Annotated in this window: 52 protein-coding genes, 3 pseudogenes and 1 other annotated feature (2 of these 56 cut by a window edge); of the genes and pseudogenes, 30 read left to right on the top strand and 25 right to left on the bottom strand. The window is 53.6% G+C overall.

What is annotated here, in order from left to right:
* Positions 1-370 carry the start of a peptidoglycan DD-metalloendopeptidase family protein gene (locus G4D77_RS20040; RefSeq protein WP_154833399.1) on the bottom strand. Its footprint begins 1,025 nt before the window's first position, so 370 of the gene's 1,395 nt are visible here — the first part of the coding sequence; it begins with the start codon at positions 368-370; the stop codon falls past the left edge of the window.
* A 164-nt stretch (positions 371-534) separates the two neighbouring features.
* Here G4D77_RS20040 and tyrS point away from each other — a divergent pair, with 164 nt between their 5' ends.
* Positions 535-1,767, top strand: a complete 1,233-nt coding sequence (gene tyrS, locus G4D77_RS20045; RefSeq protein ID WP_016448449.1) for a tyrosine--tRNA ligase — start codon at positions 535-537, stop codon at positions 1,765-1,767.
* Positions 1,768-1,918: 151 nt separating this feature from the next.
* Here tyrS and G4D77_RS20050 read toward each other — a convergent pair whose 3' ends face one another.
* Positions 1,919-2,893, bottom strand: coding sequence for a LysR substrate-binding domain-containing protein (locus G4D77_RS20050; protein WP_061288603.1), 975 nt, complete (start codon positions 2,891-2,893; stop codon positions 1,919-1,921).
* 104 nt (positions 2,894-2,997) lie between these two features.
* Here G4D77_RS20050 and glmU point away from each other — a divergent pair, with 104 nt between their 5' ends.
* Positions 2,998-4,428, top strand: a complete 1,431-nt coding sequence (glmU, locus tag G4D77_RS20055; RefSeq protein WP_034348976.1) for a bifunctional UDP-N-acetylglucosamine diphosphorylase/glucosamine-1-phosphate N-acetyltransferase GlmU — start codon at positions 2,998-3,000, stop codon at positions 4,426-4,428.
* Positions 4,429-4,522: 94 nt separating this feature from the next.
* On the top strand, positions 4,523-5,380 hold the full coding sequence (locus G4D77_RS20060) for a sensor histidine kinase (protein ID WP_016448447.1): 858 nt from the start codon (positions 4,523-4,525) through the stop codon (positions 5,378-5,380).
* A gap of 25 nt (positions 5,381-5,405) precedes the next feature.
* On the opposite strand, the gene G4D77_RS20065 is transcribed toward G4D77_RS20060, so the two are convergent.
* Positions 5,406-6,530, bottom strand: coding sequence for a GGDEF domain-containing protein (locus tag G4D77_RS20065; RefSeq protein ID WP_016448446.1), 1,125 nt, complete (start codon positions 6,528-6,530; stop codon positions 5,406-5,408).
* A gap of 217 nt (positions 6,531-6,747) precedes the next feature.
* The gene (locus G4D77_RS20070) at positions 6,748-7,263 is read right to left on the bottom strand and encodes an Lrp/AsnC family transcriptional regulator (protein WP_154833401.1); all 516 of its coding nucleotides are present in this window, start codon (positions 7,261-7,263) and stop codon (positions 6,748-6,750) included.
* 137 nt (positions 7,264-7,400) lie between these two features.
* Between G4D77_RS20070 and glmS the strand changes: the two genes are divergently transcribed.
* From glmS to G4D77_RS20085, 3 genes and pseudogenes are all read left to right on the top strand, one after another.
* On the top strand, positions 7,401-9,320 hold the full coding sequence (gene glmS / locus G4D77_RS20075) for a glutamine--fructose-6-phosphate transaminase (isomerizing) (RefSeq protein ID WP_016448444.1): 1,920 nt from the start codon (positions 7,401-7,403) through the stop codon (positions 9,318-9,320).
* A gap of 383 nt (positions 9,321-9,703) precedes the next feature.
* Positions 9,704-10,397 (top strand): annotated as a pseudogene (locus G4D77_RS20080) (integrase core domain-containing protein).
* A gap of 439 nt (positions 10,398-10,836) precedes the next feature.
* Positions 10,837-12,345, top strand: a complete 1,509-nt coding sequence (locus G4D77_RS20085; protein ID WP_227740890.1) for an anti-phage dCTP deaminase — start codon at positions 10,837-10,839, stop codon at positions 12,343-12,345.
* A gap of 124 nt (positions 12,346-12,469) precedes the next feature.
* Here the strand turns inward: G4D77_RS20085 and G4D77_RS31090 are convergent, their stop codons facing one another.
* The 5 genes and pseudogenes from G4D77_RS31090 to G4D77_RS20110 all read right to left on the bottom strand — a co-directional run bounded on the left by G4D77_RS31090 (position 12,470) and on the right by G4D77_RS20110 (position 16,971).
* Positions 12,470-12,802, bottom strand: coding sequence for an integrase core domain-containing protein (locus G4D77_RS31090; RefSeq protein ID WP_052734029.1), 333 nt, complete (start codon positions 12,800-12,802; stop codon positions 12,470-12,472).
* 617 nt (positions 12,803-13,419) lie between these two features.
* Positions 13,420-13,629 (bottom strand): annotated as a pseudogene (locus tag G4D77_RS30910) (IS3 family transposase); the annotation flags it as partial.
* Between the two features lie 464 nt (positions 13,630-14,093).
* Positions 14,094-14,510, bottom strand: coding sequence for a ubiquitination-like system serine protease family protein (locus tag G4D77_RS31095; protein ID WP_227740891.1), 417 nt, complete (start codon positions 14,508-14,510; stop codon positions 14,094-14,096).
* A complete protein-coding gene (locus G4D77_RS20105) occupies positions 14,507-15,886 on the bottom strand; it encodes a ThiF family adenylyltransferase (RefSeq protein ID WP_080945272.1) in 1,380 nt (459 codons plus the stop codon). The genes G4D77_RS31095 and G4D77_RS20105 overlap by 4 nt, the downstream gene beginning before the upstream one ends.
* Positions 15,883-16,971 (bottom strand): multiubiquitin domain-containing protein, encoded by a 1,089-nt coding sequence (locus tag G4D77_RS20110; protein ID WP_046238515.1) that lies wholly within the window; start codon positions 16,969-16,971, stop codon positions 15,883-15,885. The genes G4D77_RS20105 and G4D77_RS20110 overlap by 4 nt, the downstream gene beginning before the upstream one ends.
* A 388-nt stretch (positions 16,972-17,359) precedes the next feature.
* Here G4D77_RS20110 and G4D77_RS20115 point away from each other — a divergent pair, with 388 nt between their 5' ends.
* The gene (locus G4D77_RS20115; protein WP_052734027.1) at positions 17,360-17,704 is read left to right on the top strand and encodes a helix-turn-helix domain-containing protein; all 345 of its coding nucleotides are present in this window, start codon (positions 17,360-17,362) and stop codon (positions 17,702-17,704) included.
* Positions 17,705-17,711: 7 nt separating this feature from the next.
* Positions 17,712-18,299 (top strand): ImmA/IrrE family metallo-endopeptidase, encoded by a 588-nt coding sequence (locus tag G4D77_RS20120; RefSeq protein ID WP_052734026.1) that lies wholly within the window; start codon positions 17,712-17,714, stop codon positions 18,297-18,299.
* Positions 18,300-18,347: 48 nt separating this feature from the next.
* Here the strand turns inward: G4D77_RS20120 and G4D77_RS20125 are convergent.
* A protein-coding gene (locus G4D77_RS20125) for an IS3 family transposase (RefSeq protein WP_122974833.1) occupies positions 18,348-19,582 on the bottom strand; the annotation gives its coding sequence in 2 pieces (ribosomal slippage) (positions 18,348-19,300 and positions 19,300-19,582; 1,236 coding nt in all).
* Positions 19,188-19,304, bottom strand: a sequence feature (AL1L pseudoknot). Its footprint overlaps the gene before it by 117 nt.
* A gap of 375 nt (positions 19,583-19,957) precedes the next feature.
* Between G4D77_RS20125 and G4D77_RS20130 the strand changes: the two genes are divergently transcribed.
* The 4 genes from G4D77_RS20130 (at position 19,958) to G4D77_RS20145 (ending at position 24,102) form a co-directional block, all read left to right on the top strand.
* A protein-coding gene (locus G4D77_RS20130; RefSeq protein WP_085930546.1) for an IS5 family transposase occupies positions 19,958-20,766 on the top strand; the annotation gives its coding sequence in 2 pieces (ribosomal slippage) (positions 19,958-20,288 and positions 20,288-20,766; 810 coding nt in all).
* A 48-nt stretch (positions 20,767-20,814) separates the two neighbouring features.
* Entirely contained in the window at positions 20,815-22,341 is a 1,527-nt protein-coding gene (locus G4D77_RS20135; protein WP_154833405.1) for a TnsD family Tn7-like transposition protein, read from the top strand.
* Between the two features lie 65 nt (positions 22,342-22,406).
* Positions 22,407-22,736: a helix-turn-helix transcriptional regulator gene (locus tag G4D77_RS20140; protein WP_080945268.1), complete on the top strand. Its 330-nt coding sequence runs from the start codon at positions 22,407-22,409 to the stop codon at positions 22,734-22,736.
* Positions 22,737-22,755: 19 nt separating this feature from the next.
* Positions 22,756-24,102 carry a TniQ family protein gene (locus G4D77_RS20145; RefSeq protein WP_080945267.1) on the top strand — a complete coding sequence of 449 codons (1,347 nt, stop codon included), beginning with the start codon at positions 22,756-22,758 and terminating at the stop codon, positions 24,100-24,102.
* An 8-nt stretch (positions 24,103-24,110) separates the two neighbouring features.
* On the opposite strand, the gene G4D77_RS20150 is transcribed toward G4D77_RS20145, so the two are convergent.
* The 7 genes from G4D77_RS20150 to G4D77_RS20180 form a co-directional block, all read right to left on the bottom strand.
* Positions 24,111-25,379 carry an AAA family ATPase gene (locus G4D77_RS20150; RefSeq protein WP_227740892.1) on the bottom strand — a complete coding sequence of 423 codons (1,269 nt, stop codon included), beginning with the start codon at positions 25,377-25,379 and terminating at the stop codon, positions 24,111-24,113.
* A gap of 10 nt (positions 25,380-25,389) precedes the next feature.
* Positions 25,390-27,648, bottom strand: a complete 2,259-nt coding sequence (locus G4D77_RS20155; RefSeq protein ID WP_046238520.1) for a TnsB C-terminal domain-containing protein — start codon at positions 27,646-27,648, stop codon at positions 25,390-25,392.
* Positions 27,639-28,202 (bottom strand): TnsA endonuclease N-terminal domain-containing protein, encoded by a 564-nt coding sequence (locus G4D77_RS20160; protein ID WP_321575573.1) that lies wholly within the window; start codon positions 28,200-28,202, stop codon positions 27,639-27,641. Before G4D77_RS20160 ends, G4D77_RS20155 begins: the two co-directional genes overlap by 10 nt.
* 717 nt (positions 28,203-28,919) lie before the next feature.
* Positions 28,920-29,135, bottom strand: coding sequence for a helix-turn-helix domain-containing protein (locus G4D77_RS20165; RefSeq protein ID WP_315533295.1), 216 nt, complete (start codon positions 29,133-29,135; stop codon positions 28,920-28,922).
* Between the two features lie 579 nt (positions 29,136-29,714).
* Positions 29,715-30,035 (bottom strand): hypothetical protein, encoded by a 321-nt coding sequence (locus tag G4D77_RS20170; protein ID WP_046238509.1) that lies wholly within the window; start codon positions 30,033-30,035, stop codon positions 29,715-29,717.
* Positions 30,036-30,063: 28 nt separating this feature from the next.
* The gene (locus G4D77_RS20175) at positions 30,064-30,600 is read right to left on the bottom strand and encodes a DUF2384 domain-containing protein (protein WP_128422635.1); all 537 of its coding nucleotides are present in this window, start codon (positions 30,598-30,600) and stop codon (positions 30,064-30,066) included.
* Between the two features lie 129 nt (positions 30,601-30,729).
* Positions 30,730-31,143, bottom strand: a complete 414-nt coding sequence (locus G4D77_RS20180; RefSeq protein WP_128422634.1) for a hypothetical protein — start codon at positions 31,141-31,143, stop codon at positions 30,730-30,732.
* 339 nt (positions 31,144-31,482) lie between these two features.
* Here G4D77_RS20180 and G4D77_RS20185 point away from each other — a divergent pair, with 339 nt between their 5' ends.
* Complete coding sequence (locus G4D77_RS20185) at positions 31,483-31,734, top strand: helix-turn-helix domain-containing protein (RefSeq protein ID WP_227740893.1); 252 nt, start codon at positions 31,483-31,485, stop codon at positions 31,732-31,734.
* Between the two features lie 389 nt (positions 31,735-32,123).
* Here G4D77_RS20185 and G4D77_RS20190 read toward each other — a convergent pair whose 3' ends face one another.
* The 4 genes from G4D77_RS20190 to G4D77_RS20205 all read right to left on the bottom strand — a co-directional run bounded on the left by G4D77_RS20190 (position 32,124) and on the right by G4D77_RS20205 (position 36,381).
* On the bottom strand, positions 32,124-32,405 hold the full coding sequence (locus tag G4D77_RS20190; protein ID WP_080945266.1) for an H-NS histone family protein: 282 nt from the start codon (positions 32,403-32,405) through the stop codon (positions 32,124-32,126).
* 234 nt (positions 32,406-32,639) lie between these two features.
* On the bottom strand, positions 32,640-34,292 hold the full coding sequence (locus G4D77_RS20195) for a sulfatase-like hydrolase/transferase (RefSeq protein WP_227740894.1): 1,653 nt from the start codon (positions 34,290-34,292) through the stop codon (positions 32,640-32,642).
* Between the two features lie 29 nt (positions 34,293-34,321).
* Positions 34,322-35,701: a heavy metal sensor histidine kinase gene (locus G4D77_RS20200; protein ID WP_080945264.1), complete on the bottom strand. Its 1,380-nt coding sequence runs from the start codon at positions 35,699-35,701 to the stop codon at positions 34,322-34,324.
* Positions 35,698-36,381: a heavy metal response regulator transcription factor gene (locus G4D77_RS20205; RefSeq protein WP_213757993.1), complete on the bottom strand. Its 684-nt coding sequence runs from the start codon at positions 36,379-36,381 to the stop codon at positions 35,698-35,700. The genes G4D77_RS20200 and G4D77_RS20205 overlap by 4 nt, the downstream gene beginning before the upstream one ends.
* Before the next feature lie 184 nt (positions 36,382-36,565).
* Between G4D77_RS20205 and G4D77_RS20210 the strand changes: the two genes are divergently transcribed.
* The 10 genes from G4D77_RS20210 to G4D77_RS20255 all read left to right on the top strand — a co-directional run bounded on the left by G4D77_RS20210 (position 36,566) and on the right by G4D77_RS20255 (position 49,366).
* On the top strand, positions 36,566-37,864 hold the full coding sequence (locus tag G4D77_RS20210; protein ID WP_046238507.1) for a TolC family protein: 1,299 nt from the start codon (positions 36,566-36,568) through the stop codon (positions 37,862-37,864).
* 17 nt (positions 37,865-37,881) lie between these two features.
* Positions 37,882-39,243, top strand: coding sequence for an efflux RND transporter periplasmic adaptor subunit (locus G4D77_RS20215; RefSeq protein WP_046238506.1), 1,362 nt, complete (start codon positions 37,882-37,884; stop codon positions 39,241-39,243).
* Between the two features lie 20 nt (positions 39,244-39,263).
* Entirely contained in the window at positions 39,264-42,452 is a 3,189-nt protein-coding gene (locus tag G4D77_RS20220; RefSeq protein ID WP_046238505.1) for an efflux RND transporter permease subunit, read from the top strand.
* A gap of 185 nt (positions 42,453-42,637) precedes the next feature.
* A complete protein-coding gene (locus tag G4D77_RS20225; protein ID WP_080945263.1) occupies positions 42,638-42,988 on the top strand; it encodes a DUF4148 domain-containing protein in 351 nt (116 codons plus the stop codon).
* A gap of 160 nt (positions 42,989-43,148) precedes the next feature.
* Entirely contained in the window at positions 43,149-44,819 is a 1,671-nt protein-coding gene (locus G4D77_RS20230) for a phosphoethanolamine transferase (protein WP_154833409.1), read from the top strand.
* Positions 44,820-44,947: 128 nt separating this feature from the next.
* Entirely contained in the window at positions 44,948-45,334 is a 387-nt protein-coding gene (flgB, locus tag G4D77_RS20235; RefSeq protein WP_046238784.1) for a flagellar basal body rod protein FlgB, read from the top strand.
* Positions 45,335-45,365: 31 nt separating this feature from the next.
* Entirely contained in the window at positions 45,366-45,620 is a 255-nt protein-coding gene (locus G4D77_RS20240; RefSeq protein ID WP_080945288.1) for a double zinc ribbon domain-containing protein, read from the top strand.
* A 71-nt stretch (positions 45,621-45,691) separates the two neighbouring features.
* Positions 45,692-48,166, top strand: coding sequence for a heavy metal translocating P-type ATPase (locus G4D77_RS20245; RefSeq protein WP_080945289.1), 2,475 nt, complete (start codon positions 45,692-45,694; stop codon positions 48,164-48,166).
* Positions 48,167-48,246: 80 nt separating this feature from the next.
* Positions 48,247-48,963 (top strand): phosphatase PAP2 family protein, encoded by a 717-nt coding sequence (locus G4D77_RS20250; RefSeq protein WP_080945290.1) that lies wholly within the window; start codon positions 48,247-48,249, stop codon positions 48,961-48,963.
* Entirely contained in the window at positions 48,953-49,366 is a 414-nt protein-coding gene (locus G4D77_RS20255; protein ID WP_227740895.1) for a diacylglycerol kinase, read from the top strand. The genes G4D77_RS20250 and G4D77_RS20255 overlap by 11 nt, the downstream gene beginning before the upstream one ends.
* Positions 49,367-49,408: 42 nt before the next feature.
* Here G4D77_RS20255 and G4D77_RS20260 read toward each other — a convergent pair whose 3' ends face one another.
* Both G4D77_RS20260 and G4D77_RS20265 read right to left on the bottom strand, forming a co-directional pair.
* Entirely contained in the window at positions 49,409-49,762 is a 354-nt protein-coding gene (locus G4D77_RS20260; protein ID WP_315532835.1) for a CzcE family metal-binding protein, read from the bottom strand.
* 106 nt (positions 49,763-49,868) lie between these two features.
* Positions 49,869-50,915, bottom strand: a complete 1,047-nt coding sequence (locus G4D77_RS20265; RefSeq protein WP_046238786.1) for a porin — start codon at positions 50,913-50,915, stop codon at positions 49,869-49,871.
* Positions 50,916-51,245: 330 nt separating this feature from the next.
* On the opposite strand from G4D77_RS20265, the gene G4D77_RS20270 reads away from it, so the two are divergent.
* The 3 genes from G4D77_RS20270 (at position 51,246) to G4D77_RS20280 (ending at position 54,097) form a co-directional block, all read left to right on the top strand.
* Entirely contained in the window at positions 51,246-52,778 is a 1,533-nt protein-coding gene (locus G4D77_RS20270; RefSeq protein WP_154833413.1) for an SEL1-like repeat protein, read from the top strand.
* Positions 52,779-52,796: 18 nt separating this feature from the next.
* Complete coding sequence (locus G4D77_RS20275) at positions 52,797-53,510, top strand: winged helix-turn-helix domain-containing protein (protein WP_046238788.1); 714 nt, start codon at positions 52,797-52,799, stop codon at positions 53,508-53,510.
* 413 nt (positions 53,511-53,923) lie between these two features.
* Positions 53,924-54,097, top strand: a complete 174-nt coding sequence (locus tag G4D77_RS20280; RefSeq protein WP_128422649.1) for a DDE-type integrase/transposase/recombinase — start codon at positions 53,924-53,926, stop codon at positions 54,095-54,097.
* Between the two features lie 476 nt (positions 54,098-54,573).
* Here G4D77_RS20280 and G4D77_RS20285 read toward each other — a convergent pair whose 3' ends face one another.
* Both G4D77_RS20285 and G4D77_RS20290 read right to left on the bottom strand, forming a co-directional pair.
* A complete protein-coding gene (locus G4D77_RS20285) occupies positions 54,574-55,059 on the bottom strand; it encodes a DUF6328 family protein (protein ID WP_046238789.1) in 486 nt (161 codons plus the stop codon).
* A 439-nt stretch (positions 55,060-55,498) separates the two neighbouring features.
* Positions 55,499-55,657, bottom strand: a pseudogene (locus tag G4D77_RS20290) (IS5/IS1182 family transposase); the annotation flags it as partial.
* A gap of 445 nt (positions 55,658-56,102) precedes the next feature.
* Between G4D77_RS20290 and G4D77_RS20295 the strand changes: the two are divergent.
* The 4 genes from G4D77_RS20295 to G4D77_RS20310 form a co-directional block, all read left to right on the top strand.
* Entirely contained in the window at positions 56,103-56,399 is a 297-nt protein-coding gene (locus tag G4D77_RS20295; RefSeq protein ID WP_046238791.1) for a CnrY/NccY family anti-sigma factor, read from the top strand.
* Positions 56,396-56,842: a periplasmic heavy metal sensor gene (locus tag G4D77_RS20300; RefSeq protein WP_046238792.1), complete on the top strand. Its 447-nt coding sequence runs from the start codon at positions 56,396-56,398 to the stop codon at positions 56,840-56,842. Before G4D77_RS20295 ends, G4D77_RS20300 begins: the two co-directional genes overlap by 4 nt.
* Before the next feature lie 20 nt (positions 56,843-56,862).
* Complete coding sequence (locus G4D77_RS20305) at positions 56,863-57,411, top strand: RNA polymerase sigma factor (RefSeq protein WP_046238812.1); 549 nt, start codon at positions 56,863-56,865, stop codon at positions 57,409-57,411.
* Positions 57,412-57,623: 212 nt separating this feature from the next.
* Positions 57,624-57,671 carry the 5' portion of a TolC family protein gene (locus tag G4D77_RS20310; protein ID WP_080945294.1) on the top strand. 1,146 nt of this gene lie beyond the right edge of the window, so only the first 48 of its 1,194 coding nucleotides appear in the window; it begins with the start codon at positions 57,624-57,626; the stop codon falls past the right edge of the window.

A 57,671-nucleotide genomic window follows, 5' to 3' on the forward strand; every position in this document is an offset into this window, starting at 1 on the left:
TGAAGGCGGCGGCGGCCGGATCGGCCACGCCCAGGCGCTGCAGCAGGGTTTCGGCCGTGTCGCTGCCACGCGTGTATTCGGAACGGTACAGGGACATGCCCTGCACGCTGTCGGTCAGCTCGGCCAGGGTCTGGCCCTCGGCCAGCGATTCCACGGGCGTGGACAGCATGCGCACCGGCAGGTCGGCCGGATCGGGTCCCAGGTTGGCCACGGCGAAGGCACCGCCGCCGCCCGTGAGCAAGATGGCTGCCAGTGCTGCGGTGACACGCTGGGGGTGTTGCTGGATCACGGAGGTCAGCCGCGCAACAAGAGCACCGCTGGCATGGTTCAAGCCATATTTCACAACATCAGATCCTTGGGTTGCGCGCATCCGGCCTGGGGGCCGGACAGCATCGCAGCGGCGGGATACGCTCTCCAGACGGGCAACAAGTCCGCGCTCTGTGGTGCGGAAAGGCGGGCGTCTAGAATTCGCCGCAGCGGGAAAATCCCCGGAGTATACCGACGCGGTCCTACGCGGCCTGGCGAAAAACCCTTATGAATCAATCTGCTGTTACAACATACCCGGTCACTGAAGGTGTAGGCCAAGCGCTTGAAATCACCCTGCGCGGCGTGGATGAACTGCTGCCCCAGGCCGACTGGGTGCAGAAACTGGCCCGTTCCGAGGCCACCGGCGTGCCGCTGCGCATCAAGCTGGGCCTGGACCCGACGGCGCCCGACATCCATCTGGGCCACACCGTGGTGCTCAACAAGATGCGCCAGCTGCAGGACCTGGGCCACCAGGTGATCTTCCTGATCGGCGACTTCACCACCCTGATCGGCGATCCTTCGGGCCGCAACAGCACGCGCCCGCCGCTGACGGCCGAGCAGATCAAGGTCAACGCCGAGACCTACTACACCCAGGCCGCCAAGGTGCTGGACCCGGCGCGCACCGAGGTGCGCTACAACAGCGAGTGGTGCGACAAGCTGGGCGCGCGCGGCATGATCGAGCTGTCGGCCAAGTACACGGTGGCCCGCATGATGGAGCGCAACGACTTCCACCAGCGCTTCACCGAGGGCAGCTCCATCAGCCTGCATGAATTCCTCTACCCGCTGCTGCAGGGCTATGACTCGGTGGCGCTGCGCGCCGACCTGGAAATGGGCGGCACGGACCAGAAGTTCAACCTGCTCATGGGCCGCCACCTGCAGCAGGAATACGGGCAGGACACGCAGTGCGTGCTCACCATGCCGCTGCTGGTGGGCCTGGACGGCGAGCACAAGATGTCCAAGTCCAAGAACAACTACATCGGCATCACCGAGGACGCCAACACCATGTTCGCCAAGGTGCTGAGCATCTCGGACACGCTGATGTGGAACTGGTACACCCTGCTGTCGTTCAAGAGCCTGGCCGAGATCGCCGCGCTCAAGGCCGAGGTGGAAGGCGGGCGCAATCCCAAGGACGCCAAGGTGCTGCTGGCCAAGGAGATCACGGCGCGCTTTCACAGCGCGGCGCTGGCCGATGCGGCCGAGCAGGATTTCAACAACCGCAGCAAGGGCGGCATTCCCGACCAGATCGACGAGGTCAGCCTGTCGGGCGCGCCGCTGGGCATCGGTGCCCTGCTCAAGCAGGCCAACCTGGCGCCCTCGACCAGCGAGGCCAACCGCCTGATCGACGGCGGCGGCGTGCGCGTGGATGGCACGGCCATCAGCGACCGGGGCCTCAAGCTCGAAGCCGGCACCTATGTGGTGCAAGTGGGCAAGCGCAAGTTTGCGCGCGTGACGCTGGGCTGATGCCCGCGCCGGGCCATGCGCCCGGCTGCACAGCAATGAAGGACGCCGGCATGCCCGCGTCCTTTTTTCATCGCCGGGCCGCCCCAAGATGAAAACGGCCCCCTCGGGGGGCGCGGACCTTGCGCAGCAAGGGGAGCATGGGGGTTATTTTTCAAGCCGGGGGCGATTCGACGGTTTCGCGCGTGACCTCGGCCTGCTCCTGCAGCCACCGGCAGAAGGCGGCCACCTCGGGACGCGCGGCGCTGCGCGGGCCCACGATCAGCCAGTAGGCCAGCGGCGATTCCAGCCGGTGCGCGGGCAGCACCTCGACCAGGTCGCCAGCCGCCAGCGCATCGGCCACCAGCGGCAGGCGTGCAATGGCCAGGCCCTGTCCGGCCAGTGCGGCCTGCACGATCTGGTGGGCGTAGTTGAAGTACAGCCAGCGCGGCGGCTGCAGCTGGTCGCAGCCCTGCACGCCGAACCAGCGCTGCCAGCCCAGCCACTCCAGCTGGGGCATGCGGTGGGCGTCGCCGGTCTCGATCAGCGTGTAGCGGGCCGCGTCGGCCGGCGTCTTGAGCGGCGGGCCGCCGGCCAGCAGGCGCGGGCTGGCCACCACGGCCAATTGCTCGCCGAACAGGCGCTGCGCCTGGTGCCAGCCGTCGCCCGCGCGGCCGTAGCGCAGGGCCAGGTCCACATCGGTGGTGTCCAGGTCCATCACGGTGTCGCTGGTGTCGATGCGGATGTCGATATCGGGCCAGGCGCGCTGGAAGGACTCCAGGCGCGGGATCAGCCACATGGCGGCAAAGCTGGCCCAGGTGGTGATGGCCACGCTCTTGCGGCCCACGGTCTGGCGGATCTGGCGCACCGAGGCGTCGATCTGCTCCAGCGCGGGCGCCACCGAGCGCAGCAGCTGGGCGCCGGCCCCGGTCAGCTCCACGGCGCGCGTGTGACGCAGGAACAGCGGCACGCCGACTTCATCCTCCAGCGACTGGATCTGGCGGCTCACGGCCGACTGCGTCAGCGACAGCTCGTCGGCGGCCGCGCGGAAATTCAGGTGCCGGGCCACGGCCAGGAAGGCACGCAGATGGCCGGCTCCGATGGCGCGTGTGCGCAGCAGGGGAACGGGTGCAGTGGTGGCATGGGGCATGGCGCCGCCAGCATACGTCAATCGTGTGACCGGCCGCAGCCCTTGGCGGGCAGATAATCGGCGGCGTTGCCGGCACAGGTTCTGGCGTTTTGGATGAATCACCTATGACAGCACCTCTGGATCTCGTCATCATGGCCGCGGGCAAGGGCACGCGCATGAAAAGCCGCCTGCCCAAAGTCCTTCAGCGCCTGGCGGGGCGCCCGCTGCTGGGCCATGTGCTGGCGACCGCAGCGCAGCTGGATGCGCGTTCGGCCGTGGTGGTCACGGGCCACGGCGCGGACCAGGTGGAGCCCGCCATGGCGGCGGCCTGCCAGGGCGGCTCCATGGCGCTGAAGTTCGTGCGCCAGGAGCCGCAGCTGGGCACGGGCCATGCGGTGCAGCAGGCCGTGCCTGCGCTGGCGGGCGACGGCATGGTCATCGTGCTCTCGGGCGATGTGCCGCTGACGCAGGCCGACACGCTGCGCGCCCTGGTCGATGCGGCCGATGGCCAGCGGCTGGCGCTGCTGACCGTGCGCCTGCCCGATCCCACGGGCTATGGCCGCATCGTGCGCGGCGAAGACGGCACGGTGCAGCGCATTGTCGAGCAAAAGGATGCCAATGACGCCCAGCGCGCCATCCAGGAAATCTACAGCGGCATCATGGCCGTGCCGGCCCGCCACCTGGCCGGCTGGCTGGCCCGCCTGACCAATGACAACGCCCAGGGCGAGTACTACCTGACCGACGTGGTCGCCATGGCCGTGGCCGACGGCGTGCCCGTGGTCGCGCACTGCATTGCCGACCCCGTGCAGGTGGCCGGCGTCAACAGCCCGCTGCAGCTGGCCGAGCTGGAGCGCGCCCACCAGGGCGCCCAGGCCCGCACGCTGATGGAGCAGGGCGTGCGCCTGGCCGACCCCGCGCGCTTTGACCTGCGCGATGACCCGCGCACCGGCCGCGCGGCACGCCTGGTCTGCGGGCAGGATGTGGAGATCGACGTGGGCTGCATCTTCAGCGGCCATGTGGAGATTGGCGAAGGCGCGCGCATCGGCGCCTATTGCAGCATTGCCAACGCCACGATTGCGGCGGGCGCCGTCATCCATCCGTACACGCATGTCGATGGCGAGAAGGCCGGCGTCAGCGTGGGCGAGGGCGCCCTGGTGGGCCCGTTTGCGCGCCTGCGCCCCGGGGCGCAGCTGGGCCGCGAAGTGCACATCGGCAACTTCGTCGAGGTCAAGAACTCCGTGCTGGCCGATGGCGCCAAGGCCAACCACCTGGCCTACCTGGGCGATGCCACGGTGGGCGAGCGCGTCAACTACGGCGCCGGCTCCATCACGGCCAACTACGACGGCGTGAACAAGCACCGCACGGTGATCGAGGCCGACGTGCACATCGGCAGCAACTGCGTGCTGGTGGCTCCCGTCACCATTGGCGCGGGCGGCACGGTGGGCGGCGGCTCCACGGTCACCAAGAGCACCGAGCCTGGCGTGCTCACGGTATCGCGGGGCAGGCAGGTGAGCATCACCAGCTGGAAGCGCCCGGTCAAACTGCCCAAGTCCTGAGACTTCCGAGACACGTGGGCTCGAGGGCCCGCATCGCCGGCGGGTCCCGTACGGGGCAAGCCGATTTTCCGAATCTCCTGACCCTGTTCATGCCATGACGGAACCTTTCGCCCACCCTCCGCCTGACCCTGCCGCCGACCTGCAAGGCCCGCCTCGCACGCTGCAGGATGCGCTGGAGCGCCTGGCCCAGCGCGAGCAGGAGCTGCAGGCCCTGCGCGCCGCGCAGCAGGAATGGCTGCACGCGGTGTCGCACGACCTGCGCGCGCCGCTGCGCCATGTGCTGTCCTTCGGCCCCCTGGTGGACGAGCTGCTGTCGCAGGCCGCGCCTTCGCCGCAGGAGCTGCAGGAGGCACGCGGCTTCCTGCAGACCATGGACCAGTCCGCCCGACGCATGGGCGGCATGCTCGACGGCCTGCTGGCCCTGGCGCGCGCCGCCCGCACGCCCATGCAGTGGCAGCCCATTGCCTTGCAGGAACTGCTGGAGCAGGCGCGCACGGCGGTGCTGGCGCAGCCGCGCTGGGCGGCCTGCGGCGCGGCGGCGCGGCTGCAATGGAGCCTGCCGCAGCAAAGTCCCGCCGTGCGTGCCGACGCGGCCCTGCTGCGCCAGGTGCTGGAGGCGCTGCTGGACAACGCCGTCAAGTTCACCCAGCCCGTGGCCCAGCCGCGCATTGCCATCGATGTGGAGCGCCATGCCGACGGCGGCATCACGCTCAGCGTGACGGACAACGGCGTGGGGTTCGACCCCTCGCGTGCGGGCGCGCTGTTCGGCATCTTCCAGCGCATGCACCGTGAGTCGGAGTTTCCGGGCCTGGGCACGGGCCTGGCCCTGGTGCGCGGCGTCATGCGCCGCCACGGCGGCGAGGCCACCATCCGCGCCACGCCCGCGGGCGGCTGCAGCGTATGCCTGAACTGGCCCGGCGGCGAAGTGCGGCGCACGGATCGCGGGCTCTGAGTCTGCCTGCCGCTTGCGCCAGCCCTCAGATCAGCGTGTCGTCCGGCTCGGGCTGGTGTGCCTGGCGCGAGGCCTCGCTGCCCGCGTCCGTGCCCGACCTGGTGGGCGCGCTGCCGGCCATCAGCGGCGCAGCAGGTATCACCTGGTCGCGCCCGGCGTCCTTGGCGCTGTAGAGCGCGCTGTCGGCCGCATTGATCCAGTCCTTGACCGACAGAAAGCTGGGGTCCGCCGCCGCCACGCCAATGCTGGCGCTGACGCGCAGATGCGGGTGCTCGCGCACGCGCAGCTGGCTCAGCTGGTTGCGTATGCGCAGGGCCACCGCATAGGCATCGTCCAGATGGGTGTGCATGCACAGCACGGCGAATTCATCGCCTCCGTAGCGGCCGGCCGCGTCATGCGATCGCAGGCAGTGCCGGATGGTCAGGCCGATGGCCTGCAGCACCTCGTCACCCACGGTGTGCCCAAAGCTGTCGTTGATGCGCTTGAAGTGGTCTATGTCCACGATCAGCAGGCAGGCCGAGGTCTGCGTCTGCCGGTAGTCGCGCAGCGCGGCGCGCGCCTTCTGCCACCAGTAGTCGCGGCTGTACAGCGTGGTCAGGGGGTCGATGCGGCTGAGCACCTGCAGCTTCACGTTCTGTCGTGCCAGCTTGCGCACCAGCTGGCGCGTGGACCAGCTGGAGAACACGCTGTGCAGCAGGAGCAGGGGCAGCATGCTCAGCTGCACTGCCAGGCTGGCCTCCCACTCGGGCGCGGGCCGCAGCAGCAGGGCCCCCGCGGCGGCGGCCAGGAAGGTGGCGAACAGCGATTGCAGCCAGCCGTCGCGCGTGGCCGTGTGGTTGCGGTCTGCAATGCTGATGGCCAGCAGCGCAATGCTGGGCAATGCACAGAAATGCATGACGGGAATCCAGCTGCCGATGATCAGCGCATCTATCTTCAGATTGGCGTGTTCGGCGCGGTGGCTGTCACGGCTGTGGCGGGCGTGGAGAAAGGCGATGTGCGGCCAGACCAGGGCGCTCACCAGCACAAAGCCCCAGACAGCCGTGCTGGCGCCCAGCTCGGTCATGGTCGTGCCCACGACGAGGCCACCCAAAGCCATGCTGGAGACGCGCAAGGGATAGGTGCGGCGATGGATGCGCTGGCGCAAGGACATGGCGGTGCGAGCCGAGTGCGCGCCGATTGCCTAGCGCGTCAGAAAGTGTTGTTGCATCAATTTGTATCATTGTCCCCGTGCGTGCGCAACGCCTTAAAGTCCAACGTTGCCCAAAGTTGGCGTTCGGGACACATTGCAGGCTTGCTGTCCTACGCAGTCCCGCCGCCGCGCAGTTTCCTGATGCGCACAATTACTCGCAAAATCAAGCGTCCTGGCCTCATTGGGCGCCTGTTCCGGGATTTGCCGGCGGCAGCGGCATGGCGGTGGAGAACTTGGCGCGCCTGACGCTGAAAAAACTCTTGACATTGCGCACGTTGGCGTCGCCCGTGAATAGCGCCCGGCTCAACTCCAGGTAGGCCGGCATGTCGGGCGCGGCCACCACGAGGATGAAATCAGGCCCCGCCGATACGCGCCAGCACTGCTGCACGGCGTCCAGCGCCACGGCGCGGCGCTCGAATCCGTCCAGCGCGTCACTGTCCTGGCGGTCCAGCGAGACCTCCACAATGGCCTGCAGCCCATGGCCCAGGGCGGCGGCCAGGCGTTCGGGCTGCAGGATGGCCACCTGCCGCTCGATCAGCCCGGACTCCTGCAGCCGCCGCACGCGGCGCAGGCAGGTGGGCGGCGACAGCTGCAGCAGCGCGGCCAGGGCCTGGTTGCTGCGGCTGCAGTCTTCTTGCACCAGCTGCAGCAGCTGCAGGTCGGTAGCGTCCAGTTGAATGGAATTTTGGTTCATTTTGTTATTTATATTGAAATAATATTTCTTGAATGCCTGATGATGAAATATTAGTTCAATAGATAAGGAAATCTGGAGAGAAATTTCTTTTCAACCTGCGTAGCATCCGTCGTCATCTCGAAACAAGGAGCTTGTCCATGTGTGGCATCGTCGCAGCGGTTTCCTTCCGCGATATCGTCCCCGTTCTCGTCCAGGGCCTGCAGCGCCTGGAATATCGCGGCTATGACTCCTGCGGCGTGGCCGTGCAGGCGCTGGACGCACAGGGCGTGCACAGCCTGGGCCTGCGGCGCGCCCGCTCCACGGCGCGCGTGGCCGAACTCATGGACCAGGTGCAACAGGACAAGGTCATCGGCCACACCGGCATTGCCCACACGCGCTGGGCCACGCATGGCGAGCCGGCGGTGCGCAACGCCCATCCGCATTTCAGCCACGGCCCTGGCGTCTCGCCCGTGGCCGACACCGACCAGCCGGCCCGCGTGGCCCTGGTGCACAACGGCATCATCGAAAACTACGAAGCCCTGCGCGCCGAGCTGCAGTCCAAGGGCTATGTCTTCGCCAGCCAGACGGACACCGAGGTCATCGCCCACCTGGTGGACAGCCTCTACGGCGGCGACCTGTTCGAGGCCGTGCAGGCCGCCACGCAGCGCCTGCATGGCGCCTTTGCCATCGCCGTCATGCACAAGGACGAACCGCAGCGCGTGGTGGGCTCGCGCGCCGGCTCGCCGCTGATCCTGGGCGTCGGCCAGGACGGTGCCGAACACTTCCTGGCCAGCGACGCCATGGCCCTGGCCGGCGTGACCGACCAGATCGTCTACCTGGAAGAGGGCGACATCGTGGACCTGCAGCCTGGCCGCTACTGGCTGGTGGGCAAGGGCGGCGAGCGGCTGGCGCCCGAGCAGCGCCCCGTGCGCACCGTGCACGCCCACAGCGGCGCGGCCGAGCTGGGTCCCTACCGCCACTACATGCAAAAGGAAATCTTCGAGCAGCCGCGCGCCATTGCCGACACGCTGGAAGGCGTGCAGGCCATCGTGCCCGAGCTGTTCGACGGCGTGGCCTCGGACGGCAAGGCCGGCACTTCGGCCTGGCGCGTGTTCAAGGAGATCGACCGCGTGCTCATCCTGGCCTGCGGCACCAGCTACTACAGCGGCTGCACGGCCAAGTACTGGATCGAGTCGCTGGCCGGCCTGCCCTGCAGCGTGGAAGTGGCCAGCGAATACCGCTACCGCACCAGCGTTCCCCATCCCAAGACCCTGGTCGTCACCATCAGCCAGTCGGGCGAGACCGCCGACACCCTGGCCGCGCTGCGCCATGCCCAGAACCTGGGCATGAAGCACACGCTGACCGTCTGCAACGTGGCCACCAGCGCCATGGTGCGCGAATGCGAGCTGGCCTACATCACGCGCGCCGGCGTGGAGATCGGCGTGGCCTCCACCAAGGCCTTCACCACCCAGCTGGCAGGCCTGTTCCTGCTGACCCTGGCCCTGGCCCAGTCGCAAGGGCGGCTGAGCGAGGAAAAGGAGCAGCAATACCTGGCCGCCATGCGCCACCTGCCCGTGGCCCTGCAATCCGTGCTGGCGCTGGAGCCCCAGGTCATCAGCTGGTCCGAGGACTTCGCCAAGCGCGAGAACGCGCTCTTCCTGGGCCGTGGCATCCACTACCCGATTGCGCTGGAAGGCGCGCTCAAGCTCAAGGAAATCAGCTACATCCACGCCGAGGCCTATCCGGCCGGCGAGCTCAAGCACGGCCCGCTGGCCCTGGTGGACAGCGCCATGCCCGTGGTCACGGTGGCGCCCAACGACGAGCTGCTGGAAAAGCTCAAGAGCAACATGCAGGAAGTGCGTGCGCGCGGCGGCGTGCTCTATGTGCTGGCCGATGCCAAGACCAACATCGAAAGCAGCGAAGGCATGCACGTCATCCGCATGCCCGAGAACTACGGCGCGCTCAGCCCCATCCTGCACGTGGTCCCGCTGCAGCTGCTGGCCTACCACACGGCCTGCGCACGCGGCACCGATGTGGACAAGCCGCGCAACCTGGCCAAGAGCGTGACGGTGGAGTGAGGCGGGGGCCGGGGTAGGGCGCAGGTATTCTGGGTAATTAAAGTCGTAAACACGCAATTAAAGTTGTAAACAAGCCTGCAGCATCCATGCATCTTCGCGCCGTAATCGTTTGTAACGGTAAAGTCGTAAACTCGAATTCGACGGATGAAGATGACTTGGATATGCGGAGGTAAATTCAGCAGTTTTGAGCTTGTTGCTATAGAAAAGAGCGCACATTTTTGGCGCTCTTTTTTTAATGTGATGAGAGGTTCTTTCGGTCTGAGCAGGCTTACATGCAGCAATGCTGCAAGAGGCTGAGAGGAGCTGGTCACCCGTCCTCCGAAAAGATGTACGGTCCCAGGAAGTCATGGTGCACTCTTCAGCCTGGAACAGGAGAAAGCACTATGGCAGTCCGCCTGCATGGCGGCGATCGCGCGGCGCCTCGTATCCGCGCAGAACTCCAGCTAGCGACCGGCTCCCATCGGTCCTCGGCGAAGCTCTAGGGCATCAACCCCCAAGACCGCGGTCAAGTGGCATGCGCTCACTTCGGTGCTCGATGAGCTCGTGGGTCCTCGGGACAGAGCAAGCCAGCATCTTTCCCAAGAGCAAGAATACTTGGTGAGTGCGTTGCGCAAGCAAGGGCATCTGTCGGTGGACGATCTCATGGGGCAACCCCGTAGCGCCTTGCATCGATGCCTGTAGCGTCACGGAATCAGCCGACAACCCGCAACGCAACTGCCACGAAGGCACGGAAAGCTTGAAGAAACGACGCTGGGATCGGTCACATCTTCGAGCGCATTTTGCGATTTCAATGGTGTCGAGAAAAGGCAGACCAAGCCGTACCGCCCCTGGACGAACGGCATGGTCGAGCGCATGAACCGGACCATCAAGAAATTCACGATCAAGGCCTACGAGTACCAGGGAGTGGAGCAGTTACGGGAGCATGTCCAGGCCTTCGTTCAAAGCTACAACTTCGGAAAGCACTTGAGGGCGCTCAGGTGGAAGACACCATTCCGGGCAATTTGCGAGGCGTGGGCAAAAGATCCAAGCCGCTTTAGATTTCATCTGCACCATCCAACTATTGGACTGGACATCTAGCGCTTAGCCAATACTTCAAACGGTACTACATTAGTCCGTAGATCAACGCGAAGCTGAGTAGTTCAGCCCGAATGCCCGCCAACTGAAGGTACAGCATGGTATGACTAATAGCGCAAGCATGCTGTGTTGTCTAGTCGTGGATGTAGGTGTCCTTGAATTGTATGTAAAGGTTAAAGTCGCTTTATAAGCTCTGGTTGTCAGATTTCGTAAAAAATTGAACTTTTGAAAAATCTTTGAAATGTTGACATGTGCAAATGATTTTTGCCATATGCAGCTCAATTGATTGGTAACACTTATGTCCGCATTGTTGTCAGAAACTAAGTTGCAGAGGTCGTACGCCTCTTCGATTGATTCAACTGGGGAGGCCATTAGTAGCCTAACGCCAGAGTTGGTTATTGCATTATGTGGACCGATAGGATCTCCTTTGCATCAATCGGCAATGCAAATAAAGAACACACTTGCTGAGTTTGAATATCAAACGGAAATTGTTCGTTTAAGCGACTTGATTCGATTGAATGCGAAGAAAGTTAATATCGCGCTAGATGCTGATACTAAGTTTGATGAAATACAGTCGTTGATAAAAATTGGTGATGGGTTGCGGCAAAATTTTGGTCACGATGTTCTTGCAAAGCTTGCCATTGCAAAAATAGGAGCGGATCGTGCACAGCATTTTGGTGCTTTTGAAGATGTAGCCGCGGAATCTGAGAAGGTTGATAATGAAAAAATTAAGCAGCAGAGAATTTGTCATGTAATTGACTCTGTAAAGAATTCTGCTGAACTTGATTTGCTGAGGTTGATATATGGTGACGCCCTTTTTGCTGTAGGAGTATTTTCTCCTTTGGAATTACGTGTGGCGAATTTGGCAAAGCCTGGAAAACTGAAGCATGATGAAATAACGAGGCTAATTGACATAGATTCGGGAGAGGAATTCGATCACGGTCAATCTGTTAGAAACACGTTTCCCCAGTGTGATTTCTTTCTTCGTGTTGATCACGCAGTTGTTGGGCCATCTGAGGCAAAGGCTATTGCGCAGATTAATGAGCGTGTACGACGATTCTTTGATTTAATTTTTAGGACTGTTGTTATCACCCCCACTGCAGAAGAAACGGCGATGTATGCAGCTACATCGGCAGCGCGTAACTCGGCTTGCCTTTCTAGGCAGGTTGGGGCTGCTGTGACTAGCGCTACGGGTGAGCTTCTGGCCGTTGGTTGGAATGATGTGCCTCAAAGCGGTGGAGGGCTTTATGGAATGAAGCCCCTTTCTATGCGTTTGCTTGTTGAGAGCGCCCAAGAAGATCATCGTTGCTTTTCTCAAGTTGGCTCACCATGTCATAACGATAGGGAGAAGGATTCTATTGCGCGTAAAGTCGTTGAAAGCCTGGTAGAAGGAGGTGTTCTGTCTAAAGACGTAACGGACAAGGCTGTACAGACAATATTGGGTGATACTCGCGTGAAAGATTTAATAGAATTTTCACGAGCTGTTCACGCCGAGATGCACGCAATTCTTGCTGCAAGTCGTATTTCAGGTGATCGAGTGGTACAAGGCAAGATTTTCGTAACTACCTACCCATGCCACTCATGTGCTCGCCACTTAGTTGCAGCAGGTATTTCTGAAATTCACTATATTGAGCCATATCGAAAGAGTTTGGCGACTAGGCTTCATGAAGATGCGTTGACGGAATCTTCCGAGGCGCATGGTAAGGTTCAGCTACGGCAGTACGATGGCATCGCGCCGCGGCGCTTCATCGAAATGTTTGAAGGGAGAGGTCGGAAGGAGGCCGGCATGCTAAAATTGCCAAGCCGAACGGAGGCCATGCCCCTAACCCAAGTGAGCCTCAAGGCGATTCCTCGGCTGGAGGAGGTTGTGGTTGCAGAAATTGAGACCAAGAACCTTGAGCTTCCAAGTCTTCTTGCTAGTGAGGAAAACAATGCCAAAGTTACACGATAGACCTGAGCAGTTGCCCCTGCGGCTGTTCGTAGATGTCAGTGTGCAGACGCAGGCTCTTTCCTGTTCGGTGAAGAAGAAAGAGGCTACATCGAAGGGCGGGGCGATGCCGACGCCTCAGGCTGCTTCAGAACACGATATGTCGGTTTACCGACAAATATCTGGTAATTATTTCCGTAGCCGACAGAAGGCCTGATCCAGGATTAGGGTGGAGCAAGCTGTTGCTTGCAGATCGCACGTTCATATGTGCCGACTGGTGCCGGCGCGGTAAGCGGTGAAGTCGTACCTTGCTGTAGCTGCGCTGCCGTCTGGCCGTCTCGTCGCGAGCCTGCACCGGCGTCTCGAACCATAGCTCGTTCAGACACTTGTCGTGGAACATACGGTTGAAGCTCTCGATGCAGGCGTTCTGGACTGCATCGTTGATCATGTGCCGCGCGTCCAGTCCCACCGCCAACGCCATGAAAGCCCGGCTGGTGAACCCCGGCCCCTGATCGGTGCGGATGGTCAGGTGTTAGCGTCGGAAGTGCGCGGCTCGGTCCAGCAAGTGCACGACGTACTCGTCGCCCATCAGTTGTCAATGCCATGACGGTTGCTTATCGAGGGCTAAAGCTCGCCCGGGGACGCTTGGCCTTGCGTCGCTTGCGGCACCGATAGGTTCGCCAGCTTGTACAGGCGCCACACCCGCTTGTAGTTCACCTGCTGTCCCTCCAAGGTCAACAGTTATTGGATGCACTGTTAGCCAAAGTGTCAGTGCCCAGCGCCAATTCGACGATGCGCGTGCTCAGCTTGGCCGCGCAATTGTTCGTGCGGCGCGGATTCTGGCTGTTCGTTCTGGACTATCCGCATAGCGAAAGGCGCTGCGCTCGCTGATGTTCAGTTCCTGAACCCTCTTGGCAGCGGCCTCGCGTCTGGTCTGCATGGTCAGCGCTTTACCTCGAAGCCCACCTTCAACGCTTCAATGTGCAAGCGGGCCGCGGCTCGTATTTTCTTGAGCTTGGCGTTCTCGCCCTCTATCTCGTGCAGCCGCGTGGCTTCGCTGGGTTGCATGCTACCGAACTTGGCACGCCAGGCCGCATCGCTAAAACGACCCACCCAATTGCGGCTTGGCGCATCTGCCTGGAACTGGCTGTCAAGCACGTTGTCGGCGAAGGCGCTGCGCTCGCCAAGGTCTTTGGGCAGGCCTCGGCGACGAGGCCGTGCAGGAAGTGCCCGTTCACGCATCAGCCGCTTAATGCGGTGCAGTCCGCAGTGCTCCCCTAATGCCAGCACGCCATGCCACACGCGCCGCCACAGCCATCTTGGCGGCATCAGTCCCGAGGCGTTTGAACGCGCCTCGGCTTGAGGCTGGGGTTTGTCTACCAGACCAGGGGCAGTCCACTCCAAGGATTGGCGGAGCTTGTCTGCTGGACCAGAGGGCAGTCCAGCTCAGCGTTTGCGATTGGACTGAGATAGAACCGAGGCAGCAAGTATTTTTGTCGTTGACGAAGAGCGAGAGTTGTCCAGCGCTGCGGATGCTTTGCCTTCAGTTTTCCCTCCAGTCTGCGCAGAGCCTCCCGATTGACGTAGCGCAGATGCTGCCATGGTCTTCTGAATTCCACTTGAGGACGGGCTTTGAAGAGTTTTCGCAGCAAGGGATGCCACTTTAGGCGAGGTTTGCTTACTATTTTTCCCCATGGAGACGCTCCTTTAAATATTAAATTGGAATGCTTCGACTATTTAATCGCACATATATTCTTCGAACAAGCAATACTTCAATTTAATGAAGAGACACTTGACGAACTTTCACACCACTCTACTTTTCCTTCTTTAATCCAGAAATGAGATTTACATCCATCCTTAAGCCAAATAGATGGATGCAAGCTTGGACGGCCTTGAGCATCAACCGTCAGTTCCCAGCGTGGGCGTGCCTCAGGGATTAGGAGGAGCTCAAGAGATCTACTACAGCCGCACGGGCACTTCATTCCAATACACCAATCTTCACCTTCATCTCGTGCTAGCACGAGGTCTCTTTCCGGCAATTCCTTCGGCAAACTATCGCCTGACACCACTATCAGGCGTCTTCCGGCTGGTGGACTTGCCCAAAATCGGCCCCACCACTTGGAAAATGCCTTTGTTAATCTTTGCGCAGAATTACGTATGAAGGATTTCAACCCTAAATATTTTTTCATTCCGTGGTTTCCGTAGAAAGCGCCGGTATGCCAAGCAAGGGTTCTTGTGCTCCTTTGCCTAGAAAATGGAAGGGATGCGAAGGAAAATATTCCTCGCCAAAGAAATCTTCTTCAGTCGCCGCAAGAGATAATTTTCGGCGGGCATGGCCACTATTTCCATCATGACGGAATGGGTATGCGCGGGCAATGAACTCAAGCACAGCATCCGCTGCTGCCCTCATATTTAGCGAAATTACTGAAGGAGCTTCTTCATTTGCGCCAGGAATATATCCCTCATCAAGTTGCGATTTGTATTGAGCGGCATCCGTTCTTTTTAAGTACTCCCCTCGAATTCCTTGCTGCGTATATACTCCGCGCTCATAGAGCATGGGGGCTCCTGGCCAAACATAGTCCACGCGAGCACATACATCAAAGATGCTCAGCCCCTTTTTCCCTGATCGCGTCGGTATGGTTACGCCCACATCGAAGGCCGGCAACAGGAAAAATGCTGCAATCAAGTCTACGATTTGCCGGCCTTCCTGAGAGTCGACGCAGCTGAATAAAACGTCGGCCTGACAAGCCTTGATGACTGCCGTACGCGAGATGATATTTTCAGGAACAGGCAGGGCAACGTCTGCCCCCCTGTATGAGTCGATAGCACGTCGCATGGAATCCACTTTGAGTACATTCAAGCCGGCATCAGATTCCGTTGAATTCAGTATGCGGTTCAGATTTTTCTGCTCTACACGATCAAAGTCTACCAAGATAATCTGACCAAAACCTAGCCGGGCAAGCTGCTCTGCAACGATCGATCCTGTGCCCGAAACCCCAACCACGCATGCTGACAGTCTTCCCAACTCGTCACGAGATTCGGCGGTAAAGGCCATGGGACGCTTTGCAAACTGACCATCAGCCCACCAGAAATTTAAGTCGTGATGGGCCATCGTCACTACATCGATTATGTGGCACTCCATGGCTTTGGAGTAAATTCGCCCAAGGATTGCACCTGTGGGAACCATAATTGCTGAGCCGTGCAAAGTTTCTATTGCGTGATGCAGGCAGGGAATGACTTCTTGATCACTACTATCGTCCAATTGAGAAAAGCCAAAAAACCCTCCTGGATGTGAGTGCAAGAGAATCAAACTGTCACCAGTTGGCTCAGCTTTATCGATCGCAGCTTCGACGGCGACGCCAGGCCACTTAAGGAAGTCAGCATGGCGCTGACATTGTGAGTGGGGTACAAGGACGATGTCGTGTGCAAGAAGGCGTGTTCGATTTCCGGCGACTCTGGAGCAAACCAGAATCGCTGCGGCCTCGAGTCCGTCGCCTGGAAAAAGGTGCTTGCGCGCGCGCTCATACACCTCATGCGTCAACGTTAGACACGAGGCCGGCATCATTGCTGGACCTCCTTCAGCAAAGATGTTTCAACGAGTGCAAGATGCGTGATCAAGTTGTCGACGCCAGGGCGCCACTGAGAAGCGCCGCCACGGTGACGGGACCAGCGTTGAAATTGCATCCCCGAGACCACGACACGCGCTTCGGTTGCCGGTATCCCAGCTCCGCTAGAGAGCGTCGCTTGCGGAAACAGATAAAACATGTCGACCTCAGACATGGGGTATGTTTGAGGAATGTTCAGCGCCAACTGCACCACGGAAGGCGAGTACCCTTCAGGCAGCTGATATTGAGGCAGGATGACCCAACGGGTTTCCCCTTGAACCACCGCTTGCCAACCTGGGTAGTGGGTGTTGAGATGGAGTTCATCACCCTCCGGGAGCCGAAACTGGCGCAGCAGATGCACGCCTTCCCCATTGTTGATCTCATTGGGTGAAACCCGCAGCTTCTCGATTCCGGGTGTGGTCAAGTCGATGTCGTCGTCCAGGGTCAAGGCCCGTTTGGGCTGGTCTTTCACCTTCAAAAAGATCTGCCACCCTTTGTCGAGGTTGATGCCTGCGACAGCCAGCGCATCACGGACTTTCACAGTCGAAGTCCGGAAACCGAAGAAGTCATCCTGGATTTTCAACACCCAGCGGGTGAAGAGCTGTTCTACCCCAGCCGCTCCCAACTGCACAATTTCATCATCGTCCAGCAAGCGATCTTCCTCGCGCTCGAGCGAAAGGTAGAAGCTCTTAGATGGAGGCAAGTTTGCTAGCTTGCGCAAGATCTTTACCGGAACGCTGGAGGCTGGCCAGTCGTATCGCAGGCCATCGACCGTCAGCCGCAGCAGGGCATCGCTTTCGCAGACGATGAACCGGTTCTCACCATTTTTGAGGCGAGCTACCTCGGTCGGGCTAATGTCCTCAACACCATGATCCAACCACTGAAGGACGCAAACCTGAGGTTCAGGATTGAATCCGGCTGCAAGCGCGATCTGCGTCCCTGTAGGAGTTCCATCGTCAAGGTGGACGGTACGCAGTTCCAGGTCAAGGCCGCAGACATGGATTTGTTGCCCCTGGCCGGGGCGGGTATCTTCATGCGAAACCATTTTGGTTCCTTTTCTTTAAAAAACTTCTTCTAGTGATGTGGGAAATTCCCACATCGCCCTGCAGTTTTCCAATGAAAAGTTGACAACCTCATGCGCTCAGCACGACACTCTTGGCTTCCACACCGAACGAGCGCGATCGCGTGAGTTCACTCAGGGGGTCAACCTTCACTGGTTTGACCCCTTGTTTCATTTTGCTGCGTTCATCTCACCCTCCATGTCAGTACTAGTCACGCATGCCATCGCATGTGCTCTAGGTTGACATTATAGGGTTGCGCCCGCATGTGTCAACGGGGAGCACATTCCTTGTCATGTGCCCCTTGTTGACATGTCAGCGCGGTTGACATGGCCGCTTGTATTGACTAGATTTTGTTCCAGAGGAGCCGTTGACGTGATTGAAGAGAGCGGTCTGTACGTTGCCTTGGGTGAGAACATTCGTTCTCGCCGGTTGCTTGCTGAGCTGACGCAGGCCAAGTTGGCTCAGCAGGTCGGTTTGGAGCGTACTTCGATCACCAACATTGAGAAGGGTACGCAGAAGGTTCCACTTCATGTTTTGCTGCGCATCTGTGAGGCTCTTGATGTCAACGTCGCTAGCCTGCTGGAGGCGCTACAGCGAGAGGCGGTTTCCGAACACCAAAAGTCCGAGATTGACGGACCGTCGCTCATGGCTGAGCTGAGTTCTGCTGGCAGTCCATTGTTGGGAAGCGCCATCGCACGCGTCTTGGCACCGACTTGAGGGGCACATGTCTCACACAGTAAAGACTATTGAACAGCGCGCGCAGGAGCTTCTGCGAGGTGCGCGTGTGACTAGTACGCCGGTCGATCTATCGAAGATCGCGCATTTCTGCAATGCAGAAATTCATTGGGAGAAGATGGAAGCGGATGTGTCAGGTGCGCTTGTCGTGCGCGGTCACGAGCGGCACATCTTTGTTAATCAAGAGCACCCCGAGGTCCGGCAGCGTTTCACGATTGGCCACGAGTTCGGCCACCTGATCCTCCACGATACAGGTGACAGGATGATCGTAGATAAGGACCTGCGCATATACCAACGCGTTGGTGAAGCTTCATCGTTCGCTTACACCGCTGTTGGAGCAACGACCACGCCCCAGGAGGAGCGTGAGGCAAACATGTTTGCCGCTGCGTTGCTGATGCCTGCGCCTGTGATCGCTGCAGAAGCTTTGGTTCGGGATATTTCTGATGAAGATCAGATGCAGAGCTTGGCCCAAGAGCTCAAAGTTAGCTTGCAGGCACTCTTGATTCGACTTCAGCAACTCAAGGTCATCGAGAGCACCTTGGGAGCGCCACTTAAGCAAACAACATTGTTTGACTGAGCTTTGACGAGCCATGAATCGCACCGGGTTTTGAGGAGGCCGATTGGTTTAAGTTGACACCTCTGCCGAGGTGTCGCTGACGGCTAGTTGCCTCCAGTAGTTTGCCTCAGCTTCTGCCGGAGGGATGCCCCCAATCGGCGTGAGTAGTCGGACATGGTTGAACCAGTGCACCCACTGCAAGGTGGCCAGCTCCACGGATTCCCTGGTCTTCCAGGGGCCCCGGCGGTGAATCAGCTCGGCCTTGTACAGACCGTTGATGGTCTCGGCCAGCGCGTTGTCGTAGCTGTCACCCCGGCTGCCCACCGAGGGCTGTATGCCCGCCTGGTCCAACCGTTCGGTGTAGCGGATGCTGACGTATTGACTGCCCCTGTCGGAATGGTGCGTCAAGGCATGGGCTGCTGGCTGGCGGGCATACAGCGCCTGCTCCAGCGCATCCAGCACGAAGTCCGTTTGCATGCTGCGGCTGACCCGCCAGCCCACGATGCGCCGGGCGTACACATCCACCACGAAGGCCACGTACAGCCAGCCCTGCCAGGTGGAGACGTAGGTGAAGTCCGATACCCACAGCTCGTTGGGACGGCTGGCCTTGAAGTGCCGGTTGACGTGGTCCAGCGGGCACGGCGCTGATGTGTCAGGCGTGGTGGTACGTACCGCCCTGCCACGGCGAGCCCCTTGCAAGCCCATGGCACGCATCAGTCGCTCCACAGTACAACGTGCCACCGGGATGCCCTCGCGGTTCATCTGCAGCCAGACCTTATCGGCCCCGTAGACCTGCCAGTTGGCATGCCACACGCGCTGGATGTCCGCCTTCAAGCACTCGTCACGCTGGGCGCGTTGACTGCGCAGTTGCGGGTTACGTTGCCGGGCTGCGTGGCGCCAGTAACACGATGGGGCCATCTGCAGCACCCGGCAGATGGGCTCGACCCCGTAGTCGTCACGGTGGCGGTCGATGTAGTTCTTCAAGACTTCAATCGGCGGTCGAGCTCCGCCTGCGCAAAAAACGCGCTGGCCGTCTTCAGGATGTCGTTGGCCCGGCGCAGCTCCTTGACCTCACGTTCCAGCTCCTTGATGCGCTGGGCTTCTGACGTGGTGGTACCGGCACGCTGGCCGCTGTCGACCTCGGCCTTCTTGACCCAATCGTTCAAGGTCTGCGGCACGCAGCCAATCTTGGGGGCTATTGATTCAATGGCTGCCCACAGCGAAGGGTAGTCGGCTCGGTGCTCCTGCACCATGCGTACGGCACGCTCGCGCACCTCGGGCGAGAACTTGTTTGACTTGGTCATAGCTCCATCTTCTCAAGTGTTGGAGCCTCCTCAAAACCCGGGGCGATTCAGTAGGGTAGGCGTCCGGTGAAGCTAGCGGCAGCTCTTTGTAACGTCCAGATGAGCGATTCCTTGTGTAGCGACTTCTTTCGGAATACTCTATTGAAATGCCAGAAGTGGACAGCCTATTTTCCGAGTATCAGCTCCTGTGCTGGCTGCCTGACGAGACACTGTTCAGTCTTGTTAGCCGTCATCACCAGTTGTGGGGACACGTCACATCTGCTCAAACATGCCAACTGATCTTCGGCCGTGCACGTGCCGGTACCCATCATGATTTAGAGTGGCTAACACCACTTCGTCACAGGCCCCCGCAGAGCAGTTATGCTCGCTGCCCTCATGGCAAGACGACCCGTTAGCAAAGAACTGTGGCGACAGCTACAACCCCTGATCCCAGCCTTCGTGCCTTCTGCCAAAGGCGGTGCGCGCAAGCTCGCAGTCAGCGATGAGGCCGCCCTCAACGGCATCTTGTTCGTGCTGCAAACAGGCATTCCATGGGAAGACCTTCCCCAATCCCTGGGCTACGGCAGCGGCATGACTTGCTGGCGGCGCCTACGCGACTGGAACGCCGCTGGTGTCTGGGAGCAGCTGCACCAGGCCATGCTGACTCGCTTGCGTGAACATGACCAAATCGATTGGAGCCGGGCCAGCATTGATGGCTCCTCGGTACCAAGCCCCCGGGGGGCCAGGAAACGGGCCCAAACCCCACGGACAGAGGCAAGCTCGGCTCCAAGCGGCACATCGTCGTAGATGCCAGAGGCATCCCGCTGGTGATCTTGGTCAGCGGCGCGAACCGGCACGACTCCAAGATGTTCGAGAGGTGCGTGGACGCGATTCCTGCGATTGCTGGCCTGCCAGGACGTCCCCGTAGAAGACCGGCAAAGCTGCACGCCGACAAAGGCTACGACTTCAAGCGATGCCGAGCCCACCTGAGGCAGCGGGGCATCATTGGCCGAATTGCCAGACGAGGCATTGAGAGCAGCGAGCGGCTGGGCAAACACCGGTGGGTGGTGGAGAGGACGCACAGCTGGTTTGCAGGCTTTGGCAAGCTGCGAATCCGCTTTGAACGACGGCTGGATATCCACGAAGCGCTGCTGAAATTGGCGGCAGCGATCATCTGCGCGCGCTTCGTGGATCGGTGGTGTTAGCCAGTCTTATCCAATAGTCTTGGTGCCTTCGCGCAGCGCACAAACGGTTTGCTTGGCGACGTAAATTCCGTTGCGAGAGAGCGGACTCTACTTAAATTCTACGCAGCCTTCGTTCCACAAAGTGAGACTGAAAACGCAGTAGCGTGCATGTCCAGTAACAGCGTAGCCTATTTGAAGCTGCGCCTTGGCATCCTCACAAGCCGATTTCGCGCTAACCATCCGCTAAAAGCCTGTTCCCAATGCATGGAGCAGGACATCCGCGAGACCGGGTGGGCCTATTGGCATCTGAAGCACCAGTTCCCAGGTGTATGGATGTGCACGACACATAAACAACAACTGTTGCTATCAACCCTCAAAGCCAATGGGGTAAAGCGTTTTCAATGGCTTTTGCCTCACTGGAGTGAATTGAATCCTGCCAGTTTGGTGACCGGCGAGACCGCCTCGTCTTGCGTGTTACTGAGCCTTGCAGAACTCATTGAGGCCCTTGTCCAAGCAGCGGTACACCAGCCTTTGTTGTGGAGAGAACTGCACGAGGTCTACCGTCAAGAACTACGGCTGCGTGGATGGACTGCTGGTGTTGCCAGCTTGCGTACGGCTCAGATCGCGGCGGCCTTCCTCGACTACTGCAAGCCGCTGAGGTGCATTCCGGAGTTTGCCGCGCTGGCGGAAGATGGAGTAGCTATGGCGACACAGTTAGGCCGATTGCTGAGACCTCCCCGATGTGGCACCCACCCACTGAGGCACCTACTGCTTATCCATTGGCTGTTTGGCGATGTCCAACGCTTTGACGTCGCACTGAAATCTGAGAGTCTCAACAACCACCCGCCCACTCATGAGGGTGTTCCGGCCACAGTGCCCGTTGTTGACCCCCGAGTTACCCACCTCTGCAGTCTCATTCAGCAGGAGGGGCAATCTGTGCGCAGAGCTGCAGGCTTGGTTGGTGTCGATACGCATACAGCGCTCGTGTGGGCTGCAAAGGCTGGAATAGCGATTTCACGCCGCCCACAGAAGCTGTCTACAGATGTCCGTGCCGGCGCAAGCCGTGACTTGCGCCGCGGGAATGACAAAGAGCAAGTGGCATTTCGAGCGGGTGTCTCAGTCGGGACCATCACTCGATTGCTGCTCAGCGACGTAACTCTGCATGCAGACTGGTCTGAGGCGCGAAGAGAACAAGCGAGATCCCAGTCGCGAGCACGATGGCTCCAGCTGTTGCAGTTATCGGGAAGTCTCGGGATTAAATGGATGCGCCAAATGGACACGCGCACCTACACCTGGCTCTATCGAAACGACCGCGCCTGGTTGGATGCTCACAAGCCGGCGCCTCTTCCCCAGCGTTCAAGGTCCCTCCCGGTTGACTGGGCAGCTAGAGACGAACGACTAAGCGGCTTGGTCCGTGAAGCAGCGCTGCGTCTCATGGAGGAGCGGGGCGTGCGGCGTATCCAATTTTGGCAGTTGTGCCAGCAAATACCTGATCTCCGAGCAAAGCAGGCTGCTTTGCACCGGCTGCCCCGCACCCTTGAGGCCATCCAGGCGGCAATGACTGCACACGTGCCATCTCAGGACCTTTTGCGCTGAGTCAACCCAATTGCACTCGCGTTTTGAACTTGATATGCATATATGTATTAATGTATGCTTAATGCATGATGGAAACGGAAGTGAGAGTACGCGCAGCCAACGCGCGACGCATCTGCACGGCGCATGGAATCGCCCAAGCCGACATCGCTGCTCATGTTGGGGCCAGTCAATCGCAGGTCAGTCGCATCCTCAAAGGGGAGGGCATCAGGGCTTCCCGACTGTTTGAAGAGGTTTGTCTTTTCGTTGAACGGTTCGAGGGCGGCATCAGTGCAGATGCTGTGCGCGGCAATCGGGAACTGATTGAGGCACTTCAAGCCACATGGGATGGCTCCGCTTCACATGCCAAGGCTCTCGCGGCGGTGATTCGGTCGTTGGCGATTTTCAGACCTACTTGACCATGAACGGAGACAGCCCATGAACATGCTTGTTCAACCAGCACCTTTGCCGGAAGAAATGGATCGCGGCTATCTGGGACGGATCATGCGGATCAATGGTTACCGTTCCCCAAAGGACATGGTCGAAGCGATGGCCGGGCACTTTGGTAAGGAAGGGAAGACACGCCGTGAAGTCACAACGCACGAGCTTCTAAGCCGGATGGCGGGAATGACTACCGAGCACTTTGCGCAGCGTCACACGACCATGCCGCTTCGCCGGGGGATTACCTCCTATCTTCCAACGCTTGTGCATGGCGCTGCTGAGCGCACAAGTCTGCTATACGTCAGTGGCACCTTGCGAAAGTATCCGGCGGCCTTCTTCTGCGAGGAATGTGTGAGGGCAGATATGTATTTTCACGGGACGAGCTATTGGCGCCGAGACTTGCAGACTCCAGGCCAGCTGTGGTGTCCCAAACACGAGGAACCGCTGAGCTTTGCTGCCGGAGCGGATCCCTTCCTTACTTCCCCTGCCGAATATGGTGGGAAGTTAGGGAAAATACCCCTGGACTGGGTGACGCCTGCCATTCGCAATGTTCAGGTGGAGCGGTTCTTAGATCTGGCTACCGCGCTCTATGATCGGACTTCTCCTCTCGATGTTGCCCTCATTACTCCACTTCTCCGCGATATGGGGAGCGCGCAGGGTTTCAAGGCCAACGCTTGCTCGAAAAAAGGTGCGTTGATCAGTGACCGGATCAAGGAGCTATTTCCAGAACAGTGGCTGAGCACCGTGTTTCACGAAGTGGTCAAAAAATCTCCAGGAACTTACCTCCACCAAGTGGATGGAACCCTTTATCTACGAAAATCTGCCTCGTCCGTAATTGCCTACTTGCTGGTGCTGTCGATGCTGTTTGAGAGCGCAGACCAAGCAGTATGTGCATTGGCTGAAGCCAGCAATGGGAAAGTGCTGCCATTGTGGCGGTCACGGTTCGAGAAACCAAATATTCCAGACGCGCATGAGCTATTTGACCAGTATGTAGCCGCGAAGGGCGGGCATTCAGTGGTCGCACAGCTGCTGGGGTTGCCTCTTCATACCGTACGAAAAGCCCTGTGTGATCTCGGTTTACCAAACTTACCGGAGTGGGATGAGACATCGGACGTTGGAGCAGTCATTGCATTGAAAGCGTACTATTTAGACAAGCTTTCCTATACCTCTTGTCTTGAAACCTCCGGTATGACCGAGACGCGCTTTGATGCGCTAATGCGTCGGTGCGGCCCTAAGATGGCAATCGCCCTTGAGCGAATGAGTCCGAAGATTAGCATCAGACCACGGGCGCGCCAAGCGAAAGGTCAGCTGCCTTCAATACAGAACGAGGCGGCAATCAATTGAAAAATATTTTATACCTGAGAAACCTTACTCCAGAACTGAGCCCAGAAGCTGTGATCTCGAGATGAAAGATCTTCGTATAATGCTAGGCGCTCTGGATCATTGCTGCGCAGTGCGGCTATGGCGGGACTAATAGGGGCGAGATAGCTTTCTGCAGCGATCTGGAAGTCCGTAATGCGAATATCGTCGTCGCTTCGTTCGAAGGCCACCCGATGCGCAGCGATCCATAAGGCGATAATCAAACGTTGCACACCCGCAGTTATATTGAGGATAGTATCCTCCAACTCCTTTGTGACGGGCAGTGGTTGAGCTACGAATTGGTAAAGCGCGAGTGTTGGTAAAAAGTGTTTTCGGAACGTTGAATCGTTTTCACCCCAAAAGTGCTTAAATGCGTGATGACCAGATGTGACAATGCGCTCTGCGTTGCTAAGACGTTTGGTGAGTGCTCCAATGCCGTCTGGCGTGCCTGAAACGAGCAACGGAATTTGCCACTCGTTCAGAGCGGAGAGAATCCACTTGAGCGATTGGTCTTCGATGATTCTAAGCTCCGGATGTGGATCTCCCGCTTTGCGTTTTCTACGTTGATCGAGGCTCGATAGTTTGAAGAAATTTTGAACCTCATCCAAGTGCAGGAAACCGAGGAAGTGACTCGACGCGACCTGGCGCCACTCGTCCAACATCCTCGGGCCATCGCTCCAGTTGCCAGAGAGAGTCTTGTCGAAGCGTGTGCTGCCCGTTGCTCTTTTCCATGCGGTCATGAGGGTGGCAGCAAGTTCATTGGCTTTTCCACTGGCGGGGACGTTAAGAGACAGCCAAACTACCTGCTGCAGCCCATTGACCATCCGAAAGAATGAGGAATGCTGGATGATCTGGGGGTATGTATTTAGGCATCTACTTATGGCCTGAGTTTTTCCAGAACCGGAAACACCAACAACTGCCGCGCCATAGGTTGGTACATTAACCGGAGGCTTGTAGTGAGGATCCTCTCCACTAATCCTGCTCCACGTGCTTGATGATGATGGATGAATGTGGTCATAGTTTTGCCGGATCATTATGTCCATCGTTTCATACAACTGCAACTCCTCCATGCTGGGTATGTGCATATCTCGTACTGTCATCAGCATATGCAGCCGGATGTGACGTGGAATAGATCCAATATCCTTGGGAGGCCGAGGTGGGAGGTTTAGCAAGAGTTTGGCGATTTCTTGCCGAGATCGTATGATTCCTAGCTGCTCAATCAGTTTGTTTCCGGCATAAGGATCGTGAATGATGGCGGGCATGGGGGTCTGCTTAGGCATTTTGCGAATCCTTATTCATGATTGCAAGCAAGTCATTCATCATCGTGTCGTAATTTGACTTGGACTGAGCACGCGCTTGAGAGGAGCCTTTGACCTCACCAGTCATCGATTGACTCGCGAAATCAATTTCAAGAGCACGTGCTTCACGTATCGAGGGGGTGAGTCCTTTGGTTCGTTGACGGGCGGCGCGTGTCTCTTCAAAGGCATGATGGCGAATGAGCTCTTTACGGCGATAGCCAAGGAGTGCTTCCTCTACGCGTCTATGCGCTATATCCGCCGCCTTGAGCTTTTGATAGGTAAATGTATCTATGACTTCATCATGAGTAAGGGACGGGTCAGCCCGAGTGTGATCTGAGATAGATAGATCAATCATGCCTTTTTCGGATTCATGAGATGTCCAGATTCGAGAGACAGATCCTGGATAATAATTAATCGGGATATCCCAGCTGCCTTTTACTGAGCGTGCGCGAGTGCTCCACTGTTTTTCTTCTATGATTGGTGCGCTATAGACATTGGTGCGAAATATGATGCCATTTCGCGTTACTCGCGCTGTGTCATCAGGTAAAAGTTGGGTAATTACTTCGGCCTGTGATTGCGCGCGTGAGAAGCCGACTCCCATCGCATGGCCCCAGTGCCACAGTCCGGCAGGGCTGGGGAAAACACCATCTGCAATCATATGTGCGTCCAAGCGCTTGCTACGGTCTGCGGATAGATTGTAGACATAAAAGCATTCGTGTAAAAAATGCATGTACTGGCGCACTGACATTATTGCAGCCGCGGGGTTCGATCGGCGAAGATCATATTCCCGACGCCGAGCATCCATTGCGCCTGGTAGGAAGTGATATTGAACGTTTTTCATGATGCGATGCATCACTTCTACGACTCCTTTTAAGTCTGGGCGAAACGGTGGTGTATAGCTGAGCGTGGTTTTAAGAGCCATGCCTGTTGCCTTCGCACGAAGAGAAAGGTACTCTCCTCGATCACAGAGTAATCTTGCAGGAAGCGTTGGTGTGGGATAAAGCGACTGCCTCATTTCATATCCCCACAAATCACTTAAAAGAGCGGAAGGTGCGACTGAGTTGAAGAGGCTCACTTGGGCCGTGTCCCAACTTGGGCCGGTGAGACAAACATAAAATCCAACAACAGCCGTAGAAAAAACGTCTACGATCACATATACGATTGGTCGGCCAATAATCCAGGAGGGATTTATCGAAGATCTAAGATATACGTCGCCTATCGTCGAGTCTATTGCATAGATTTGTCCTGGTCCCTCGGATCCCTCCCATGAAACTCCAGTTAATCCTCGAAGATTTCTTTGAAAATGTCCTTTAGTGGTTTTTTCGCGTATCAGCTCGATATCCCCAATTCCACTGGTGAGCACTCGCTTTACTTGTGCATAGTTCGGATACTGACCTTTTTTTAGTTCAACTGCTACTATATTGCCATTGTCATCAATTCGCATTGCATTGCTGAATTGATCTGCTATGATGCGTGTGTAGCGCTCTGTCATCGGTGGTTTAGGTGTCGGAATGAGCTTATCTGCGGAAATTATTTTAAATCTCCAGATGGTACTCATTCCTGGTTGTATTGATTCACCCCAACAACCGAACAATTTATAGGATAATCGTTGAGAGTCGGTTTTTCTACCTGCTTTCTTTCTAATATTATTTGGAGAAAGTTCACGCCTTATGCCTGGTGCGCCGCATTTGTCAAAACGGGTACGAAGGCTGGTTTTGGTGAGGCCAAAAATGCATAGAATCGACCACAGCTTATAAACGTATGAGGCACTTACCTTGTGCTTCTGCATCGCTTGTTTCACCAAGTTCGCAAGATTGCCATAGATCAAAATGCTTTCTTTGAGATTTTCATAGTCAATGAATTGCTCCATAATTTGACAGCGCCTCTCAAAATCTTTGAGTGCTCTAGGCTTCTCAATTTTTTTATAATAAATTCCTGGTAAATCTAGACTAAGAAGAATCAGCTCGTGACTAGCTATAAGCTCGAGAAGATCTTTGCGGAGCACTTTGTATAAGGATCCTACTAAATGAGTGGACGTATAGCGCTTTGTCTGCTTCAGTGCTCCAATACGAGGTCGCCCACCTTTCGGCCTTGCATGCGTTGATTCAGATTTAATCTGTACGCAATAGGTTGTATCAGTTCTGATGTCATCTGCGATTATTCGATAAATTCCTGCCGCCAGTCCATTGGCATCTGTTGTCAGTTTGTAAACTTGGTTATGTATTAAATGCATGCAGACCTCCGTGCCAAGATGGGATTGAAAGAAGAAAATATCTCTCGGGAAACAGAAGCGAGAGGATGGTGGGGCCTCCAGCTTCTGCGGAGGTCAATTGGTAAAAAACCCCGCCAAACTGCCTGCCATAGTGCCCTTTGCGCGCTATAGATATGGTTTCCCCCCCCTAAATGAGACGTTATGCTTTGTATAACATCCGAAAATGGAAGCCAGGGCTCGGATCGTACGACTTGGCATGCAATATCTATTTCCGCTTGGCTGGCGGGGTCGGCATAGCCCCATGGAGAGGTCCTGCGAAGTGTTAAGCTCACGTTCGCATCATATTGGTTCGGCGTAATAAGTAGCCAAGAAACGCCTCGCTGGGCCCAATATGTCTTCTCCAGCATAAGTAGTTCTTTAGAGCGGGTGCTAATAATTTCAGATGGTTTACAGGAAATGGCGAGTAACTCCAGCAAACCACGTTCACTTTGTAGAACTAACAGGAGGTCGGTTGTGCTTGTCCAGTGGCGACTCTGGTCGCCACTGGACAGTTGTGGATGTCTGATTCCTAGCATCTCTGCGATTTCGCGTGTTCCAGGAAATTGATTTGTCTCGAAACCCACATGCCAACGCGAAAGCTCATGCGATGAGCTATCCTGGCTTAGCGGAAACTGTTCAGTAAGATCGACGAGGTTTGGCACCAAGCCCGCAAAATTCAACCCGCTCCATTCTTGGTCACTTAATAGTTCGCGCTGACGATCTCGCCAGACGATCAGATGTGAGCGCCCTATGCTTGATGGATCTCCTCGCGAAACCCTATGCCACGGCGTGTAGTCAGCATAGGTGCCGGTTCCTCGCCCCTCTTTGGAGAATCGTTCGAGGACTGTGGGAGTAAAACGCTTTTCTGTTCGCACGAGTGTTCTCCCTAGGCGGTCGAGGTTCTCCCCGGCCGCCCTAGTGTTCGTGGTGACATAAATCGAATTGCGCGGTCTAAGCTCCCACGCTTGCAGTAGCGTTGGGATGTTTGATTGATGGGGTGTAGGTGCTGGCTAGGCAGCAGAAGGTGCGTAGGTCATCTCACGTCTCCAAGGCTTTTTACAGTTGGACGCCCGCTGGGCTGTCCATGAAACTGCACAAACGAAGACTTGACCCTCCGCTCAAGGGCGGATAAATTTGAGGTGTTGGATGCCTCTGAGGACAAGCTTCTCGGGGTAAGTCGGCTTCGGGGTGCAACCCGAGGCCGACTTTTTTATTGCATGGAATCAATAATTCTATCGATCTTAAAGATTGGTCTATTTCATACCCAAGGCCTCCGCGATGAGTGCACTTTGACCTCGCAAACATTTTCGCCCACCTCTTAGTACCTCATATGTGAGGCGCGGACTGAACCCATGTTGTTTTGCCCAGTCTGACACTGTCACTCCAGCGCGATGAAAGTCTTCGCGCGTAATCGCAACAGGTTTTCCGTCGAGCATGCGCCTCGGAAGATTGTGATGCAGAGATGACATTAATAGCGCACAGATTAGGAATCTAGATGAATAGTACTAGCCTACGGCAAGTGTGTCTATTGAGATTCCAAAAAAAACTATGGCTGGTTCTTTGCTGAGAACTTACTTGGTTTAGTCTGATGTGATATTTTTTTGCTGTTATCTGATCAACGGAAAAATATCGTTTTTGATCTTGTTTTTCGGATGCTTAGGGAGAGGTTGAAAAATACAGAGCGGGCGAGTGTATGAGGTTGGCTAAAAAGAATATAGTGATAGTTGCTTGGTAAAAAATTCCATGGCGACGATCCGTTACATAGCTTTTGAGCTATCAAGTGCCTAAATCGAAATCTATAGGTTTGAGATATTTTTATGTGGTAGTGACTAATGCGGTAGGAAATTTTTCCGCACCAAAGACTTAGATCATCGCCAGAGCAAGCTCAACGATCGGTAACAAGGAGCTGCAACAAAGCATCCTATGGGGGGGCGATAAATTCACAACGGTGCTGCTGTATCAAAATGCTTGGCAAGCATTTCCTGTTGTCTGTCAACTTGATAGTGAAAACGCCAGAGTCTCTACTTCTTGCAATGCATGGAAATGCATCAATGACTGCTTTTTGTTCTAAGAGATCGAATAATTTCTAGGCGTACGGCCTGAGGTAAAAGAGTTGTAAGAGGTGAGGCTTGGCGAAGTTGATTGCCGCGCTCTGACTCTTCGAGCGCAAGAGCCCAGTCCTTGTTCTTGATTATTCGGAACCATTGTTCGCGCAAAGGCTTTGAGCGAGGAGACACATGCTCGTCCCAGCGTATAAGCGTAGCTAGGGCTATGTTAGCTAAAGCAGGTTCGGCATCAAGCAGCTTTACGGCTTCGATGTGGAGCATCAGACTCTGACGGTCCTGCTTGAGGTGATTGTCGCTGGTCATGTATTAACGCAGACTAAACGAAGACTTTTCAGAAATAAGCTCCGCTTTGCATTATCTCGACATTCAGGGTGAGGTATCCGATACCTTCTAAGGTGCTCAGGAGGTGTGCGGGTTGCTCGCCCGCAAGAGCCGGGCATGAGGAGTATAGCCAGCTCCCAACCCATGCCGCAGCATTAAATTCTTCTACTATACCGGATTCTTCAACTATCAGCCTTGCTCTACCTATTAAGCAACAGAGTTTTATTATTCTTTCATTATCCGATATGGGGCTTGGTGATTCTATATTGGAGATCTTATTTTTGTCTAACCTTAGCGATGATTTAATCTGTTCTTCCGTTATGTTCATTCTTTCTGATATATTGGATAGCACCCTAGTATGTAACCCAGAATAAGCTAGGCAGATGTGCATCATCGTCGGCGCTTGTAAAAGCTGACGGCACCATAGATCGTCTATTGAATTCTCTGTGCACAATCCGCGCAAATAATTGAAATCATCTTCAAGTGCTGATTCATGAATCCAAGCGCGTAGAAATTTGGAAGACAAAACAATGCGTTTGTTGCTCATTTTATCGATCTGCATCAAAGAAGCATCCACTGATTCTATTTAATATCAATCCTCCATACAAGCTAGTGACCGATACCATGGGTCTATTGAGCTTCTACTCAATAATGAGGAATCGCAAGGTGGTTTCGCTTAGAGCAAGCGAGCCTCGGAAAGGCTATCAATCACTTTTTTATGCAATTTCAGTAGTTCAATTTTTGAGGCTAGTGCCTTTCGTTGTTGCTCAGCCGAGCGCCACGTGAAAAATCCTGCCACAACCATCACACTGCCGAAAATCACCAGGATCAATGGAATTCCCACCAGCCCAATCAGAATTCCTAAGTATTTTCGCAACGTGGCTGATCTAAAGTCTCTGCGAGACGCTTCAATTTCTGAAATTATGCCTATTCGTTGTGGATCGACTGCGTAGATAAATTTGCCTGAGATACCGAGTGCAATTAATAGATTATAGGCATCTCCATTGATTGCATTTTTTCCTAGAATGAGATGCATCGTACAGCTGTCAACGCCCAGTAGTTTCTTTAATTTCCCCTCTAGATCTGCCATGATTGCTACATTGTGAAGTCGACCTGCATTTCGAAAATCTAGATACGAAAAGATCCTGAATTCAGAATTCGCATTTGACGGTCCACATTCCAATAATTGATCGGTTAGAGTTATTTCTCGCCATGTTTCCGCCTTCATTGTCATATTCAAAAAATTGTTTGATATCGGATGGATTCGCCTCGACGCAACTAGGAGCTCCTCTCCCTAGGTTCGCTCAGCCCGGAGTGGTTGCGGTGCGCATGGCCGCATGGATGTTGATTTTGCTGTCTATAGACACGTGTCTAAAGTATACATACCTGACACAGTCACTCGATGCGCCCGAGCACGAACCAACCACTCATGGAGGCGCTTGCCCTGGAGTTGAAGGCTCGTCGTCGGGAGCTGGGATTGACTCAGGAGGATTTGGCTGGACGATGCAACCTCGATCGGCCCTACATCAGCTTGATTGAAGTCGCGCGCAAACAGCCCACGTTGAGCGTGCTGTACAGGCTCTCAGAGGCCCTGGAGCTTCCGCTGGGCAACTTCATGGCACGGGTACAGGCACGGTACCTGAAGGGGCACTTAACAGCTCAAGTGCCAACCCGTCAGTAGTTTCGTTGTTCGGGGGCCAAGCAGATGCCGTACGCAAGAAGGGTGTACTGGCAAGCTGCCACGGGCCGTTGGAGGCACATCTGGGTTGGCTGCGGCAAGCTTCGCGGTTGCCGTTGTTCCAACCCAGTTGGGAGTTCCTCAGTTGCGGCTAAGGATCTGCTGCGGTTGCCATTTCCGCCAGGAAGGGGCCCTCTGATGTAGGGCGCTCGAAGATGAGATAGTCGTCGCGATTCTTGCCCAAAATCCACGTTGTGGGCTGCTGCTGGTTTCAAAGACACCTTGTTAAGGTGCGTAGACTGCCCCTGGTCCGGTAGACAAGCCCCGCCTATCCTTTGAGCATAGGGGGGAATGTCATGAGCACCCCGAGGTTACGTCGGAATTCAAGTAGCTCAGATCTCGAAAGAAGATCTGTCTGCTATGCCCTTAATCCATGTTGGCGGCTTACCTCGGCCTGTCCAAGTAGAGCCAGTGGCCGGATCCCGGTACTTCGGCGTACCCGTCCCCATTTTGCGCTTGGAGCCACCGAACACATCCTCGGCCGACAGCTTGTAGTCTGCAACTAGGCTTCGAACTCGGGCTAGAACACCAGCCTTCTCTGCGGCCAAAGCCTGGGCGATCTTAGCTTCAAGCTCAGCTTTCTGCTGGAGAAGCGCCTTGTAATCAACTGTCATGGATTTCACCTAATCTATGTGATAGCAACGCAGAAATTTTATGATATTTTGATGATGCTAGGTTGCGTACTTGCGGTACTGTTGCGCTGGCATGCGGTTTAGCTTGGGAGTAGAAGCCAGCCAGCTTGGCCAGCCCCAAGACCATCCTTAAAAATAAACCAATTTCAAGAATTGATACCAAACATTTGCCTATTCAAGTCCTATTTTGCATGACCCTGTAGGTAGGTTGTTTTACTATTTGTATGTTAGTTTGAAGTTGTATTGAGGGGGGGTCCATTGATAATTATCGGATAAAATGCTTAAGTTAGTATTCTTATTTTTCCACTGTAGAGACAAAAGATCGGCCACCGCCCACGCCATCCAGTCAGATCTGAACTTTCTCTCACCAGCACCCATCTCTCCTTCACTGCCAATATCATTGCGCCAGATCATGGCTGGAATGCGATATCCGGATTCTGTAGTTGGACTGTGGCCGGCCTTGTCAAGCAGATGCCCAACTTCTTGACCATGGTCCGAAAGATAAATCCATGCGCGATAGGGCGATTTGCCTGCAAATCTAGTGAGATCCAGAGTTTTGGATACTACAGAGTCATGATAAAGAATTGCTGAATCGTACTGTTCCCTGAATCCCTTAACCCAAAACGACCTTTTCTTTTCTTGCATCTCATAGTCAATGTCATCCATTGTTTGGGAGAATGGGTTTTCATTCTTTGGATATCTGAGGGCGTAGTGAGGATGCGCGCCTAGCAAATGAACGACTATGAATTTTTTTTCAGCAGAATCATTTAGGGCCATTTCCAGGCCCTCAAGAACTTCTCCGTCTAATGAGGAGGATGAACGCCCAGGGGTCCGATTGACCATTTCAACTGTGTCTGCATAAGCTGCATGACGCGACTCAATAGCCACATCATCATGATTGCTCACCCACCAAATTTTATATCCAGCGGATCGAGCCATCGCCATCAGATGAACAGACTGTTCACCATTAGCGCCTTGCAGCGAGAACATACTTTCAAACGCAGGAACTGTGCTTGCATCCAAAGACCAAGCATCACGGAATATCACCATATCACGCCCTAGTTCCTTTCGCCTCAAAGACAATATTGGAGTTGTATTTCTCTTATACCCGTAGACTCCCATGTTGTCGCGGTTAATGCTATCGGCAATTACTAGGACGACAACCGATCCACCTTTGCGATCTATTTTTGGAGATATTGCATTTGCTCGAAAGAGTTGATCTTCACGAGAAGATGCTTGGGTTTTCCAATTGCTCTTCACCACAGATACAGATTTATACCAATCCTGCCAAAAAAACACTGGGTGCAATCGTCTCCACGGCTTACTAAGATGTGCAACCACACTAACTAGCATAAGAAGAAGAATGAATCCCGATAATAGCCGAGATGAGTTCGTTGCATCAGCGCGCGCGATCATCAGAAGTTTTCCTGAGAAAAGCATTAGAGCCAATAGACCAGAGCCTAGTATCAAGAAACGTACTGAATTTGCAAAAAGATATTCAGCACTTTCGCGGATATTTGTGTTTGCCGCTGCCTCCAGTACAAGGGAGCTCTCCGGAGAGGCTCCATATGCCTCCTTCAGAAAATATCGAACGATGCCATCAATGTAGAAGATTGATGTTGCAATCCAAACAAATACTCTGGAAAAACAACCGATATCTTTCTTCTTCAAGCCCCAGAAGATAAAAATACCGAAAGGAAGGTATAGGAAAAAAGATTTTGCGGCTCTGAGGCTGTCTTGTCCTAACAGGGAGACGAAAAAAGTTGATATCAGGAGCAGCGCAGCCACCACCCCTGATTTTTCCATCTTACTATGGATTATTTTCCAAAATTTTTTCACTGACAAACCGAAAAAATGGCGCTCACTCAATAAAGTGGCAAAGGCAACTATACAACTATCTATGAATTCTGAGGAAATATCAAGCCGATACTCGTAACGCCATTTTCGGACCTTGCAAAAACACTTCCCATGTGAAGCCTAGCGATGGCTGAAACAATTGCCAAACCCAATCCGTGATTTTTATTTGCATATGACCGCGAAGAGTCTGCTCTGTAGAATCTATCAAATAGTCTAGGTAGGTGCTCTGGGTGTATAGTTTTGCCTTCATTTGTCACAGTCAACTCAATAATAGAGGTTTTTATTTCGGTGGATTCTGATAAATTCTCATGTCTTCGAATATCCACCAATATTTTCCCTCCCATATTGGCATATCGTGTGGCATTCCCTAATAAATTCGAGAGAGCACGACGTACTAAACTTGCATCAAATACGCCACTGGCATCACCATGCACTTCCACTTCTAAGCCAGCCTCCATAATTGCAGCTTCGTGAAAGTCTATAACCTCTCTCGCTAGATCTGCGAGGCTGCAGATTTTTATAAGCCGCGCCCCATTGCCGCGGTCGGCATTCGAAAGAAATAGCATATCAGCAACGATATTGGCCATTCTGTGTAAATCTTCCAGGTTAGAAGATAGGACATCAATAAGCTCTTCGGAGGTTCTGCGTTTCCTGAGCGCTAGCTCTGAGCTACTTATCAAAGTAGAAAGTGGAGTATTCAACTCATGCGCAACATCGGCATTGAATGATTCCATTTGTTTGTAAGCAACCGATAGCCTATCTAGAAGATCATTGATTTGACCTATAAGCGGTCGAAGTTCTTGTGGTTGCTGGCTATCATCCAGCCTATGTATTAGGTTCTGTGCCGAGACTTGCCGCACCTGAGTTATCAGAAATTTTATCGGTGATAAACCCTTCTTGACCAGCCAGACACTCGATATCGAAACAATTAGTGTACTTGCGATAGCGGCAATACCCAAGGTCCATGCCAAATGCCGCAATATCAAATCGTCGGGACTTCTGTCTAATATCAGTGTAACCACAACACTTTGAGACATCCCATCGAATTTTTGAAGCTTGGCGAAGAACTCTCTTTTGATGGTGTTTTTATGATGTCTAACAAGATCAAATAAAGCTTCCCCATTTTTTTCATCTTTTCTGACTAGCAGGGACAGATCGTCATGTCCGCTCAGAAAATCCAGCAGGGTTCCTTGCAAAGACTCTGAGTCTACTTGTGATTTACTTTCATTTAACATGCGCTCTAAAGCGATCTGCTTGTGATCAAGCGCGTCAGCCTGTTTGGCAGATAGTGTTTGAGCGATTACCAGATAGACGGTAATGCAAACAATGCCTAGTCCAAGAATAGTTTGAAAAGCAAGGGAAATCGACAGGCGAGTGGATAAAGGACGAGTTGCTTTATTCTTTTTTTTGTTATTTTTCATCTTGATTCCATAATATAGCCCATTCCTCGAACCGTATGCAGCAATATTTTGTCAAATGGTTCATCTGTTTTTAGCCTAAGTCTTCGAATTGCCACTTCAACCACATTCGTCTCAGAGTCAAAATTCATTGACCAAACTTGTGACGCGAGTTCGGAGCGCGAGATAATCTCACCCTGCCTTCTGGTTAAAAGTATCAATAGACTAAATTCCTTGGCAGTTAAATCAAGCCTTTTACCTGCTCTAAAAGCCCGCTGCCTTGCAAGATCTATCTCCAAATCATGAATTCTCAAAATTGTTGGTTCAGCTGACGGCTTGTTGAAGACAGGGGATCTTCTGAGTAGCGCCCTCACGCGTGCAACCAGTTCGGAAAAAGCAAAAGGCTTGACCATATAGTCATCTGCACCACATTTCAAGCCAGTAACCCGATCTTCAACAGACGATCTTGCAGTAAGCATTAAAACGGATGTCTGTTTGGATTGGCGAAGAGCAGTTAGGACCGCCAATCCGTCTATTCCAGGAAGCATTCCATCTAGAATGATCAAATCATATTCTATGGTAGCTGCTTTATTGAGTCCGGTAATCCCATCGGAGGCTGAGTCAACGGAGAAGCCTTCGTCAACCAAGCCGCGAGCAAGCTGGTCCACCAACTTCCCATCATCCTCAATTATTAGGATTCTCATGGGGCGGATTTTGATCCTAAGATCCTGGCGCTTGGATGATAAATTTGTCATCTTATTATCAGGATGCAGCCGGATAGCGTCCCCTATAGTGCCCTTCGCCCACCACATGCGCTTGCGCATAAATATTTCAGGGCACTACAGCGACCGACAGGCACATGGGCTTTGCCGGGCAGGAGTTTCATACATGAACTTGGTAACCTTACGTGGCAAGAGTAGGCTTCGCACAAGCCTTTGCCAAACCTTGCTAGTCAGCATGTTGGCTGGAGCGGGTTTGGCCCACGCCGTCCCCACGAGCTCAAGCGGCCCCACCACAGCGTCAAGTGAGGCGCCCCCGTCCCTGACTCTCGCTGTCGCGGTCGAGAAGGCCCTCGCGACTCATCCAAGCCTTCGCGCGGCTGAGTTCGGCCTGTCGGCCAGCGACGGCGCCGTGCTCCAGAGCAAAGCTCGCCCTAACCCTGAGCTGTCTTACTTGCAAGAAGATACCCGCAGTCGTACCAAGACATCAACTGTGCAGTGGAACCAGCTGATAGAGGTTGGAGGCAAGCGCGATGCTCGGATGCGCATTGCTGAACGGGGACGCGACGTTGCACAAGCCGAGCTGGCAGCTACCCGCGCCAACATCCGTGCTGACGTGAGGGCGACTTTCTACAGCCTCTTGGCGGCCCAGGAGCGCGTGACTGTTGCAAAACAGACATTGGAAATTGTGAGAAATGCGCGCGAGGCCGCGACCAAACGCGTTGCTGCAGGCAAGGTCGCCCCATTGGAAGAAAGCCGCGCAAAGGTGGCAGAGTCTGGAGCCGAGCTTGAACTGGGTAAGGCCGAGTCAGACCTGAGAGTCGCTCGCCAACAAATGCAGGCACTTCTGGGCGGACAAGGCTTTGCATTCGGTCCAGCGCTTGGCACGTTCGATATCGCCCCCGAAGCTCCTGCGGCCCCAGACTTGTTGATGCGGCTGGAGGAATCGCCTGCCATCAGGCAAGCGCGCTCGTTCCTGGAGCAAAGCCGTGCGTCCGCAGATCTGGAACGTGCCAAGCGCATGCCGGACCCCACCGTGAGCTTAGGCGTTAAGCGGGCCCAAGAGGTTGGACGGAATCAATTGGTACTGGGGGTTTCGATCCCACTGCCGGTGCTGGACACCAACCGGGGCAACCAGATACAGGCGCTGCGCCTCGCGGATCAGGCTGAAGAGAAGCTTCAAGCGTTGCGCGTTCAGATGCAGACGAATCTCTTCCAGGCGCGTGAACAGCTGGAGACTAGCCGTCGTCTTGCACAGCAACTTTCAACCCAAGTCCTGCCCACGGCCCAGACGGCTTATGAAGCCGCAGTGAAGGGCTTTTCACTCGGGAAGTTTAGCTACCTCGACGTACTAGATGCACAGCGCACGTGGTTCGACGCACGTAGCCAGTACCTAAGCCAGCTGCTGTCCACCCACAGTGCCGTCGCAGATCTCGAGCGCCTGCTCGGTACACAAGCTGACCAGTAAACCTCTGAGCCTCAAACATGAACACGAACTCTTCTCCAAGTTCTAAGCGCAGCACAGTTATCGCAATTGTGAGCATCCTATCCGTAGGGGTCCTGGCAGCGACTTTAATTCTTCGAAACGGCTCTTCGAGCCCCCCGCCTGCGGGCGAAAAAGCAGCTCAATCCCAGGAAAAAGGTCACGGCCATGGTGAAGCGGCAAGTCATGCCGACCAAGAGCACCATGGTGAGAAGGCAACAAAGGCTCACAAGGATGAGGACGGCCATGCCGACGGTGAGCATCATGAGGAAAGTGGCGAAAACAAAGCCTCTGCCAAGCCTGCTGCAGAGGCTGGTCACGATGACGATGAAGGCGTGATTCCCATGGACGCGCAGCGTATCAAGGTCGCCGGGGTAAAAGTGGCTCAAGCTGGGCCAGCGACCGTGCGCAGCTTGCTTCAACTGCCAGGTGAAATCCGCTTCAATGAAGACCGGACGGCACACGTTGTCCCTCGCGTCGCGGGCGTTGCCGAAAGTGTGCCGGCCAATCTTGGGCAAAGCGTAAAAAAGGGCCAACTCTTGGCTGTACTGAGCAGTGTCGCCGTGTCAGAACAACGAAGCGAGTTGCTTGGCGCTCAGAAGCGCCTAGCACTGGCGCGCACCACCTATCAACGCGAGAAGCAACTCTGGGAAGAAAAAGTTTCCGCAGAGCAAGACTATCTGCAAGCGCAGCAGGTACTACGCGAGGCTGAGATCGCTGTCTCCAACGCCGAGCAGAAGTTGGCAGCAACCGGGGCGGGAGCTGGCTCTGCTGCTGGGCTCAACCGGTTCGAGCTACGAGCGCCGTTCGATGGCGTCATCGTGGAAAAGCATCTTTCTATCGGTGAGGCTGTCCTGGACACAACGCAGGTTTTCACGATTTCCGACCTCCGCTCCGTCTGGGCCGAGATGCGAGTCTCCGCCCCAGACATGCCATCAGTTCGTGTAGGGGAAAAGGCGACGGTTCGTGCAACGGCTTTCGAATCGACAGCGACCGGCGAGGTTTCCTACGTTGGCGCACTCATTGGTCAAGACACGCGAACGGCCCCCGCCCGCATCACTTTGCCTAACCCGGATGGTGCATGGCGTCCAGGCCTGTTTGTGAACGTGGAGGTCACCGCATCATCCCAAGATGCAGCGCTCACAGTAGTGTCGACAGCGATTCAGCGTATTGAGAACCAGCAAACTGTCGTGTTCGTTCCGGTCGAAGGTGGATTCCGGGCTCAGCCCGTCCGTGTCGGTCGCTCGGACACGAAAAACACCGAGATTCTTGAAGGCCTCAAGCCGGATCAAGCGTATGTGGCTGAAGGCAGTTTTCTGCTGAAGGCAGAGCTTGGCAAAGCCACCGCAGAGCATGCTCACTGAGGCGGGGATCGGAGACCTTCATGTTTGAACGCATCATCCGCTTCGCCATCGAGCAGCGTTGGCTCGTACTGCTTGCCGTGTTTGGCATGGCCGCGCTAGGCGTGTTTAGCTATCAGCGCCTAGCAATCGACGCTGTGCCCGACATCACCAATGTCCAGGTGCAGATCAACACCCAGGCGCCTGGATATTCTCCGCTCGAAACTGAACAGCGTGTCACCTACCCCATAGAAACTGTGATGGCAGGGCTCCCAAATCTGGAGCAGACGCGCTCGCTATCGCGCTACGGCCTGTCCCAGGTCACCGTGGTGTTTAAGGACGGCACCGACATCTACTTCGCACGCCAGTTGGTCAACGAACGCATGCAGCAGGCCCGCGAAAACCTGCCTGATGGCGTAACGCCAACGTTAGGGCCGATCTCAACAGGTTTGGGAGAAATCTACCTGTGGACCGTGGAAGCGGAGGAAGGCGCTAAGAAGCCTGACGGTTCGCCATACACGCCCATGGATCTGCGCGAGATTCAAGACTGGGTGATCAAGCCCCAGTTGCGTAATGTGCCTGGCGTGACCGAGATCAACTCTATCGGCGGCTACGCGAAGGAATACCTGGTCGCACCGTCGCCTGCCAAGCTTTCAGCTTACGGGTTCACACTCGCCGATATCGTGGCCGCGCTTCAGCGTAACAACGCAAACGTCGGTGCGGGCTACATCGAGCGCCAAGGTGAGCAATATCTGATACGAGCGCCTGGTCAGGTCAAGGGAATAGCGGACATTCGCGAAGTCATCGTTGGGTCTGCTCAGGGGCAACCGATACGCATCCGAGACTTGGCTGAAGTAGGCCTAGGACGTGAACTGCGTACCGGTGCTGCGACTGACAATGGCCGCGAGGTCGTGCTTGGTACAGTGTTCATGCTGATTGGCGAGAACAGCCGAAAGGTATCCCAGGCGGTCGATATACGCATGCGGGAGATCAACCGCAACCTGCCCGAAGGTGTCAAAGCTGTCACTGTTTACGACCGCACCAACCTGGTCGACAAAGCTATCGCCACGGTCAAGAAAAACCTGATCGAGGGCGCCACCTTGGTGGTGGTGATCCTCTTCCTGTTCCTGGGCAACCTTCGCGCCGCGTTGATCACAGCAATGATCATCCCGCTGTCCATGCTTTTCACGTTCACAGGCATGGTGTACTACAAGGTCAGCGCCAACCTCATGAGCTTGGGGGCATTGGACTTCGGCATCATCATTGACGGTGCAGTCGTGATTGTGGAGAACTGTGTGAGGCGCTTGGCCCATGCGCAGGAGGCACGCGGCCGCCCGCTCACTCGCAGTGAGCGTTTCCATGAGGTATTTGCTGCGGCAAAGGAAGCTCGACGGCCCCTGCTGTTCGGTCAGCTGATCATCATGGTGGTCTATCTACCCATCTTTGCGCTCACCGGTGTGGAAGGAAAGATGTTCCACCCCATGGCACTGACCGTGGTCATCGCCTTGGCCGGAGCCATGCTGCTGTCGATCACCTTCATTCCGGCTGCGGTTGCCCTGTTCATGGGCGACAAAGTAGCGGAAAAAGAAAACCGCATCATGAGTTGGGCACGCCGTTCTTACTCGCCCATCCTGGCAAGAGTCATGGCAGCCCCTGCAGTAGTTCTGACAACCGCTTGTGTAGCGGTGGTCCTTAGCCTGCTGCTGGCGACACGCCTAGGTAGTGAATTCGCTCCCAACCTCAATGAAGGCGACTTTGCGATCCAAGCACTTCGCATTCCTGGCACCAGCCTCACACAGTCGCTGGAGATGCAGATCCAGATCGAGAACACCTTGAAGAAGGAGTTTCCTGAAATTGACCGTGTGTTCGCACGTACCGGTACCGCCGAGATTGCGTCAGATCCTATGCCGCCCAACATCTCGGACGGCTACATCATGCTAAAGCCCAAGGATCAATGGCCCGATCCTTCGCGTTCTCGCGACGATTTATTGGCTGCGATTCAAAAGACCGCAGACAGCGTGCCAGGCAACAACTACGAGTTTTCCCAGCCGATCCAACTCCGTTTTAACGAACTGATTTCTGGCGTGCGTAGCGACGTAGCCGTAAAGATTTTCGGTGATGACATGTCCGTACTGGAGAAGAACGCACAAACTGTGGCTGGCATGCTTCAGCAAATCCAGGGCGCGTCAGAAGTGAAAATTGAGCAGACGACAGGCCTGCCGATGCTCACAGTGCAAATCGATCGCGAAAAAGCTTCACGCTACGGCCTCAACATGGGGGATGTGCAAGACACCATCAGTGTTGCGCTGGGGGGCGGAGAAGCGGGGATTGTTTTCGAAGGGGACAAGCGCTTCGACATCCAGGTTCGCTTGCCCGAGGACATTCGCAATGATGTGGAGGCTCTGAGCCGACTTCCGATTGCGTTGCCAAAGGGAGCAGATGGCCGGGTGGGGTTCGTGCCGCTGTCCTCAGTCGCGACTTTTGAGACGGCTCCTGGCCCAAATCAAGTCAGCCGAGAAGATGGTAAACGCCGTATCGTCGTCAGTGCAAACGTACGTGGACGTGACATCGGCTCCTTCGTGAACGAAGCTGAGCAACGCCTCGAAAGCCTTCAGCTACCAGCGGGATACTGGACCCGCTGGGGCGGAACATTCGAAAACTTAGAGTCGGCGCGTCAACGTCTCATGATTGTGGTACCTGTCGCTCTGCTGATGGTCTTCGTCTTGCTCTTCGCAATGTTCGGCAATGCTCGAGACGGGCTCATCGTGTTTACAGGTATCCCGTTCGCGCTCACGGGCGGCATCTTGGCGTTGTGGCTGCGAGACATACCACTGTCCATTACTGCCGCTGTAGGATTCATTGCTCTGTCAGGGGTCGCTGTGCTCAATGGCTTGGTGATGATCTCTTACTTCCGGACGTTGCGTGAGGAAGGCAAGAGCGTGCCAGACGCCGTAACGGAAGGGGCGCTCACACGACTACGCCCAGTCCTTATGACGGCTTTGGTAGCTTCGCTAGGCTTCGTACCTATGGCTATCGCCACAGGCACAGGAGCGGAAGTGCAGCGTCCCCTTGCAACAGTAGTCATAGGCGGCATCCTCTCCTCCACGATGCTGACACTGCTCGTCCTGCCCCTGCTGTACAGGCTCATCCACAGGAACGACCCTTCGGAAGGCGACGTTCAACAGAATCCCGAGGATGGGGCATCGTCCTCGGGTGAGGTGGCGATCGCGTAACTTGGGACCGTGATCGCTTTTCAGGCCATGGCCAAAAGCCATGGCCCTTTTTATGTCAATTAGATTACAGCATTGTCATGGCAATGTGTGCGTCCTGTGGGGGCAGCTTTTCTATAGTAGAGCCATCTACTCGGGTCCAACAAAGCCACGAATAGAAATTCAAAATCTCTTGAAAGGATCTCGAAATGAAGCACCGTCGTCTTAACATTGCATCCTCTATCGCTGCATTGGTCGCTTCGACCGCATTCATTCTTCCTGGCATAGCCGCAGCCGAAAGCTATCAGCATCCCGCGAACAATGAAGCAGGCGTGAAAACCTACCCCGAGCACTTCAACTCACAAAAGACCCGGGAACAAGTTAAAGCTGAGGCAGGTACGGCCGCTCGCGAGGGCGGAAGCAATCGATTCAATACTGGCGCTTATCCAGCGTCCTCCAAGCAAGCAAATGCCGGAAAGACCCGTCAAGAAGTCATTAACGAATTGCTTAAGGAGACTCCAGAACAGCGTGATGCACGTCAACGCGCAATGGGTGGTTGAAATAAGTTGTGGATGACGAATCGGAGCTGCGTGATCAGCGGGCATGCTCTAGCCAATGGATAGATTCGTTGTAATAGTGAAAATGATAATCCCATATCTTTAGAACGTAGTTCTTTGGATATGGGATTTTTTGTATTTGGCTCAATAAGAAGAGCTAGTCATGTTAAATAAAAATCGAAGCTTGCTTCGAAAGATTTCATCCAATCTAACAGTTAGCCCAGCAGTCTTGATTATTGCGACTGGTGTTTGGCTTGCAACTGTGGGGAACATCCCCCTGTGGAAGACTCTGCTCCAGTTGCAAGAGGAAATTGGGGTAACATTTTTTATAGGATTTTTAGTTGCAGTTGCTGCGCTAAACATCTCTCTTCTTTCAATATTTGCTTTGGGGCCACTACTTAAGCCAGTATTGGTTGGGGCAATACTTGTAAATTCCATCACTAGCTACTTCATGCTGAGCTACGGGATCGTAATAGATCCTGGAATGATACGAAATACATTGCAAACTGATATCGGAGAAGCAATTGATCTTCTAAGCTACGAATTACTGGTAACGGTACTTGGATTTTCAATAATCCCCATATTCTTGATTATTCTGGCCGGCGTAAAAAAGACGACTGCAATCAAGGCAATATTTACATCTGTACTATTGGCATTCCTAGGACTTGCCTTGGCTTTAGTGTGCATTTTCCTCATTTATCAACCTTTCTCGTCGACAATGAGAAATCATACGAAAATGAGGTACCAAATTAGTCCTTTGAATACATTTTACTCAACAATAAAGGTGGCTACAAACCCTCTGGATAGAAGAAGCTTAAAAATAGAAAAAATCGGTCAAGATGCAAAAATACAAACTAACGAGCTAGTCAATGGCGAAGAACCAATATTGCTACTCATAGTTGGAGAAACAGCAAGAGCCGAAAACTTCGGAATCAATGGCTATGAGAGGAATACAACGCCACTGCTATCGAAGCGAGCTGACATCTTCTCCTCAAAGAACGCATGGTCTTGCGGCACCAGTACCGCTGAGTCGTTGCCCTGTATGTTTTCTCACTTAGATCGAGAAGACTATGCATCAAGGAAAGTAAACCACGAAAACATGCTGGATGTCCTGGCTAAGGCTGGGCTTTCGGTTTACTGGTTGGACAACCAGTCTGGTTGCAAAGGAGTTTGCGCTAGGGTTGCGACCGAATACTACAGATATGAGCCAAGCAATCCGCTTTGCGAAAAAGATGGCGTCTGCCAGGACTCTGCCATGCTGGTTGGCCTCAAGGATCGCATTCAGTCATCTTCATCGATGAAAAACGGGAAAGGAAAAGTAATCGTACTTCATCAAATGGGAAGTCATGGGCCTGCATATTACAAAAGGTCTAGTCTCTCAAGAAAGACATTTAAACCCGAATGCGAGTCGGCAGCGCTCCAAAGTTGTACGCAACAAGAAGTCGTGAACGCTTACGACAACAGCATCATCGAGACGGACTACTTTATTAACAACGCCATAGATTGGCTGAAGAACTCATTTCCCGCTGCGCCAACTGCACTCATGTACGTATCCGATCACGGAGAATCATTAGGTGAAAATAATATTTATCTGCACGGGCTTCCATATTCTTTTGCACCGAAAGGGCAGAAAAACATACCATGGGTAATGTGGGTATCAAAGCCAATGGAAATCTCAAGCGGTACAAGTTTAGCGTGCTTGAAAAGCAAAAATCTCAACATCAAAATAAGCCACGATAACTACTTTCACACAGTCTTAGGTCTGCTGGATGTGCAGACGAATGTCTACGATAAGACTCTAGACATAGCTGCTTCTTGCACAAGTGAGAACTGACGACAGCATGACAAATTTGTAATCAACTTAGGCGCTAATGGCGGATATCATATTTATTCATAGTTTGTCAACCTCAAAGCACAACATTTCAACAAATCTTCGAAGGAAGATTAGAAAAGGGGTATGAAATGAGCGAAGTTCGTTTTGAAGACATAGCATTGCGAATCAGAACGCAAAGGCTCGCACTAATTGCAAGCAATATTGCCAATGCGGACACACCTGGGTATCAAGCAAAAGACTTGGACTTCAAGGCAGCGCTTGAAAGAAGTTCTGCCAACATGTTGTCGGTTAAGGAGACGAAAAAGGGGCATATCCCAAGCTCAGAGTTGAAGTCCATATACGACACTGAAGTCGCCTACCGCCCGGCCTCACAGAACTCTCTCGATAAAAACACGGTGGATTTAGATCAGGAGCGTGCTAGTTTCATTGACAACGCAATACGCACGGAGTTGGCAATGAAACAAGCTGTGGATGAGTATATGGAAATCGGAGAAATGTTATCCAAACTTGTCTAGACACGGATCTTAACAAATTAGGAAGCTTATCATGGGATTCAGCAGCTGGTTATTCGGAAAAGGACATCACCGTAAAAATGATGGACATCACAAAAATTCCAGTGGATACCTTAAAAGAGGTAGTTACGGCGAAGTGGGATATGCATGCCCAACATGCCGAACACCAAACTCCGCAACAAGCAGATTTTGTGGCCAGTGTGGAGTTTCCTTAGTATGTCGTGGATGCGACGCAAATTTAGTTGCAGGCGCAAAATTTTGCGCGCAATGTGGAAGAGAAAATCTTTAAGTTGACGCTTGCCAAGTCAACTGGCACGCTGCGATAAAGGTATAGCTATCTCCTGTTGTCGATTAAATATCATGAAAAAAAAACTTCGTCTAGACATACCGGTAGTTCTATCATCTATTTCAACAAGCGATGACCTTTTGGTGAGACGCTTACTAAGTGATATTCAAAGTAGGGATGGTGTCGAGAAGGTCCATCTGGATGCTGGCAAAGATGGCGAATGGCCTAAATTGTGCATTCACTATGATTCAGAAAAATTACCACTGATTCGTATTAGAGAGCTAGTTGAGGCAGCAGGATCCAGGATATCCGACCGCTGGGGACACTTTCTTATAGAATTTGAAGGTATAAACCATGCCAGAAAAGCCCGCACTGTAGAGACTAAGCTTCTTGGTCTAAGTGGAGTTATAGAGGCGCAGGTGAGCCCGACTGGCCAAGTTCATGTGGATTTTGACAAGAATAAAATAAAAGAAGTTGATATTCTGGATGCTCTCCGAGATTTAAATATTAATCCCACTCAACCTGAGTTAGGTAATTCGGGGTTCAGGAAAGAACGTCCGCAATCCAAAAATGAAAATGATCATGGCCATGATCACGGGGGAGGAATTCTGGGGAAAAATGCAGAGATGGTATTCGCTATCACCTGCGGGGTGCTTCTTGCACTTGGCGTAGCGATTGAGAAATTTCTCCCCTCCTTGCCGGCTTGGTTTCCAATCGGAATTTACGTTCTAGCATATTTCTTCGGTGGATACTTTACTCTCAGAGAGGCACTGGAGAATCTTCGGCTCAAGCGGTTTGAAATTGATACACTCATGCTAGTGGCCGCCGGAGGAGCCGCGGCGCTGGGCTCATGGGCAGAGGGTTCCCTACTCCTATTTTTATTCAGTTTAGGTCACGCTCTTGAGCACTACGCGATGGGACGTGCAAAGCGAGCCATTGAAGCACTTGCCGAGCTAGCGCCCAACAGTGCAACAGTCCGGAGAGATGGTCAAGTACTAGAAGTTGCAGTTGAAGAGCTGGTTGTAGGAGACTTGGTTCTCATGAAGCCAAATGAGCGGATTGCCGCTGACGGCTTTATCGTCCGAGGAAATTCCGCAGTTAACCAGGCGCCTGTCACTGGGGAAAGTATTCCCGTAGATAAGAAGGCCGTGGAAGATGCGGAGAAGGCTAGATTAAATCCTGATGCCATTAATTCGGAGTCAAAGGTGTTCGCTGGCACAATCAATGGTGCTGGAGGTATCGAAATTGAGGTGACCAGAAAATCTGCGGACTCGGCTCTTGCTCGAGTCGTGAAAATGGTCAGTGAGGCCGAGACACTCAAATCTCCAACTCAACGCTTCACCGAAAAATTCGAAAGAATATTTGTTCCAGCCGTTCTGATACTTGCCTTTGCGCTCCTGTTTGCATGGGTTGTCATTGATGAGCCATTTCGTGATAGCTTTTACCGCGCTATGGCAGTATTGGTTGCAGCAAGCCCCTGTGCACTCGCCATTGCTACACCCAGTGCAGTGCTATCAGGTATAGCTCGTGCAGCACGAGGTGGTGTTTTGATAAAGGGTGGAGCCCCCTTAGAAGAGTTGGGATCTCTCAATGCGATTGCATTCGATAAAACCGGAACATTGACCGAAGGACGTCCACGCATAACTGATATCGTGCCAGCGAAAGGTATTACACAGGAAGAGCTTTTGCAAGTAGCTGTAGCGGTAGAGTCCCTTAGCGACCATCCGCTGGCTGCTGCAATTGTGAAAGACGCTGGCGAGAAGTTAGTGAATCAGCGGAATCTAGTAGCTAGCGATCTTGAAAATCTTATTGGCCGCGGCGTAAAAGCAAGCATTAATGCTGAACCTGTCTGGATTGGTAAATCCGAGATGTTCGGTATTGAAGACATCCCCAAACTAAGCGCTGAATCACAGCAAATCATTGACAATCTGAGAGAATCTGGTCGTACAACGATGTTTGTCCGATTTGGAGACAGAGATCTGGGGGCCATTGGATTACTCGACACCCCGAGAGCTGGTGCTAAAGAGGCGTTGAAGGCACTGCGGAGCCTGGGTATAACGCGGATGATAATGATATCCGGTGATCATCAAAAAGTCGCCGATGCAGTTGCTCAGGAAGTTGGTCTGGATGAGGCCTGGGGCGATCTGATGCCTGAAGACAAAGTCAAAGCCATACGAGATCTTAAGAAGAAAACCAAGGTGGCAATGGTTGGCGACGGGGTGAATGATGCCCCCGCTATGGCCAACTCTACTGTTGGAATTGCGATGGGAGCAGCTGGTTCTGATGTTGCGCTGGAAACTGCTGATGTTGCCCTTATGGCAGATGATCTCAGGCATTTGCCTTTTGCAGTGGGTCTGAGTCGGCATACAAGATCAGTGATCCGTCAGAATGTCTTTGTCAGCCTTGGCATAGTGGCAGTTTTAGTGCCGGCGACTATTATGGGCCTCAGTATCGGAGCCGCTGTAGCAGTGCATGAAGGCTCGACTTTACTAGTTGTATTCAATGCGTTGAGGCTTCTGGCATACAAAAAAAAGCAGCCTGCATTTTGATCAGATAAGACTAAAATCTCTTATTTTTTGTATTGGCCTCGTGTAGATGGGGCCCATCTTTCATGGGTTCAATAAAAAAAATGAATGAGAAAGGATTTGGTTTCAGTAAGCCATTTTTTCTCACTCACATGGTTTTTCCAATCCTTCCAATAATAGCAATATCTTACATATTGATGATTGCTGGCGGAGATTTTTGGCTGACAACAAAAATCTACAAATATCAAGGTTACGAATGGCGCCTGACAGATCATTGGATTGCAGCTAAGATACTCCATAAAGGAGGGAAGAATGTTAGTTTGACAGCTCTCCTAATACTTATAGCAATAGTTTGCTCTTCATTTTTCAAAGTTGGTTCTTCTTTTCGGACTTGGAGACTTCCTCTGATCTATCTGAGTAGTTCTGTATTGCTATGTGTCTTTTCTATTGGGATCTTAAAGACAGTTACCAACATGGACTGCCCTTGGAGCCTTGCTGAATTTGGAGGAGATCGACCATTTGTGGGTTTGTTTGAACATCGGCCATCAAGCATTGGGAGAGGAAATTGTTTCCCTGCTGGACATGCTAGTGCCGGATACGCTTGGATTGGTCTATACTTTTTTTTCTTAATGTCCAAGCCTTTGTTTAGATGGCGAGGACTTGCGATAGGCATTACTCTGGGGTTGATCTTTGGTTTGACTCAGCAACTTCGAGGCGCCCACTTCATATCCCATGATTTATGGGCGCTAGCCATTTGCTGGTACATCTCAGCGCTGACATACATAGTATTTTCACTAAAGACTCAATATCGTGTTGGATAAATCAACTAGTCCCCAAATCTTTGTTAATCACCAAAAATCACGAAGAGGACTTTCTCGCATATTTTACGCAACAAGCTATTCATGGAGCGGCTTAAAAGATGCTTGGGAAGAACCCGCATTCAGACTTGAGGCGATGCTGGCCCTGGTTTTGATCCCTTTATCAATAGTAGTTGGCAATGGATTGCTTGAGATATTATTTCTTCTTTCCGGTGTTTTTCTAGTATTGATAGTTGAAATATTGAATTCGGCCATTGAGTCAGCCATAGATAGATTTGGCCAAGAAGAAAATGAGCTATCCAGAAAAGCAAAGGACCTTGGAAGCGCTGCAGTATTTGTGGCTATAATTTTCTGCACTATTATTTGGTGCACATTAATTTTTAAAAATATATGGATCGATAAATAAAAAAAGCCCACATAATAGTGGGGCTTTTAAATTGAGAATTAATTATCCACCGAACTCATATTCATTCTGAGAGACGAAAATTGATCGTCCTTGCGGATCAAATCCAACAGGTGCAAACTTGGCTATAGGGACTTCAGTATGATAGATGGAGTCCGCCTTCCAGATCAGAGTCTTTCCGTTGCTTATGAATTGGATGATTTCACCACAGGTTATATTTATTGGACCTTTCTGGGAAAGATCAATTGTTCTGTAGCTCGTAGACTGGACTTCATAGCCGTAGTACGACTTCCCTGTAGGAAAGTAGTCCGCGTTAGCTTGGCCCGCAACAAGCAGCAGGACAGCGGTAGTGAACGGCAGTGCAAATTTCATTACGGTTCCTTTCAAAAAAATTGCCATGAGGCGAACACCTCATGGCAATTACTATAGGCTAGGCAATATTTTAATTGACCGGCTGAATGGTTACGTTTTCGTCATAGTTCAGAAAGCCAATCTCAATTTCCTATCAGAAGGAGTGGCGGATGCCCACTTCTGCACCCGTGGAGCTACCGCCAGCGGCCAGTCCAGCAGCTCCACCCACCAGGCTAAAGTTTGCGCCGCCCTTGTTGGTGACACGTGCAATCGTGCCGTACAGCGCAGTGCGGCGTGACATGTTGTGCACGTAGCCAATAGCGAACTTGTTGGCGTCGCTACCGTTATAGGCGGCCGGGCCTCCGCGCGAGTCTGTACGCACATAGTTGGCACGAATGTAGTCCTTGCCAACGGGAACAGTGACGCCAATTTGCCAGCGGTCCTCAGACCCTACAGCACGCGAGCCATACATACCATAGGGCAAATCATCACGCTGGAAGTAGCCCATCAGGGTTGCCACTCCAAAGTTGTAGGAAGCGGCCGCACCGTATTGCTTGAGCTTTGCGCCCGAGGCGTTGACATCGGTCGCGCCATACGAAACGGACATGCTCAGAGGACCATTGTCATAGGCCAAACGACCCGCGATATGGCGGCCAACGCTGGTCAACGGGTCTTCATCCATGGCATACATCGCCTCAGCCTGCAAACCGTTCCACTTGGGTGAGAAGTACTGGATAGCGTTGTCATGACGATAGTAGGACGCAAACGCACCAGGCATGCGGCTAGTAACGTTTGAACCGGCCAAACCAATCACGTTAAACGGGTCGTACTTGGTCGCATTTTGGGAAGCAGGCGAGAAATCGCGTCCGAGACGAACTTCACCAAAATTGCCCATCAAGCTAATTGTCGATCGACGCTGGAAGAACTTACCAGTCGAACTGAACGTACCGGTATCAGCAGCAATGTCAGATTCAAGCCAGAAACCCGCTTTCAAGCCACCGCCCAGATCCTCAACACCGCGCAGTCCCCAACGACCAGACGCGAGACCACTGTTGTTCATGGTCAGGTTGCTGGGAAGGTTGCTGTTGTTCACGTAACGCGTGTTCACGTCAACGATACCGAACAGTTCGACGGAAGATTGGGCGCTGGCACCGGCAGCCACGCCTGCCAGGGACAGCGCGACTATGTGTTTGAAGTTCATGATCATTTCCTTAAGAAAACTGTTGATTGATGCCTGCTTCGGGCATCAGCAGAAATCGTAAACGTCGCGCGCAAAAATATCGCTGGATGAAAAGGAATGAGTAAGGTTGCGCAAGTCAAATTCGCTGATTTCTAGATTTCACGAACCATGCCACCAACAATCCGAGCTTTCGAGGCCTATGTCCTTATAGTCACCACATATTGTTTGCACGAATATTGCAAATATGTCATTTTTTTGGTTGGAAGTTGCCGGGATTAGTTTGCTAACGTCTTTGATCTAGTAGGAATCGGAATTAGGTTCCTTGATTAATAGCTAACCCGGGGGAGTGTGATGCGGCGCGAGGATCTGCAGCTGAGACAGCTTGCTAAAACAGGAGATATAGAAGCATGTTTGAAGCTGGGGGAAGCATACTTAACAGGCTCACCTGGAATTTCTAAGAATATTTCTATAGGTGTTTCATATCTAAAATCCGCGTTCCCTAAGGCCCAGCAAAGAGCATCTATCTCATTGTCTACTCATCTCTCTTTAAAAGAAATAGTCAAAGAAGACTTGATTTTTGCACTAAAGAATGCAGCAGAAAATGATGAGATTGCGCGGCTCAAGCTTTCCGCGTGGCACTTCTTGCGCTGTGAAGCAGAAATGGGGAAAGTTTGGCTACAGCGCTGTACAACTCAATTGCTTGATAGCACTGACACAAGCCATCAGAAAATTTCTGTAGGCAAGCTACTAAGTTCCTTACATGCGCTTAGGATTATACATCCGACTGACGTTTCTTCCATAATCGCCAGTGAAGCAAGATCGGCTTTAAATGGAAGACAGCCGGATAGGTGCATTCAGATTCTGTCGGTCCTTTCATCCCATAGCTGCTTCGTGCCACTAAACATGACTTTGCATCAGCTCATATGCGACATAGTCGCCTATGCGGAGACATTTAAACACGATTTAGGACATTTGCCAGCTGATTTAATTGAGCAAAGCTTAGAACGATGCTCTGCCGTGGGCGATCTCAAGGCCTGCCATATTCTCGGGAGATCTCTGGCGGGCTACCCATGTGGACATTTGCCCGCAAAGCGTCTTGTCAGAAGCCAAAACTTGAGAAAGTCAGTTGCATTGCTACTGAGATCTGGAGATTCTGGTGTATCTATGGCATGGCTGCACCTCTTTCGAATTTGCTCAGACTACCGTAGTTCGGTTGCTAATCCCACTATGGCTAGATTTTGTCTGGAGAAGGCCGCCAAACACGGAATTGCGGAGGCAGAGCGTTGCCTAGGCGTGATGATTCTTAGGGAGTCTGTGGAGATAGACTCCATGGAGTCTGGGATGAAAATGCTGCACTCTGCAGCAAATAAAGGTGATCCTCTGGCACGATCGCTTCTATGCTCCTTCGTCTTGCCTGTCTTTGGTCCAGAAGATGAAGCCCAAAGTGCCATATCAGAAATACAAGAAATTGCACCTCTCTTGGCGATGAGACTGCGCTTAGCGCGTGCATTTGGCCTAACAAAGCTTGAAGCACTTTCAATGAACATAAACGCTACGATTCGACCGTGGGGTATCGTGCTTGAGAAGAATACTCAAGTTGCAAAAGGTAAGTTGGCTGAGCCTAGAGTGATTCCAGCAACTACTGAGTATGCAATGACCTGCTTGGAAATTGCGGCCAATCTGTTTTCTTCTAAATCACCGGAAAATATCATATTAGAGGGATCTCTTCGAGCAAGATCTCTTCAGCTAAGGCGCCTACTCCAAAAATTACATATCCAAGAGAGGTTTTTCTTTTCTTCCGTTTCATCTCAACAAAGAGAAGCTATTCGATTGGGGACAAAATGGGCGAAGGTGCAAAAAGAGATTATTAAAGAGGTCTTTTAATAATTTGTCCATCTCACAATGCGCATGCTTGTAATTAGGCCTCCGGCAGGAGTTTCGCATTATTTGCGAGATACCTTGCGCGCGCTTGGCTATATTTTCGACGAGTTCAGTGACTATCACTCTGGACTCCGTCATGCTATTAAAAATGAGATAAATTTAATACTTTTTTATGAGAATAAAATTCTCCTGGAAAAATTTAAATTGTTCGCAAAAATTAATACGGATAAATATCTTCCAATGATGATCCTAACAAAAATTAAAGATGGCAAGGATCGAGAAGTGTTCTTCGATAATGGGGTGAAAATAGATCCATCAATCTCAGACCACAGTGAGAGTTTCATAAAAAGAATTGAACAGCTGAAGAGCCGATTGCTTCTTGAGTTCAATAACAAGGAGTGCTATTATTTAGGAGATCTTATTCTTGATCTTTCTAAGCAGCGTGCAGAACGAAAGGGCAAGAGGCTTGATTTAACCAAAGGTGAATTTTCATTGCTGTTGGCATTTATGCGGCGCTCTGGTCAGCTTTTGTCTCGGGAGTCTCTGGCGGCACAGGTTTGGAATAGAGACGGCAATTTTACTAAAAACATGGTGGACGTAGCAGTGCGAAGGTTGCGTAGAAAGCTTGATGATCCTTATGATATCAAACTACTTCATACTCAACGAGGATCGGGCTATATCCTGGAGATTCGCCATGTGAAAGGTAAGTTTGACGAGATGTCTGAAGATTATTAGATAAAAAGAATAATGCATCATTAACTTGCAATTTTTTGCAATTGGATCTTGTCAACCTTAGTTTGAATCTGAGTAGCAATTTTAATGTGTACTGCAGATGCATTGGCGTGATATCTTTGTACATGAATGCATAATCTGCATTCCTGCTTTTAATTTTATGCGGGAAAAATAAGTGGGCGCATTGAGTTAAAGCCAAGTTGTTGTTTCTTTAACGGTGAAGTGCTGCGAGCAGGATGAACGCGGGGACATACTGCAATCGACACCAAGAAGCTCGGCTGCATCGTCAGGTAAGTCATTGAGTGGACTGCTACCGGCGTGACTCGGTTGAAAGTGCATGTGGGCGATGCTTTTTGTGACTATTGATGACCATGCAGGCATAGCCTTCACCACCATGCATCCCGGCGAGAAGAAGCATGAAGCCAGCGCTCCTGCACAATGCGATGGCGTGCCGCGCTGGGTTGGGAATGAGCGTTAAACGCTTGCTGGTTGACAACGGTGCAGCTTTCCCGTCAAAGGCGATTGCTGCTGCTTACAAGGCTTTGGGCGTACAACTCAAGTTCGCCAGATCGAACCAGCCACAAGGCTGAACGATTCATCCAGTTCGCGCTGCTCGAGTGGGCTCTATGGGTGGACGTACCAGACCTCAGCTGAGCGGACCGACGTTCTGGCGTGCTGGCCGTACCATTACAACTGGCACAAACTGCACGCCGGCATCGGTCAAGTCGCTCTGATATCCAGGCTCGAATCCCCAAGCACATCATACCTGGTCACATCTATAGCTCTGTGAGGAGATCTATTCCCCCGTGGTGTTGTATGCATTAGATTTGATACCGGAAGGTGAAAATAATCATAGATCGCCTAAGATAGCACAGTTGGAGAGGTCACGATAAAAGAACAAACTTCAGAAGAATGGGATTTGTGTTCCAATTGGTGCAGTTGAATTAGTGGTTTATAATTGTGAAATAGCTGGAATTCGACAAAGAACACACAATCATATAATTCTTGCTAAATCAGTTTTTCTGCATAGTGAGCTATCTTCCGTAACATGAAATCTGGAGTTTGATCATAATTTCTCAGTCGCTTTCCAGCGACGCGGCAGCCACCACCATAGCGTGAAGATTAGGGTCGCAATCAGTGCCGCAGCTAAGCTACCAACGAAATGGCCAAAGATGGTGGATAGAACAAGCTGTGTGCCTGATATTAGTGCGATCGCAAGCGTTACAGCACCTGCCAGAATTTGGCGTGATGCAAATGTTTTAAAACGAGGTCTGTCAATCAGCGGTCGTATCAATCGATGCTGTACGGCAGTTGCGCTTAGTAATACTAGGCTCGTCACTGCCAAAAGAAATGTCGCTAAGAAGACCCATTTTTCAGTATATGCGATGGCGTTGAATCCCGGCATGAAGGGTACCGTTATCAAAAATGCTGAAAGAAGCTGTGAGCTAGGGAGTAAGACTCGGAGTTCTCCAAGAAGGTCCGTCAAATCTCCATCATCATAGACTTCAAGATCATCTTGATCTATTTTTGTGTGAATGTGTGAAGTATTCATTCCGAGCTATCCTTTTCTTTATTCCTACGTTGATAGTTTTTCTAGAGCGTGTTATGCACATGGCTCAAGCCCACATCAAGGCACCTGCGGCTGAGTGTGGGTGCCGAATCTCCTCGAGTCTTGAACTTCGACGCGAGGTACAGCAAGCACTTGGCGTAGCTCGAGCAGCATAGTTTTGAAATCGTGGACTACTCAGTTTTTAGTTTCACGAGAAGTTTCCCCCTAAATTTTTAGGTGTTCCGTCGCCGGGTCGCGTCCGCGAAGGCATCTCAGCCTTCTCGTGTTCTACGATAGCACTTGATGGACACAGTAGTCGCGGCGATCACCTACTTCTGATTCAGTCATCGGTCTGGGACTGACGAGATAGGTGCTGGCTTGCTCTGCCTTGAGAAACCCATAGACTCATTGAGCGGCGAGGTGCGCGCGCCACTCAGACTGGCTAACACCACTGATCTACGAAGCGTGCGCAGATGATCGCTCCCGCCAATTTCAGCGGTGCTTCGTGGATATCCCGCCGTCGTTCAAAGCGGATTCTCAGTTTGCCAAAGCCTGCAAACCAGCTGTGCGTCCTCTCCACCACCCACCGGTGCTTGCCCAGCCGTGTATTGACCAAGCAGAACCTGCACAGGTCAGGCCGCTAATGCGAATGCTTCAGTGGAGGTCTTCAGGGCTAGCCTCTGTTGAGGCCGGCGGTTGTTGTAAAAGCCGATCCAATCTCCGATGACACAGCTGGCGTGCTGCAATGTCTCGAAGCGACGCCGGCTCCCGCAAAGTCCAAGGACTGCCAGCAAAGGCAGCATACTCGGACAAGCACGATCAGGCGGCGAAACATATTGCGGCGCAGTGTAGTCCAGGCGCTCGGGAAAGCGGGGACGTGCCCCCAAGCTTTACACGTCTTGTATTTCGTGCTGCAGTCCTCCGGCAAGGCGACTGGCGGCCAAGGACAACGCCGCTTAAGCTTTTGGCAGAGATTTGCATATTTTCCGAGGGGAAATTGCTTCGCAGCCGTATAGAGAGATGAACAGCTCCAAAGGAGGTCTGCCATGGTGGACATAGACAAGTGGCTCGCAGATGCAGCCAACCTGACCAAAAATGCCGATGCACCTGTCAATAGCGACAAGGTCTTGCAGCGGATCAGCGCGAGCACCTCGCCCGCGTCCTCAGCTTTGGCACTGGCCAGACACGATGCCCGGTTGGCCATGTTGTGCGCCGCCGTTGCCGCGATAGTGGCCCTCGCCGGGTTGGACTCGATTGCCGCCAAGGCATGGGAGCAGCCCGTGGCCACCTGGATTTCTGCACCGCCGGCGGCCTCGCCGTTCGGCTTGCTCGTGGGGGAATGATGGCCCATCGACTACGACGTTTTGCGTTGGCGACGATTGCTGGGGCTCTGTTCGGCGTCCTGGTGGCCGGGGCGATTGTCATGGTTCGGCACAATGCGCCGCGACCCGAGACGGACCTCCATGAGATGCTGCATCGCGCTGTCCCCCTGGACGCCAATGAAAAGCAAATCCTGGAGACCAAAGAGCAGGCATTCGCGGAGCGGCGCCAGGAGATAGAAAAGCGCTTGCGCGCCGCGAATGGCCAGTTGGCCGAAGCGATCTCCAAAAATCCCTCCTGGTCGCCGGAGGTCGAGTCCGCCATTCGTGAAGTGGAGAAAGCCGCTGGAGATCTGCAGCGCGCCACGCTCGTGCACGTTTTCGAGATGCGGGCCGGACTCAAGCCCGAGCATCGGCCGGCGTACGACAACGTGTTGGTGGAAGCGCTTCGGCGTGGTTCGCAGTGATTGCCTCGGATTCGGACGCTGTGTTGGCCAAGCGCGCGGCGCAAGGCGATCAGCGTGCCTTCAAGGTACTCGTTGACCGTTATGGCGCAGCGGTGACACAGGCCGCGCGCAGCTTTGGCATTCCTGACACCGACATCGATGACGTGACTCAGGAGACTTTTGTGGCTGTGTGGAAGGCCCTGGGCGACTACGATGAATCCCGTCTTTTTCGCGCCTGGCTTTTCGGCATCGCCATGAACAAGATGCGGGATCTGTACCGCTTCCGCAAGGTGCGCAATTTCCTGTTCGGCGCGTTGGATCTGCTCAGCCCGGACACGCCCGAGCAAACGGATCCCGCGCCTGGCCCGGAGCGCGCAACGGCCGCCCGCAGGGAACTGGCCAAAGTGACCCAGACACTCTCTCTGCTGCCGCGTGACCAGCGAGAGGCCATCGTCCTGACCGGTATTGTGGGACTCACCCAGCCCGAGGCCGCAGCCGCCCTGGGCATCACCCTCAAGGCGCTTGAAGGCCGCCTCACTCGGGCGCGCAGCAAGCTGACCCTGCTGATTTCGCGCGGTAGCAGCGCCTGAGCCGATCTCGTTCTGGGCGCGTGGAAGGCGGCACAGGGACGGCACATCTTTGTCGTAAATTTTTTTTGTCTGAGAACGAGGGGGAGATGCGGGCAGCGCCGTATTCCTAGTTGACTCCTCCACAAACGCTGGAGTGCCGACTGCCTGAAAGGAGGCTCGCCATCATTCCCGTTCTCCCCTATCGACGCGCCATCGTGGCGCTTGGCGTGGCCATGTTGAGCGTTACCCATGCGAACGCGGCTGACGCGCCGGTCTATGCA

The sequence above is a fragment of the Delftia sp. WY8 genome (assembly GCF_018437695.1).
Taxonomy (GTDB): Bacteria; Pseudomonadota; Gammaproteobacteria; order Burkholderiales; family Burkholderiaceae_C; genus Comamonas; species Comamonas tsuruhatensis.

Coding starts and splice junctions, on each gene's coding strand:
- G4D77_RS20200 (WP_080945264.1), bottom strand. CDS start 35,701: ATGAAAAATAACAAAAAAAAGAATAAAGCAACTCGTCCTTTATCCACT.
- G4D77_RS20275 (WP_046238788.1), top strand. CDS start 52,797: ATGCGCATGCTTGTAATTAGGCCTCCGGCAGGAGTTTCGCATTATTTG.
- G4D77_RS20070 (WP_154833401.1), bottom strand. CDS start 7,263: ATGAACCAAAATTCCATTCAACTGGACGCTACCGACCTGCAGCTGCTG.
- G4D77_RS20180 (WP_128422634.1), bottom strand. CDS start 31,143: ATGGCAGATCTAGAGGGGAAATTAAAGAAACTACTGGGCGTTGACAGC.
- G4D77_RS20160 (WP_321575573.1), bottom strand. CDS start 28,202: ATGCTAGGAATCAGACATCCACAACTGTCCAGTGGCGACCAGAGTCGC.
- G4D77_RS20060 (WP_016448447.1), top strand. CDS start 4,523: ATGACGGAACCTTTCGCCCACCCTCCGCCTGACCCTGCCGCCGACCTG.
- G4D77_RS20140 (WP_080945268.1), top strand. CDS start 22,407: ATGATGGAAACGGAAGTGAGAGTACGCGCAGCCAACGCGCGACGCATC.
- G4D77_RS20265 (WP_046238786.1), bottom strand. CDS start 50,915: ATGAACTTCAAACACATAGTCGCGCTGTCCCTGGCAGGCGTGGCTGCC.
- tyrS (WP_016448449.1), top strand. CDS start 535: ATGAATCAATCTGCTGTTACAACATACCCGGTCACTGAAGGTGTAGGC.
- glmU (WP_034348976.1), top strand. CDS start 2,998: ATGACAGCACCTCTGGATCTCGTCATCATGGCCGCGGGCAAGGGCACG.
- G4D77_RS20185 (WP_227740893.1), top strand. CDS start 31,483: ATGGAGGCGCTTGCCCTGGAGTTGAAGGCTCGTCGTCGGGAGCTGGGA.
- G4D77_RS20215 (WP_046238506.1), top strand. CDS start 37,882: ATGAACACGAACTCTTCTCCAAGTTCTAAGCGCAGCACAGTTATCGCA.
- G4D77_RS20145 (WP_080945267.1), top strand. CDS start 22,756: ATGAACATGCTTGTTCAACCAGCACCTTTGCCGGAAGAAATGGATCGC.
- G4D77_RS20155 (WP_046238520.1), bottom strand. CDS start 27,648: ATGCATTTAATACATAACCAAGTTTACAAACTGACAACAGATGCCAAT.
- G4D77_RS20165 (WP_315533295.1), bottom strand. CDS start 29,135: ATGTCATCTCTGCATCACAATCTTCCGAGGCGCATGCTCGACGGAAAA.
- G4D77_RS20270 (WP_154833413.1), top strand. CDS start 51,246: ATGCGGCGCGAGGATCTGCAGCTGAGACAGCTTGCTAAAACAGGAGAT.
- G4D77_RS20085 (WP_227740890.1), top strand. CDS start 10,837: ATGCAAATAAAGAACACACTTGCTGAGTTTGAATATCAAACGGAAATT.
- G4D77_RS20170 (WP_046238509.1), bottom strand. CDS start 30,035: ATGACCAGCGACAATCACCTCAAGCAGGACCGTCAGAGTCTGATGCTC.
- G4D77_RS20230 (WP_154833409.1), top strand. CDS start 43,149: ATGTTAAATAAAAATCGAAGCTTGCTTCGAAAGATTTCATCCAATCTA.
- G4D77_RS20190 (WP_080945266.1), bottom strand. CDS start 32,405: ATGACAGTTGATTACAAGGCGCTTCTCCAGCAGAAAGCTGAGCTTGAA.
- glmS (WP_016448444.1), top strand. CDS start 7,401: ATGTGTGGCATCGTCGCAGCGGTTTCCTTCCGCGATATCGTCCCCGTT.
- flgB (WP_046238784.1), top strand. CDS start 44,948: ATGAGCGAAGTTCGTTTTGAAGACATAGCATTGCGAATCAGAACGCAA.
- G4D77_RS20260 (WP_315532835.1), bottom strand. CDS start 49,762: ATGGCAATTTTTTTGAAAGGAACCGTAATGAAATTTGCACTGCCGTTC.
- G4D77_RS20245 (WP_080945289.1), top strand. CDS start 45,692: ATGAAAAAAAAACTTCGTCTAGACATACCGGTAGTTCTATCATCTATT.
- G4D77_RS20300 (WP_046238792.1), top strand. CDS start 56,396: ATGATGGCCCATCGACTACGACGTTTTGCGTTGGCGACGATTGCTGGG.
- G4D77_RS20240 (WP_080945288.1), top strand. CDS start 45,366: ATGGGATTCAGCAGCTGGTTATTCGGAAAAGGACATCACCGTAAAAAT.
- G4D77_RS20105 (WP_080945272.1), bottom strand. CDS start 15,886: ATGATGCCGGCCTCGTGTCTAACGTTGACGCATGAGGTGTATGAGCGC.
- G4D77_RS20280 (WP_128422649.1), top strand. CDS start 53,924: ATGAAGCCAGCGCTCCTGCACAATGCGATGGCGTGCCGCGCTGGGTTG.
- G4D77_RS20285 (WP_046238789.1), bottom strand. CDS start 55,059: ATGAATACTTCACACATTCACACAAAAATAGATCAAGATGATCTTGAA.
- G4D77_RS20175 (WP_128422635.1), bottom strand. CDS start 30,600: ATGAGCAACAAACGCATTGTTTTGTCTTCCAAATTTCTACGCGCTTGG.
- G4D77_RS31095 (WP_227740891.1), bottom strand. CDS start 14,510: ATGAAAAAATATTTAGGGTTGAAATCCTTCATACGTAATTCTGCGCAA.
- G4D77_RS20205 (WP_213757993.1), bottom strand. CDS start 36,381: ATGAGAATCCTAATAATTGAGGATGATGGGAAGTTGGTGGACCAGCTT.
- G4D77_RS20225 (WP_080945263.1), top strand. CDS start 42,638: ATGAAGCACCGTCGTCTTAACATTGCATCCTCTATCGCTGCATTGGTC.
- G4D77_RS20065 (WP_016448446.1), bottom strand. CDS start 6,530: ATGTCCTTGCGCCAGCGCATCCATCGCCGCACCTATCCCTTGCGCGTC.
- G4D77_RS20295 (WP_046238791.1), top strand. CDS start 56,103: ATGGTGGACATAGACAAGTGGCTCGCAGATGCAGCCAACCTGACCAAA.
- G4D77_RS20050 (WP_061288603.1), bottom strand. CDS start 2,893: ATGCCCCATGCCACCACTGCACCCGTTCCCCTGCTGCGCACACGCGCC.
- G4D77_RS20220 (WP_046238505.1), top strand. CDS start 39,264: ATGTTTGAACGCATCATCCGCTTCGCCATCGAGCAGCGTTGGCTCGTA.
- G4D77_RS20120 (WP_052734026.1), top strand. CDS start 17,712: ATGTCTCACACAGTAAAGACTATTGAACAGCGCGCGCAGGAGCTTCTG.
- G4D77_RS20110 (WP_046238515.1), bottom strand. CDS start 16,971: ATGGTTTCGCATGAAGATACCCGCCCCGGCCAGGGGCAACAAATCCAT.
- G4D77_RS20250 (WP_080945290.1), top strand. CDS start 48,247: ATGAATGAGAAAGGATTTGGTTTCAGTAAGCCATTTTTTCTCACTCAC.
- G4D77_RS20150 (WP_227740892.1), bottom strand. CDS start 25,379: ATGCCCGCCATCATTCACGATCCTTATGCCGGAAACAAACTGATTGAG.
- G4D77_RS20210 (WP_046238507.1), top strand. CDS start 36,566: ATGAACTTGGTAACCTTACGTGGCAAGAGTAGGCTTCGCACAAGCCTT.
- G4D77_RS31090 (WP_052734029.1), bottom strand. CDS start 12,802: ATGGCGTTGGCGGTGGGACTGGACGCGCGGCACATGATCAACGATGCA.